The organism is Mesorhizobium sp. M1182, assembly GCF_040318335.1.
GTDB lineage: Bacteria > Pseudomonadota > Alphaproteobacteria > Rhizobiales > Rhizobiaceae > Mesorhizobium.
On sequence record NZ_JAMYMD010000009.1, the window covers coordinates 111,699 to 167,091 of the forward strand.

At 63.6% G+C, this 55,393-nt stretch carries 54 protein-coding genes and 1 pseudogene (2 of these 55 only partly in view); 19 read left to right on the forward strand and 36 right to left on the reverse strand.

Going from position 1 to position 55,393, the window contains the following annotated elements:
* On the reverse strand, positions 1–676 hold the 5' portion of the coding sequence (locus NKH33_RS13670; protein ID WP_352919945.1) for a 2-dehydropantoate 2-reductase. 356 nt of this gene lie to the left of the window's left edge; the window shows 676 of its 1,032 coding nt (coding positions 1–676); its start codon is at positions 674–676; its stop codon lies beyond the left edge, outside the window.
* A 130-nt stretch (positions 677–806) separates the two neighbouring features.
* Between NKH33_RS13670 and dapE the strand changes: the two genes are divergently transcribed.
* Positions 807–2,006, forward strand: a complete 1,200-nt coding sequence (gene dapE, locus NKH33_RS13675; protein WP_352919947.1) for a succinyl-diaminopimelate desuccinylase — start codon at positions 807–809, stop codon at positions 2,004–2,006.
* 2 nt (positions 2,007–2,008) lie between these two features.
* On the forward strand, positions 2,009–2,617 hold the full coding sequence (locus tag NKH33_RS13680; protein WP_352455970.1) for a transporter: 609 nt from the start codon (positions 2,009–2,011) through the stop codon (positions 2,615–2,617).
* Here the strand turns inward: NKH33_RS13680 and truA are convergent.
* The 4 genes from truA to def are packed head-to-tail and all read right to left on the reverse strand — an operon-like array spanning position 2,599 to position 5,355.
* A complete protein-coding gene (gene truA / locus NKH33_RS13685; protein ID WP_352539947.1) occupies positions 2,599–3,354 on the reverse strand; it encodes a tRNA pseudouridine(38-40) synthase TruA in 756 nt (251 codons plus the stop codon). The genes NKH33_RS13680 and truA overlap by 19 nt on opposite strands.
* An 18-nt stretch (positions 3,355–3,372) precedes the next feature.
* Positions 3,373–3,882 carry a GNAT family N-acetyltransferase gene (locus NKH33_RS13690; protein WP_352919951.1) on the reverse strand — a complete coding sequence of 170 codons (510 nt, stop codon included), beginning with the start codon at positions 3,880–3,882 and terminating at the stop codon, positions 3,373–3,375.
* Positions 3,879–4,808 (reverse strand): methionyl-tRNA formyltransferase, encoded by a 930-nt coding sequence (gene fmt / locus NKH33_RS13695; protein WP_352920118.1) that lies wholly within the window; start codon positions 4,806–4,808, stop codon positions 3,879–3,881. The genes NKH33_RS13690 and fmt overlap by 4 nt, the downstream gene beginning before the upstream one ends.
* Positions 4,809–4,824: 16 nt before the next feature.
* Positions 4,825–5,355, reverse strand: coding sequence for a peptide deformylase (gene def / locus NKH33_RS13700; protein WP_352539945.1), 531 nt, complete (start codon positions 5,353–5,355; stop codon positions 4,825–4,827).
* 103 nt (positions 5,356–5,458) lie between these two features.
* Here def and NKH33_RS13705 point away from each other — a divergent pair, with 103 nt between their 5' ends.
* On the forward strand, positions 5,459–6,715 hold the full coding sequence (locus tag NKH33_RS13705; RefSeq protein ID WP_352919954.1) for a DNA recombination protein RmuC: 1,257 nt from the start codon (positions 5,459–5,461) through the stop codon (positions 6,713–6,715).
* A 39-nt stretch (positions 6,716–6,754) separates the two neighbouring features.
* On the opposite strand, the gene NKH33_RS13710 is transcribed toward NKH33_RS13705, so the two are convergent.
* From NKH33_RS13710 to NKH33_RS13720, 3 genes are all read right to left on the reverse strand, one after another.
* On the reverse strand, positions 6,755–7,159 hold the full coding sequence (locus tag NKH33_RS13710) for a GFA family protein (protein WP_023676952.1): 405 nt from the start codon (positions 7,157–7,159) through the stop codon (positions 6,755–6,757).
* 80 nt (positions 7,160–7,239) lie between these two features.
* On the reverse strand, positions 7,240–8,205 hold the full coding sequence (locus NKH33_RS13715; protein WP_352919957.1) for a cation diffusion facilitator family transporter: 966 nt from the start codon (positions 8,203–8,205) through the stop codon (positions 7,240–7,242).
* A 123-nt stretch (positions 8,206–8,328) separates the two neighbouring features.
* Positions 8,329–9,138: a transglutaminase-like domain-containing protein gene (locus NKH33_RS13720; RefSeq protein WP_352919960.1), complete on the reverse strand. Its 810-nt coding sequence runs from the start codon at positions 9,136–9,138 to the stop codon at positions 8,329–8,331.
* 215 nt (positions 9,139–9,353) lie between these two features.
* On the opposite strand from NKH33_RS13720, the gene NKH33_RS13725 reads away from it, so the two are divergent.
* On the forward strand, positions 9,354–9,479 hold the full coding sequence (locus tag NKH33_RS13725) for a hypothetical protein (protein WP_013528464.1): 126 nt from the start codon (positions 9,354–9,356) through the stop codon (positions 9,477–9,479).
* A gap of 153 nt (positions 9,480–9,632) precedes the next feature.
* Positions 9,633–9,939 (forward strand): annotated as a pseudogene (locus NKH33_RS13730) (DMT family transporter).
* A gap of 82 nt (positions 9,940–10,021) precedes the next feature.
* Here the strand turns inward: NKH33_RS13730 and NKH33_RS13735 are convergent.
* On the reverse strand, positions 10,022–10,450 hold the full coding sequence (locus NKH33_RS13735) for a DUF6481 family protein (protein WP_352919963.1): 429 nt from the start codon (positions 10,448–10,450) through the stop codon (positions 10,022–10,024).
* A gap of 228 nt (positions 10,451–10,678) precedes the next feature.
* Between NKH33_RS13735 and NKH33_RS13740 the strand changes: the two genes are divergently transcribed.
* The 3 genes from NKH33_RS13740 to NKH33_RS13750 all read left to right on the forward strand — a co-directional run bounded on the left by NKH33_RS13740 (position 10,679) and on the right by NKH33_RS13750 (position 14,192).
* Complete coding sequence (locus NKH33_RS13740; protein ID WP_352919966.1) at positions 10,679–11,740, forward strand: LLM class flavin-dependent oxidoreductase; 1,062 nt, start codon at positions 10,679–10,681, stop codon at positions 11,738–11,740.
* Positions 11,741–11,873: 133 nt separating this feature from the next.
* Positions 11,874–13,034, forward strand: coding sequence for an AI-2E family transporter (locus NKH33_RS13745; RefSeq protein WP_352472364.1), 1,161 nt, complete (start codon positions 11,874–11,876; stop codon positions 13,032–13,034).
* A gap of 156 nt (positions 13,035–13,190) precedes the next feature.
* Entirely contained in the window at positions 13,191–14,192 is a 1,002-nt protein-coding gene (locus NKH33_RS13750) for an LLM class flavin-dependent oxidoreductase (protein WP_352919969.1), read from the forward strand.
* Positions 14,193–14,348: 156 nt separating this feature from the next.
* On the opposite strand, the gene NKH33_RS13755 is transcribed toward NKH33_RS13750, so the two are convergent.
* Positions 14,349–14,972, reverse strand: a complete 624-nt coding sequence (locus NKH33_RS13755) for a L,D-transpeptidase (RefSeq protein ID WP_352472366.1) — start codon at positions 14,970–14,972, stop codon at positions 14,349–14,351.
* Positions 14,973–15,226: 254 nt separating this feature from the next.
* Positions 15,227–16,246, reverse strand: coding sequence for a LacI family DNA-binding transcriptional regulator (locus tag NKH33_RS13760; RefSeq protein WP_352449454.1), 1,020 nt, complete (start codon positions 16,244–16,246; stop codon positions 15,227–15,229).
* A 217-nt stretch (positions 16,247–16,463) separates the two neighbouring features.
* Between NKH33_RS13760 and NKH33_RS13765 the strand changes: the two genes are divergently transcribed.
* Genes NKH33_RS13765 through NKH33_RS13775 form a run of 3 tightly spaced genes read left to right on the forward strand, consistent with a single transcriptional unit; the run spans position 16,464 to position 20,319 of the window.
* A complete protein-coding gene (locus tag NKH33_RS13765; RefSeq protein WP_352919972.1) occupies positions 16,464–18,047 on the forward strand; it encodes a sugar ABC transporter ATP-binding protein in 1,584 nt (527 codons plus the stop codon).
* The gene (locus tag NKH33_RS13770) at positions 18,044–19,357 is read left to right on the forward strand and encodes an ABC transporter permease (protein WP_352919975.1); all 1,314 of its coding nucleotides are present in this window, start codon (positions 18,044–18,046) and stop codon (positions 19,355–19,357) included. Before NKH33_RS13765 ends, NKH33_RS13770 begins: the two co-directional genes overlap by 4 nt.
* Positions 19,354–20,319, forward strand: a complete 966-nt coding sequence (locus tag NKH33_RS13775) for a substrate-binding domain-containing protein (RefSeq protein ID WP_352615043.1) — start codon at positions 19,354–19,356, stop codon at positions 20,317–20,319. The genes NKH33_RS13770 and NKH33_RS13775 overlap by 4 nt, the downstream gene beginning before the upstream one ends.
* 68 nt (positions 20,320–20,387) lie before the next feature.
* On the opposite strand, the gene NKH33_RS13780 is transcribed toward NKH33_RS13775, so the two are convergent.
* Genes NKH33_RS13780 through NKH33_RS13805 form a run of 6 tightly spaced genes read right to left on the reverse strand, consistent with a single transcriptional unit; the run spans position 20,388 to position 27,449 of the window.
* Entirely contained in the window at positions 20,388–20,849 is a 462-nt protein-coding gene (locus NKH33_RS13780) for a MarR family winged helix-turn-helix transcriptional regulator (RefSeq protein WP_352506064.1), read from the reverse strand.
* Positions 20,846–21,430: an amino acid synthesis family protein gene (locus NKH33_RS13785; protein WP_352506039.1), complete on the reverse strand. Its 585-nt coding sequence runs from the start codon at positions 21,428–21,430 to the stop codon at positions 20,846–20,848. The genes NKH33_RS13780 and NKH33_RS13785 overlap by 4 nt, the downstream gene beginning before the upstream one ends.
* Positions 21,423–22,298, reverse strand: coding sequence for a UPF0280 family protein (locus tag NKH33_RS13790; RefSeq protein ID WP_352919978.1), 876 nt, complete (start codon positions 22,296–22,298; stop codon positions 21,423–21,425). The genes NKH33_RS13785 and NKH33_RS13790 overlap by 8 nt, the downstream gene beginning before the upstream one ends.
* Positions 22,295–23,839, reverse strand: coding sequence for a 6-hydroxynicotinate reductase (locus NKH33_RS13795; RefSeq protein WP_352919981.1), 1,545 nt, complete (start codon positions 23,837–23,839; stop codon positions 22,295–22,297). The genes NKH33_RS13790 and NKH33_RS13795 overlap by 4 nt, the downstream gene beginning before the upstream one ends.
* Positions 23,836–26,589 (reverse strand): molybdopterin-dependent oxidoreductase, encoded by a 2,754-nt coding sequence (locus tag NKH33_RS13800; protein ID WP_352919984.1) that lies wholly within the window; start codon positions 26,587–26,589, stop codon positions 23,836–23,838. The genes NKH33_RS13795 and NKH33_RS13800 overlap by 4 nt, the downstream gene beginning before the upstream one ends.
* Entirely contained in the window at positions 26,589–27,449 is an 861-nt protein-coding gene (locus NKH33_RS13805) for an FAD binding domain-containing protein (RefSeq protein WP_352919986.1), read from the reverse strand. The genes NKH33_RS13800 and NKH33_RS13805 overlap by 1 nt, the downstream gene beginning before the upstream one ends.
* 272 nt (positions 27,450–27,721) lie before the next feature.
* Here NKH33_RS13805 and pncA point away from each other — a divergent pair, with 272 nt between their 5' ends.
* Positions 27,722–28,321: a bifunctional nicotinamidase/pyrazinamidase gene (pncA, locus tag NKH33_RS13810; protein ID WP_023676971.1), complete on the forward strand. Its 600-nt coding sequence runs from the start codon at positions 27,722–27,724 to the stop codon at positions 28,319–28,321.
* A gap of 40 nt (positions 28,322–28,361) precedes the next feature.
* Entirely contained in the window at positions 28,362–29,789 is a 1,428-nt protein-coding gene (locus NKH33_RS13815) for a sodium:proton antiporter (RefSeq protein WP_352539931.1), read from the forward strand.
* On the opposite strand, the gene NKH33_RS13820 is transcribed toward NKH33_RS13815, so the two are convergent.
* From NKH33_RS13820 to gcvA (NKH33_RS13855), 8 genes are all read right to left on the reverse strand, one after another.
* Positions 29,790–30,509 carry an ABC transporter ATP-binding protein gene (locus tag NKH33_RS13820; RefSeq protein WP_352472376.1) on the reverse strand — a complete coding sequence of 240 codons (720 nt, stop codon included), beginning with the start codon at positions 30,507–30,509 and terminating at the stop codon, positions 29,790–29,792. It lies immediately after the preceding gene.
* The gene (locus NKH33_RS13825) at positions 30,502–31,230 is read right to left on the reverse strand and encodes an ABC transporter ATP-binding protein (RefSeq protein WP_352769443.1); all 729 of its coding nucleotides are present in this window, start codon (positions 31,228–31,230) and stop codon (positions 30,502–30,504) included. The genes NKH33_RS13820 and NKH33_RS13825 overlap by 8 nt, the downstream gene beginning before the upstream one ends.
* Entirely contained in the window at positions 31,227–32,189 is a 963-nt protein-coding gene (locus NKH33_RS13830) for a branched-chain amino acid ABC transporter permease (RefSeq protein WP_352919990.1), read from the reverse strand. Before NKH33_RS13830 ends, NKH33_RS13825 begins: the two co-directional genes overlap by 4 nt.
* Positions 32,186–33,067 (reverse strand): branched-chain amino acid ABC transporter permease, encoded by an 882-nt coding sequence (locus tag NKH33_RS13835; protein ID WP_352819614.1) that lies wholly within the window; start codon positions 33,065–33,067, stop codon positions 32,186–32,188. The genes NKH33_RS13830 and NKH33_RS13835 overlap by 4 nt, the downstream gene beginning before the upstream one ends.
* 86 nt (positions 33,068–33,153) lie before the next feature.
* On the reverse strand, positions 33,154–34,458 hold the full coding sequence (locus NKH33_RS13840; RefSeq protein ID WP_352919993.1) for an ABC transporter substrate-binding protein: 1,305 nt from the start codon (positions 34,456–34,458) through the stop codon (positions 33,154–33,156).
* Positions 34,459–34,620: 162 nt separating this feature from the next.
* Positions 34,621–36,060, reverse strand: a complete 1,440-nt coding sequence (locus NKH33_RS13845; RefSeq protein WP_352919996.1) for a hypothetical protein — start codon at positions 36,058–36,060, stop codon at positions 34,621–34,623.
* A 163-nt stretch (positions 36,061–36,223) separates the two neighbouring features.
* Positions 36,224–37,528, reverse strand: a complete 1,305-nt coding sequence (pncB, locus tag NKH33_RS13850; protein ID WP_352472380.1) for a nicotinate phosphoribosyltransferase — start codon at positions 37,526–37,528, stop codon at positions 36,224–36,226.
* 192 nt (positions 37,529–37,720) lie between these two features.
* Complete coding sequence (gene gcvA, locus NKH33_RS13855; RefSeq protein ID WP_023676980.1) at positions 37,721–38,695, reverse strand: transcriptional regulator GcvA; 975 nt, start codon at positions 38,693–38,695, stop codon at positions 37,721–37,723.
* Positions 38,696–38,878: 183 nt separating this feature from the next.
* Here gcvA (NKH33_RS13855) and speB point away from each other — a divergent pair, with 183 nt between their 5' ends.
* From speB to NKH33_RS13875, 4 genes are all read left to right on the forward strand, one after another.
* On the forward strand, positions 38,879–39,940 hold the full coding sequence (speB, locus tag NKH33_RS13860; protein ID WP_352919999.1) for an agmatinase: 1,062 nt from the start codon (positions 38,879–38,881) through the stop codon (positions 39,938–39,940).
* A 136-nt stretch (positions 39,941–40,076) separates the two neighbouring features.
* Complete coding sequence (locus NKH33_RS13865; RefSeq protein ID WP_352920002.1) at positions 40,077–40,886, forward strand: transporter substrate-binding domain-containing protein; 810 nt, start codon at positions 40,077–40,079, stop codon at positions 40,884–40,886.
* A 6-nt stretch (positions 40,887–40,892) separates the two neighbouring features.
* Positions 40,893–41,561, forward strand: a complete 669-nt coding sequence (locus NKH33_RS13870) for an amino acid ABC transporter permease (RefSeq protein WP_352920005.1) — start codon at positions 40,893–40,895, stop codon at positions 41,559–41,561.
* Complete coding sequence (locus NKH33_RS13875; RefSeq protein WP_352539924.1) at positions 41,558–42,205, forward strand: amino acid ABC transporter permease; 648 nt, start codon at positions 41,558–41,560, stop codon at positions 42,203–42,205. Before NKH33_RS13870 ends, NKH33_RS13875 begins: the two co-directional genes overlap by 4 nt.
* Before the next feature lie 16 nt (positions 42,206–42,221).
* Here NKH33_RS13875 and NKH33_RS13880 read toward each other — a convergent pair whose 3' ends face one another.
* Positions 42,222–43,625 (reverse strand): MATE family efflux transporter, encoded by a 1,404-nt coding sequence (locus tag NKH33_RS13880; RefSeq protein WP_352769431.1) that lies wholly within the window; start codon positions 43,623–43,625, stop codon positions 42,222–42,224.
* Positions 43,626–43,870: 245 nt separating this feature from the next.
* Here NKH33_RS13880 and NKH33_RS13885 point away from each other — a divergent pair, with 245 nt between their 5' ends.
* A complete protein-coding gene (locus NKH33_RS13885) occupies positions 43,871–44,452 on the forward strand; it encodes a histidine phosphatase family protein (RefSeq protein WP_352449631.1) in 582 nt (193 codons plus the stop codon).
* A 14-nt stretch (positions 44,453–44,466) separates the two neighbouring features.
* Here the strand turns inward: NKH33_RS13885 and NKH33_RS13890 are convergent, their stop codons facing one another.
* The 9 genes from NKH33_RS13890 to gcvA (NKH33_RS13930) form a co-directional block, all read right to left on the reverse strand.
* Positions 44,467–46,053 carry an FGGY-family carbohydrate kinase gene (locus NKH33_RS13890; protein ID WP_352920008.1) on the reverse strand — a complete coding sequence of 529 codons (1,587 nt, stop codon included), beginning with the start codon at positions 46,051–46,053 and terminating at the stop codon, positions 44,467–44,469.
* Positions 46,050–46,733 carry an HAD family hydrolase gene (locus NKH33_RS13895; RefSeq protein WP_352455927.1) on the reverse strand — a complete coding sequence of 228 codons (684 nt, stop codon included), beginning with the start codon at positions 46,731–46,733 and terminating at the stop codon, positions 46,050–46,052. The genes NKH33_RS13890 and NKH33_RS13895 overlap by 4 nt, the downstream gene beginning before the upstream one ends.
* Positions 46,734–46,748: 15 nt before the next feature.
* Complete coding sequence (locus tag NKH33_RS13900) at positions 46,749–48,227, reverse strand: mannitol dehydrogenase family protein (protein WP_352920011.1); 1,479 nt, start codon at positions 48,225–48,227, stop codon at positions 46,749–46,751.
* A gap of 71 nt (positions 48,228–48,298) precedes the next feature.
* A complete protein-coding gene (locus tag NKH33_RS13905) occupies positions 48,299–49,069 on the reverse strand; it encodes an L-iditol 2-dehydrogenase (RefSeq protein ID WP_352920014.1) in 771 nt (256 codons plus the stop codon).
* Entirely contained in the window at positions 49,066–50,070 is a 1,005-nt protein-coding gene (locus NKH33_RS13910) for an ABC transporter ATP-binding protein (RefSeq protein ID WP_352920017.1), read from the reverse strand. Before NKH33_RS13910 ends, NKH33_RS13905 begins: the two co-directional genes overlap by 4 nt.
* Before the next feature lie 51 nt (positions 50,071–50,121).
* Positions 50,122–50,946 carry a carbohydrate ABC transporter permease gene (locus NKH33_RS13915; protein WP_023676992.1) on the reverse strand — a complete coding sequence of 275 codons (825 nt, stop codon included), beginning with the start codon at positions 50,944–50,946 and terminating at the stop codon, positions 50,122–50,124.
* Positions 50,947–51,153: 207 nt separating this feature from the next.
* Positions 51,154–52,026 (reverse strand): carbohydrate ABC transporter permease, encoded by an 873-nt coding sequence (locus tag NKH33_RS13920; RefSeq protein ID WP_031195183.1) that lies wholly within the window; start codon positions 52,024–52,026, stop codon positions 51,154–51,156.
* A 114-nt stretch (positions 52,027–52,140) separates the two neighbouring features.
* Entirely contained in the window at positions 52,141–53,451 is a 1,311-nt protein-coding gene (locus NKH33_RS13925) for an ABC transporter substrate-binding protein (RefSeq protein ID WP_352449478.1), read from the reverse strand.
* A 214-nt stretch (positions 53,452–53,665) separates the two neighbouring features.
* A complete protein-coding gene (gene gcvA, locus NKH33_RS13930) occupies positions 53,666–54,577 on the reverse strand; it encodes a transcriptional regulator GcvA (protein WP_352578172.1) in 912 nt (303 codons plus the stop codon).
* Between the two features lie 110 nt (positions 54,578–54,687).
* Here gcvA (NKH33_RS13930) and NKH33_RS13935 point away from each other — a divergent pair, with 110 nt between their 5' ends.
* Positions 54,688–54,873, forward strand: a complete 186-nt coding sequence (locus tag NKH33_RS13935; RefSeq protein WP_023676996.1) for a hypothetical protein — start codon at positions 54,688–54,690, stop codon at positions 54,871–54,873.
* A 75-nt stretch (positions 54,874–54,948) separates the two neighbouring features.
* Here the strand turns inward: NKH33_RS13935 and NKH33_RS13940 are convergent, their stop codons facing one another.
* Positions 54,949–55,393, reverse strand: the 3' end of a protein-coding gene (locus tag NKH33_RS13940) for a sugar-binding transcriptional regulator (protein WP_352920020.1). 515 nt of this gene lie beyond the right edge of the window; 445 of the gene's 960 nt are visible here — the last part of the coding sequence; its start codon lies beyond the right edge, outside the window — the gene reads right to left on this strand; its stop codon occupies positions 54,949–54,951.

Here is a 55,393-nt window from a genome sequence, read left to right on the forward strand (position 1 = left end):
CGATCTGGCCGGCCAGGATCAGCCGCCAGCGGCGATCGGCAAGCTCTGCCGCCAGCGGCAGGCCGGAAAGCGCCACCAGCGCGTTGTTGAGGTTGAGCAGCAGCTTGCCCCATAGCACCGCTTCGATGTCGCCATGCGTGGCGACGGCAAAGCCCTCGACGTCGAGCAGTTCGTCAAGGCCTGTCGGACCCTGTTCGATCATCACCTTGCCGCCGCTGGCGCGGTGCAGACGAAGCGGCAATTCGCCCTCCGCCGATTGGACCACGTTGAACGGCACCATGCCCGCGAGCACCCGCCGGGCGGTGAGATGGGCTCGCAATTTATCGGCATTGTCGACGCCGTTCTGCAGACTGAGTACCACCGCATCCGGTCGGGCATAGGCCGCAATAAGCCCGGCCATGTCCTGCGTCGCGCCGCTCTTGACCGTTGCCAGGATGACATCGGCACCGGGGAATGCCGCGGCCGGATCGGCGGTGACCGACAATGCCTCCGGCTTGACGGATCGGTCGCGGCCATCACGGTCGGTGATGCGCAATCCACCTTTTTGCAGCGCCTTCTCGATGCGAGGCCGCGCCAGCAGAACCACCTTTCGCCCGGCAAGTGTCAGGCAGCCGCCGGCGTAGCACCCGATACTGCCGGCACCGGCGATTACGATCGTCCTGCCATGCGTGATCATGCGATGGCCCTGTCCTGGTTGAGAGGCCTTGCCGCAACTTATACGGCATGAAAACCATAATGTCGGCGGCATGGCTGGCCCTTATGTCTGGCCGTGACAGGCCTTGCGCTTTCGACTATCGCTTTTGCCCATGACGCTGCCTACCGATCCGACCAGAAATCTGGCTGCTCTCATCCGCTGCGCTTCCGTGACGCCCGCCGAAGGCGGTGCGCTGAGCGCGCTGGAAGAAATGTTGAAGCCGCTCGGCTTTGCCGTCGAGCGCCCGGTGTTTTCCGAAACCGGCACACCTGACATAGAGAACCTTTACGCGCGGCGTTCCGGCAACGGCCCGCATCTGATGTTTGCCGGCCATACCGATGTGGTGCCGGTGGGCGATGAAACAGCCTGGACGCACCCACCCTTTGGCGCCGAGATCGCCAATGGCGAGATGTTCGGCCGCGGCGCCGTCGACATGAAGGGCGGCATTGCTTGTTTCGTCGCGGCGGTAGCGCGACATATCGCGCAGAAGGGCGGCCCGAAGGGGTCGGTCTCGCTGCTGATCACCGGCGACGAGGAAGGGCCGGCGATCAACGGCACGACGAAACTGCTCGAATGGGCGGCTGCCAAGGGCGAGAAATGGCATGCTGCGATCGTCGGCGAGCCGACCAATCCCGATGCGCTCGGCGATATGATCAAGATCGGCCGGCGCGGCTCGCTCTCCGGCACGGTCGTCGTCAACGGCCGCCAGGGCCACGCCGCCTATCCGCAGCTAGCCGACAACCCGGTGCGCGGCCTTGTGACGCTGGTCGACGCCTTGCTTCACCCCGTCTTCGACAACGGAACAAGGGATTTCCAGCCGACCAATCTTGAGGTGACCTCCATCGATGTCGGCAATCCTGCCACCAACGTCATCCCGGCGAAGGCGGCGGCTACCTTTAATATTCGCTTCAACGACACATGGACCGCCGAGACGATCCAGGCCGAGATCCACAACCGCCTCGACCGGGCGGCGAAACGCAAGAAATACCGCGCCGGCAAGAAGACGCCGGTCGACTACGAGATCGTCTGGCGCGACGGACCGAGCCACGTTTTCCTGACACGCGACGACAAGTTGATCGAGACGCTTGGCGGCTCGATCAAGGCGGTGACCGGCAGGAAGCCGGCGCTCTCCACCTCCGGCGGCACCTCCGATGCCCGCTTCATCAAGGATTATTGTCCGGTGGTCGAATTCGGACTGGTCGGCAAGACCATGCACATGGTCGACGAACGCGTGGCGATTGCCGACCTCGAGACGCTGACGCAGATTTATCTGCGCTTCGTTGAAGACTGGTTTGCGCAGGACATATCCTAGTGATGCTTTCAGCGGATGAAACCTACGCTTCGCTTGCCGGTGCCTGGCGGCTGATGCTCGGCAAAGCCGACGGATTTCGCCTGCTCGACCTTTCGGCGGACGGTTTCTGGAACTCCTTTTTTGCCATCGTCGTCGCGGCGCCGGCACTGATCGTCGGCTGGGTCGGTATTGCCAACGAAATCGGCGATCCCAACGCATTCGTCGGCCGTTTCAGCATGTTGATCCGCCTGGCAACCGTCGATATCGGCGCCTGGGTGCTGCCGCTCATAGGCCTCGCCCTGGTGGCGCCGCGGGTCGGCGTCGGCGGCCGTTTCGTCCATTATGTCGTGGCCAGCAATTGGGCCTCGGCGATCATCGCCTGGATGATGCTGCCATCGGCGTTGATCCGGCTTTTCCTGACATCGGCCAACGAAGTCTCCGGACTGGTGTCGCTGCTGTTGTTCGCGCTGTCGATGGTCTTGACCTGGCGGATGACCAACGTTGCGATCGGCAGGGGTGCGGCCACCGGCAGCGCCGTTTTTGCCGGCATGTTCGTGGCGTCGCTGATCGTCCTGTTCGGCCTGCAGGCGCTGCTCGGGATCAGCGTTCCGGATCAGCCAGGCGTCGGATAATCGACGCCGACGAGAAACAGCCCGTCGGGCGGCGCCACCTGACCGCAGGCCGCACGGTCGCGCGCCTCAAGCGCCGCCTTGAGGTCGGCAACAGTCCAGCCGCCTTCGCCGACACGTTTGAGCGAGCCGACCATCGAGCGCACCTGGTTGTGCAGGAATGACCGCGCCGAAGCGCGGACCTCAATGAAATCGCCCGCCCGGCTGACATCCAGCCGGTCGAGCGTGCGGATGGGGCTGGTGGCTTGGCACTGGGTCGAGCGGAAGGTGGTGAAATCATGCCGGCCAACCAGCACCTTTGCCGCCTCGTGCATGGCACCGGCATCGAGCTGCTTCGGTACCCACCAGATCTTGCCCTTGTCGAGCGCCGCCGGCGCGCGGCGATTGACGATGCGGTAGAGGTAATGGCGGCCGATCGCCGAGAAACGCGCATCGAAGCCATCCGGCACGACTGCGGCCTTCAGGATGGCGATGCGCACCTTGGCCGCTTGCAGATGCGCGTTGACTGCGTCGCGCACCTTGTCGCCGGGCCATGCCTTGATCAGATCGACATGCGCCACCTGAGCGGTCGCATGGACGCCAGCATCGGTGCGGCCGGCGGCGCGCAGCGAAACCTGCTCGCCACAGAACTTCTCGATCGCCCGCTCGATCGCCTGCTGCACCGAAGGCTGGTTGGCCTGGCGCTGCCAGCCGGCGAAGAGACTGCCGTCATATTCGATGTCGAGGCGAAAACGCGGCATTCCCGGATCGAGGCGAAATCAGGCGGCGAGGGCTGAGCCGAAGGCCGAGGCGTAGACCAGCCTGCCGGTCTCCGGCGCCTCGTCCCAGGCAAGCGCCTGCAGGGCTTCGCTTTGGTACTCGCTCTCGAACTTCGCTGCACGGGCGCGGCTGTAACCGAAACGTCCATAGTAAGCGGGATCGCCGAGCACCACGGCGAGCGTCTCGCCAGCAGCCTTCAGGCGGATATGCGCCTCGCGGACCAGCGCACCGCCGATGCCGGTGCCGTGGAACGACGGCTCGACCGCCAAAGGAGCCAAAGCCACCGCCGGGAAGCTCTTGCCGCCATTCTGCACGAAAAGCCGTGAAAACAGGATATGGCCGACCACTTGCCCGTCTTCGTCCGCCACCAGTTCGACGACGGCATCACCGCCGGTGACCAGCGCGTCGACCAGTCCGGCCTCCGTCTGCTGGCCGAATGCGTGTTCTTCGACAAGGCGGATCGCCTCGCGGTCCCGCGGCGTCGCCGCGCGTATGGACATCATGCTCATAACAATTTCATTCCTTTTTCGAGCTTGGCGCCGCGCAGAAACTCCTGCGCGGCAATGGGCCTTGCGCCCGCACGTTGAACTTCGACCGGCCTGATCGCGCCTGACCCGCAGGCGACTGTCAGCCGGTCATCGAGAATTCCTCCCGGTTCGCCGGCGCCTTGCGAGAGCGTCGAGCGAAGCAGTTTCAGCCGTTCCACGCGGCCGCCGATTTCGGCCTCGCACCATGCACCGGGAAAGGGCGACAGGCCGCGAATCTGGTTGTGCACGTCGCCGGCAGGTCGCAGCCAGTCTATGCGAGTCTCCGATTTATCGATTTTCTTGGCGTAGGTCACCCCCACCTCCGCCTGTGTGGTAAATGTCAGCGTATTCCGCTCCAGCCGTTCGAGCGCTTGCACTATGAGCGAAGCACCCAAGACCATCAGCCGATCGTGCAGATCGCCGGCCGTCATGTCGGGTCCAATGGGACATTTTTCAACCATTGCCACAGGGCCGGTGTCGAGGCCTTCCTCCATCCGCATCACCATCATGCCCGTTTCGGTATCGCCGGCCATGATGGCGCGCTGGATAGGGGCAGCGCCGCGCCAGCGCGGCAGCAGCGATGCGTGGCCGTTGAGGCAACCGAGCCGCGGCGCCTCGAGAATGGGTTTGGGGAGGAGCAGCCCGTAGGCGACGACCACGGCGACGTCGGCACCTAAGGCGCGGAACGCTTCCTGCTCCGCCTCGCCCTTCAGCGACACCGGCGACCGCACCTCGATGCCAAGCCGCTCCGCCTCGCGCTGCACCGGCGACGGCGTCAGTTCGAGCCCGCGCCGGCCGCCGGCGCGCGGCGGCTGCGTGTAGACGGCTGCCAACTCGTGCCCGGCCCCGGCAATCGCCCGCAGCGTCGGCACGGAGAATTCGGGCGTACCCATGAAGATGACACGCAGGGGCATTCGTCGACGCCTACCCCACCATCTTGCCCGGCGCCTTGTCCCTGGCGAGCTTCTTGAATTTCTTGACCACCATGTCGCGCTTCAGCTTGGAGATGTAATCGATGAACAGCACGCCATTGAGGTGGTCGATTTCATGCTGCAGGCAGGTCGCCATCAGCCCCTCGGCCTCGATCTCCTGCAGCTTGCCGTCGCGGTCGAGAAACTTCACCCGCACCGCCGCCGGACGCTCGACCTCGGCATAGTAATCCGGGATCGACAGGCAGCCTTCCTCGTAGACCGAACGCTGGTCGGAGCTTTCAAGGATTTCGGGATTGATGAAGACGTGCGGCGCCGGCGTCTCGTCCTCCTTGGCCAGGTCGATCACCAGCATGCGCAAGGGTTCGCCGACCTGGATCGCTGCGAGGCCGATGCCGGGCGCGTCATACATGGTGTCCAGCATGTCGCCGGCCAGTTTGCGCAAATCGCCATCGACACGCTCGACCGGTTTTGAAACCTGGCGCAGGACGGGATCGGGGAGGATGATAAGCGGCTTGATCGACATGGCGTCTCACCTAAGACCTCGCAGGAAAAGCGTCAACCGGGACGCCTTCGGGTCGTTCACGTTTTGATCTGTGCCGGCAGACCGAATCATCTATGCTGTCGGCATGAACGATCTGGCCACCATCCTGTCCGAACCTGTCGCCCGCCTCGGCGCCACCACGCTCACGCTCGGCCATGCCCTGGGTTTCGGCGCAATGCTGTTCCTTGGACTGTTCGTCGCGCTCGTCGTTGCGCTGTGGCGATCGGCCAAGGCGCGTGCAGTGGCGGCCGCCGAAGCCGCCGACCACGCCCGCGACGCCGAGGCGCGGATGGCCGGCATTCTGCAATCCCAAGCGGAAATGCAGGGCCGCATGGGCGCCATCGCCGAAGTGTTCGGGGCGCGCCAGGCGGAACTGACACAGTCGATCGGCCAGCGTCTCGATGCCATGACCGGCCGCCTGGGCCAGACCATGACCGAGCAGACGAGATCGACGCATGAGAGCCTCGCCAAGCTGCAGGAACGGCTGGCGGTCATCGATATTGCGCAAGGCAACATCCAGTCGCTGGCCGGCCAGGTCGTGCAATTGCAGGCGATCCTTTCCAACAAGCAGACGCGCGGCGCCTTCGGCCAGTCGCGTATGGAAGCCATCGTCGCCGACGGATTGCCGCACGGCGCTTATGAATTCCAGGCGACCTTGTCGAATGGCAGCCGGCCCGACTGCCTGGTAAAGATGCCGAACGGCGCGCCGTCGCTTGCCATCGACGCAAAGTTTCCGCTCGAGGCGTGGAATGCCATCCGTGCCGCCGAAGGCGCCGACCTGCAGAAGTCCGCCGCACAGACTTTCCGCCGCGACATCGAGGTGCATGTCCGCGATATTTCCGAAAAATACCTGATCCAGGGCGAGACGCAGGACACCGCCTTCATGTTCGTGCCCTCAGAATCGGTGTTCGCCGAAATCCATGAGAATTTCGAGGCCGTTGTCCAAAAGGCGCATCGATCGCGGATCGTCATCGTCTCGCCATCGCTTTTGATGCTGTCGATCCAGGTCATCCAGGCAATCCTCAAGGATGCCCGCATGCGCGAGCAGGCACACCTGATCCAGGGCGAGGTTATCCGGCTGATGGAAGACGTCTCCCGGCTCGACGAGCGGGTGCGCAAATTGCAGACGCATTTCGGCCAATCGGCCAAGGATATCGACGACATTCTGGTCTCGACATCGAAGGTGACCAGGCGCGGACAAAAGATCGAGGCGCTGGAGTTTGGCGTGCAGCCGGCGGAGGACACCGCTGGTTCGAATGGAGCAAAAGCGGAAAGCAGCCCGCGCGTCGCCGATTCGAAAACCGGGCAGTTGAGACTAAGGGTCGTCGAAGGCGACGATTGAGAGCTACGCCGGAACCGGAGGCTTCGCCCGGGTCTGGCGCTACTGCTCCTCGATGATGGTTGTGCCTTCGAATTCCGGCAGCCAATGCAGCGCCGAGCGGTGCCAGATCTGCTTTCTCGGCACCAGTTGCTCGCGCTGCCGTGCCGTGCCGACCCTGATACCGTAAACCTTCGGTCCCTCGCCCGCCGACGTGGCGTAGAGATGCGAGCCGCACTCACCGCAAAATGCCTGGGCGCGCTTGGCGCCACTCGAACCGGTCTTGATATAGATCTTCGGCGTGCCCTTGGTGATCCTGTAATTGTCCTCGGACGCCGGCACGGTGACGCGAAAAGCCGTTCCGGTTAGCTTCTGACAATCGATGCAGTGACAAATGGTGGTCTTTTCCGGATCGACTTCGGCCTCGTAAGTGATAGCGCCACAATGACACGCGCCGTCGATTTTCATCTTCGTTCCTCCTGGAGCTTTTGCCTGCGATCATAGCCGGGACTGCCCGATGGCGCATCGATTTCCTCAAGCCATTTTCCTTAGGCCGGTTCTTGTCCGGATGCCCCCGCCAAGGCCTTGCTCCGGCGTTCCCAGGTGCCGGTGGTCTGCGGCTTGACGAACAGCCGCGTCACCTCCGGCATCTCCGCCTTCAGCCGCGTCTCGAGGCGCTCGACACAGGTCTCTATCTCCGGCGCCGACAAATGATCCTCGAACTCGATGCTCAAAGCGGCGACGATCTCCTGCGGACCCATATGCAGCGTCAGCACGCCATTTGCCCGTTGCACCGCCGGGTCCTGCTGGATGATGGCCAGCACCTCTGTTTGCACCTCGGGCGAGGCCGGTTCGCCGAGCAGCAGGCTCTTGCTTTCTCGCGCCAGGAAGATCGCGGTCGCGCCCAGGATCAGCGCGATGCCGATCGACGCGGCGCCGTCGAGCTTCGGCATGTCCAGCAATTCCGCCGCCAATATCCCGGCGAAGGCGACAACGAGGCCGAGAAGTGCCGCGCTGTCCTCGAAGAGTACGGTGTAGACACTCGGATCCTTGCTGAGCTGCACCGCCTCAAGCCAGCCGTGGCTGCCTTTTTGGTGGCGGAATTCCTTCAGCGCCACCAGCCAAGAGGTGCCTTCGAAGAGGAAGGAAAGGCCAAGGACAGCGTAGTTCACCTTGGCGTTGGCGATCGGCTCCGGCGCCATGATGTGCGTCACGCCTTCGTAGAACGATATGCCGGCACCCAGTGCAAAGACGAGGAGCGCGACGATGAAGCTCCAGAAGTACAGCTCGCGGCCATGGCCGAGCGGATGCGTGCGGTCGGCCGGCCGGGCGGCACGGTGCATGCCGTAAAGCAGCAGGCTGCCATTGCCGGTATCGACGAGCGAGTGGACGCCTTCCGAGAGCATTGCCGAGCTGCCCGTGAACAAGGCAGCGGCAAATTTGGTCACTGCGATCGCAAGATTTCCGGCGAGCGCCGCATAGATCACTTTTTTCGACCCGCCATGCGCCGCCATGGTGTGCTGCCCTGGTTGATGCACCGAGATTGGCGGAGCGCCCGCCCACGCTCCACAGTCCCCCACAACGCCCGAAGTGCCCAGTTGTTCACAAGGTCGGTTGTTCAAAAGGGCGGCGCGGGGCTATTCGACGACCTCGTCCGTCCAGACCTTGAAGCCAGCCAGCGCGCCCGGCCCAAAAATGTGGGTCAGCGGCACATCGGCGGCATCGCGTCCGGAGGCAATCAGGATGCGGCCGATGCGCGGCGCGTTATTGCGCGGGTCGAACGCGTGCCAGCGGCCGCCGAGATAGACCTCCATCCAAGCGGCGAAATCCATGTCCGACCACGGCTTTGGCAGGCCGATATCACTGATATAGCCGGTGCAGTAGCGGGTCGGAATGTTCAGGGCGCGGCAGAAGGCAACAGCGAGGTGAGCAAAGTCGCGGCATACACCACTCTGCTCGCGATAGGCCTCGGCGGCGGTGCGCGTCGGCCGTGCATTGAAATAGTTGAAGACGATGTGGTTATGGACGAAGTCGCAGACCGCCTGGACGCGCGGAATGCCGAGCGGGGTGCTGCCGAACAGCCGCCACGCTTCATTCGACAGCACGTCGCTCTCGCAATAACGGCTGGGCAGCAGGAACAGCAGCGTCTCCGACGGCAGATCGCGCACCTCGTGCTGCCATGCCGTCAGCTCGCGCGTCTCGAAGGAGCCGGCGTCGCGGATGACCGCGTCGGTGCCGAACGCAAAGCGCCCGGCCGGCGCAACGAGACGGTTGCACCAATTGCCGAAACTGTCGCGGTAGCTCTCGATCGGCACCGGCGGGTTCGACGTCAGGAAGTCCGGCCGCTCAAGATCGGACGCGCGCGAATAATGGACGTTTAGCATCGCGATCAGCGGTGTTTCCTGCGGGAAGTCGAAGCTCATCTGGCAACCGATGTGGATCCGCATTGTCGTCCTGACCGGCCTGCCTGATCATCAGCCGGCGAAACGCGAGGGCTGATGCTGCAGTGCGAAGAAGACCATGGCACGGACCGCTGCGGTTTACGAGGGAATTAGAAACCGGTTGACAGCCCATCGGCCAGGCGACTGCACGGCAGCGGCCTCTTGCAGTCGAACGTTTTCTCTTGTTTCACTTCGCCAGATATCAACTGGAGGAACGAATCATGGCTAAGGGTGCGATGAAGGCAGGCAAGGAGGCCCGCAAGCCGAAGAAGGACGCGAAGAAACCGGCTCCGGCGCCGGCCCTGAAGGCACCGCCGGTGAAGGCGATGAAGCTGAAGGACAAGTAGGGCCGCAGCTACCGTTTCGGCTTATTTCGACCGGCCGCAAACGCGGCCGGTATGATTGTTCATTAAGCTCACGCGCATCCCCTTGGATGCGGCGAAGGTAATTTTTGCGCTTTTCAAGAAATCGGCCGAAAGCCATCGAAACGGAGCGTTCCGATGTCGTCGGTTTTCCTGTTCCTCGCCGGCCCTGTTCGAGATCGGCTGGGCGATCGGCCTCAAATACACCGACGGATTCTCGAAGCCGCTGCCAACCGTCCTGACGGTAGCCTCGATGATCGTCAGCCTGACCTTGCTCGGCCTGGTGCTGAAGGCGTTGCCGGTCGGCACCGCTTACGCGGTGTGGACCGGCGTCGGCACGGCGCTGTTGGGGATATGGCTGCTCGGCGACCCAGCGACGGCGATCAGGCTGGCCTGCATCGCGCTAATCGTCTGCGGCATCATGGGACTGAAGCTCGCGGCTTAGCCGATTCTGACAGACGAACGCGTTCGGGGCCGCTGCAAGGCGGCCCTGATTCTTGAATTCGGCTGATCAGTGCCGGAAGGCGCTATCGCGCGGAGAAGCCGGGCGGCGTCCTGCCGGTGCGCTGCTTGCGCGCGGCATAGCGTGCGTCACGCTTGGCCTTGCGTTCGGCCTCGTCGGCAAGAAAACGGGCGATGCGCTCGTTCTCTTCAGCTTCCCGGATCTTCGCTTCGGCCTGTGCGGCTTCTTCCGCGGCGATGCGTGCCGCTTCGGCAGCTGCCTCGCGCTCGGCCTCTTCGGCCGCTTCGCGCGCCAGCTTTTCCTGCTTCAGCCTGGCCTTTTCGGCCTCACGTATAGCGCGGGCCTCGAGGATTGCCTTGCGCTCGGCCTGTCGTGCCAGCACCGCTGGATCATCTGGCGCCGGCTTTGCCTTGAAGCGCTCCAGAAGCGCCTTCTTTGCCTCGTTTGCGGCATTGCGCCGCTCGAAAACGTCTTTTTCCCTATAGATAGCCAAGTCCACTTCCCTGAAGTCAATTTGCGACGCTTACATACGCGCGAAAACCGAGAGTTCAAGCGCCAAAACGGTATGCCAGCCATGAAATTCTGATCTGTTGCAGCCGGGAGACGCCATTTCGATTGAATTCGGCTGAAAGGCACCCGCACTGTTCACCATCCAGGCATCTGGCGGGGCGGCGGACTGATCGCTACGTGTAGCGCCAAGACAAAACGCTGAGATGACAGTATGGAACTCGGTCTCTACACCTTCGCCGACGTCAGCCCGGAACCGGGTCCCGGTGCGATCGGTGCGCATGAGCGGTTGCGCAATTTGATCGAGGAGATCGAGCTCGCCGACCAGGTCGGGCTGGACGTCTTTGGTCTCGGCGAGCACCACCGTCCCGACTATGCTGCCTCGGCTCCGGCGGTGGCGCTGGCGGCGGCGGCCGAACGGACCAAGCGCATAAGGCTGACCAGCGCTGTCACCGTGCTGTCCTCCGACGATCCGGTGCGCGTCTTCCAGCAGTTTGCCACCCTCGATCTTCTGTCCGGCGGCCGTGCCGAGATCATGGCCGGGCGCGGCTCGTTCATCGAGTCCTTTCCGCTGTTCGGCTACAATCTCGAAGATTATGACGAGCTCTTCGCCGAGAAGCTCGACCTGCTGCTCGCCATCCGCGATCATGTCAAGGTGACCTGGTCGGGCAGTCTGCGCGCGCCGATCAACGACCGCGGCGTCTACCCGCGGCCCTTGCAGGACAAATTGCCGATCTGGATCGCCGTCGGTGGAACACCGCAATCCGTCGCCCGCGCGGGCGTGCTCGGGTTGCCGCTGGCACTGGCGATCATCGGTGGCGAGCCGGCGCGGTTCGCACCGCTGTTCGACATCTACAGGGATGCAGCCAGGCGCGCCGGCAACGATCCGGCAAGCCTTGCCACCAGTCTCAACGTGCACGGCTTCATTGCCGACAGCACGGACCAGGCAGCCGAGGATTTTTACGGGCCGCAGGCCGAGGTGATGAACCGCATCGGCCGCGAGCGCGGCTGGGGGCCGACATCGCGGGCACATTTCGACCAATCGCGCGGCCCAAACGGCGCGCTGTTCGTCGGCAATCCAGAACAGGTGGCCGAGAAGATCCTTGCCCAGCACAGGATATTCGGCAACGACCGCTTCCTGCTGCAAATGGCGATCGGCACCATGCCGCACGCCAAGGTGATGAAGGCCATCGAACTCTACGGAACCAAAGTGGCGCCGATCGTGCGCCGGGAAACTGCGAAGGCCGTTCCCGCCGTGGCGGCGCCGGTTGCCTGATTCCCAGTCACCTGATTCACCGGCAAGGCCGCGAGGCGGCCTGGCCGGTGACGCCGGCTAACGGAACCTTGAAGCGACAGAGGCGTTTTCGCCAACGGTCTGCACCAATCGCGGTGTGCCGCCGAGGGTCAGAATGAAAGCCGAACCCGACGCTTCGGGCGCAAGCGCTGCCGAAAGCCCGGATCCGCGCGTCGAGGCGCGGGCGGATGCGCATCTGATGCGTTCGCTGCTCGTCGGCATCTTCATCCTCATGGCGATCTACGCGCTTTACTTCGCCCGCGCCTTCTTCATGCCGGTCATTCTGGCTTTCCTGCTGGCGCTGACGCTGACGCCGATCGTTCGCTTCCTGCGCAAGCATGGCATGCCCGATGTCATTTCGGCGACACTGCTGGTGCTGCTTTCGTTCTGCCTCGTCGCCGTCGCGGGATATCTGCTCAGCGGCCCGGTCATCGATCTCATCAACAACACCTCGACGATCGGCCAGCAGCTTACCGAACGTCTGGCACAACTGCGCCGTCCGTTCGAAAGGATCGTGGAGGTTTCGCGTCAGATAGAGGGACTGACGCAGACATCCCAGGAGCCGGGCGTTCAGAGGGTGGCCATGGCGCCATCCGGTATTCTCTCGCAGGCCGCCGGCAATGTACTGTCGGCCGGCACCAGCGTCACCATCGTCTTCGTCCTGTCGCTGTTCCTGCTCGCCTCCGGCACGATGTTCTATGAAAAGATCGTCCAATCCTTCCCCAGTCTCAGCGAAAAGAAGCGGGCACTGCGTGTCGTCTATGACGTCGAACGTGAAATCTCGCACTATCTGCTTACCGTCACGATCATCAATACATGTCTCGGCGTGGTCATCGGGCTCGGCCTGTGGGCACTCGGCGTGCCAAACGCGCAGGTCTGGGGCGCGGCAGCGGCTCTGCTCAATTTCCTGCCCTATATCGGAGCGTTAATCACCATCACGCTGGTCACGATCATTGCGCTGATAAGCTTCGACACGATTTCCTACGCGCTGCTGGCGCCGGCCTTCGTCGTTCTATGCTACATCGTCGAAGGCCAGTTCGTGACGCCGACGGTGGTCGGCCGCCGTCTCGAAATCAACGCAGTGGCGATCCTCATCGCCATCGCCTTCTGGTCGTGGCTATGGGGTTTTGTCGGCGCGCTGCTGGCGGTGCCGCTGCTGGTCGTCATCAAGGTGTTCTGCGATCATTTCGACGGTCTCAGCCATGTCGGCAATTTCCTGGCGGCGCAACACACGGCAGCGATCGAGGACGAAGAGATTTCCGAGGTGAACAAGTAGCGGCTTAAAGGGTCAAAAGCGTCCCCCCGATGGTGCAGATCACGACCTTGCATCGGTCGCACGTCCGTTGTGCCCTCAGCGCTCCATCAACATTTTGAATTTGCCGCCTCGGCAACGGCTTCCTACATCCCTTCGGCCCACAGGAAACCCGCGCCGATGACCGTTCTTTCCGTTCTCGACCTGTCGCCGATCGTCGAAGGCAGCAACGCTTCACAGTCACTCGCCAATTCGCTCGATCTCGCCCGTCATGCCGAGCGGCTGGGTTACCGGCGCTATTGGCTGGCAGAGCACCACAATATGCCGGGCATCGCCAGCGCCGCCACCTCGGTGGTCATTGCCCATGTGGCCGGCGGTACCAATACGATACGCGTCGGCGCCGGCGGCATCATGCTGCCCAATCATTCGCCGCTGGTCATCGCCGAACAGTTCGGTACGCTTAACGCTCTGCATCCTGGCCGCATCGATCTCGGCCTCGGGCGGGCGCCCGGCACCGACATGGCCACAGCACGGGCGCTGCGCCGTAACCTCGACGCTGGCGCCGACAATTTCCCGCAGGACGTCGTCGAGCTGATGGGTTACTTGCAGCCGGCCGAAGACGGCCAACGCATCCGCGCGGTGCCCGGCGAAGGCGAAAAGGTGCCGATCTGGATTCTCGGTTCCAGCCTCTACGGCGCGCAGCTTGCCGCCATGCTCGGCCTGCCCTACGCCTTCGCTTCGCATTTTGCGCCGGCCGAGCTCGACCATGCACTGGAGATCTACCGCTCGCGTTTCCAGCCTTCGGAGCAGCTCGACGAGCCTTATGTGATGCTCGGCCTCAACGTCTTCGCCGCTCCTTCCGATGCCCAGGCGCGGTTGTTGTTCACCTCGCTGCAGCAGGCCTTCGTCAATCTGCGCACCGGCCGGCCCGGCCGATTGCCGCCGCCGGTCGAAGGATATGAGCGCGACCTCGATCCAATGGCCAAGACCATGCTCGGCCAAGCGCTTTCCTGCGCCGTCGTCGGCTCCCCGGAAACGGTCAGGCAAGGCATCGAGGCGTTTGTGCGCCGCACAGGGGCCGACGAGTTGATGGTCACGGCGCAGATTTTCGACCATGCGGCGCGGGTGCGCTCGTTCGAGATCCTGGCCGACGCTCACAAATCGCTGTCGGAAGCTGCCTGAGAGTTGGTTCGCCACTTGCCACTGTTGCGGGCAAGGCCGGCCTTAGGCAGGGAACATCGCGAACAGGTGTGCGAAGACATAGCGAACATTTCGCGCGTTTTACGCGGAGCTTTTCGATCCGTCATGCTCGTCCGTTAGCGGGAAACGCGGCGTCCACTAAATGACGATCACCTTGGTGCCGATTGTGGCGCGGTCATAGAGATCGATGATGTCCTGGTTCATGAGGCGAATGCAGCCCGCCGACACAGCTTTGCCGATGGACCACCATTCAGGGCTACCGTGCAGGCGATATCCAGTGTCACCTTTCTCGTTAAAAAGATAGAGCGCCCGCGCCCCGAGCGGGTTCATGAGTCCGCCCTCCATATGGGCCGGTATGATGCGGCCTCGCTTCTGCTCGCGCACGATCATCGCAGACGGCGCGCTCCAATCCGGCCATTCGCGCTTCCTCGCAACGTGAGCAGTGCCATGCCACTCGAAGCCCGCCTTGCCGACGCCGATGCCGTAGCGCAGTGCCTGACCGTCTCCCAGCACGTAGTAGAGGAACTTCGCTCCTGTATCGACAATGATGGTGCCCGGCGCCTCATCAGTCGCATAAGGCACTGTCTGCCGATGGAACTTTTGGTCAACCTTGTAGATCGGAACCGGCGGAACGCGAAAACCGGCGTCGGTGAGGCCGCCATAGGCCTGGGGAAAGGTCTGTAATGCTCCGCCGGTGGTGCAGCCGGAGAATGCGACCATCCCAGCAAGTCCCAGCCCGATTAGGATCGATTTCACGCGCATGACTCAAGCCGGCGCCCGTGTGAACGATCAGTCGCATCTCGTCATATTCCTAAACCGACATGCTTCGATTGCCAAGATTTTCCTGACTGTCGGCTGGCTGATTGTTGGCCACTTGGCTCGATCGGCGCCGCGTCTTTCAATTGCTCGGTTTTCGAAAGACGAACGCCCGTAGTGGCTGCGAAGGCGCGGGATCGGCAGGACAGAGGGAGCGCTGTCCGTCCGGCATTGCAAAGTTTCTGAACAGAGCCCAAGCGCTACGCGCTGACGCTCTGCGCAGTTGCACCTAGCGGACGGCATGAATTGCGGATCATCAAGCGTCCCTTGAGCGTCAGCTTGCGCGGCGGCGCATCCCTGTTTCCGGCGAGCCGGTCGAGCAGCAGATTGGCCGCCTGTTCGCCAATCGCCTGCACCGGCTGTGCGACCGTGGTCAATTGCGGCCGGAACACATCCGACCACGGAAAGTCGTCGAAGCAGGCGACCGAAATATCCTCCGGACAGGACAGGCCGATATCGCGAATGGCCTTCATGGTGCCGATCACCATCGGGTTGTTGGCCGAAAAGATGGCGCTCGGCCGGTCGTGCAGCGAAAGCAGCTGCATGGTGGCGTTGTAGCCGTCGACTTCATGGAAGTTGCCGAAGCGGACGAGTTCGGCCTCGGCCGGCAGGCCGGCGGCCTGGAGGGCCTCGCGGTATCCCGCCATGCGGTCATGCATCGGCGAGATATCGAACGAGCCGGAGATGTAGCCGATGCGCCGATGGCCGAGATCGATCAGGTAAGTGATGGCGTCGAACACCGCGCGCTGATTGTCGAGAACGACGGCATCGGTGTCGACACCCTGGCAAACACGGTCGAGCAGCACGACCGGCACATTGGCGTCGTCGACAATCCGTTTGAGGATCGCGCCGTCACCGACACGCGCGACGATCAGTCCGTCGACCATCCGGTCGAGCAACAGCCTGATCTGGTCGTCCTGCGTGTTCAGGTGCTCGTCGGTGCAGCACAGCATGACGGCGTAGCCGGCCCTGTCGAAAGCCTGCTGGATGACCGAAACCACGTCGGTAAAGAACGGATTGGTGATGTGTGGGACGGTGAGCCCGATGGTGCGTGTGGTGCCCATCTTCAGGCTGCGGGCAATGGCGTTGCGCTTGTAGCCGATGTCGCGGATCGCCTGTTCGATGCGCTGGCTGAGCTCGGGGCTGACGGTCGCGGTGCCATTGATCAGCGCCGATACGGTGGCCACGGAAACACGCGCGGCCTCGGCCACATGAAGCATAGTCGGGGCAGTGAATTTGCGCTGCTTTTTTCGTCCTGACGCTGTCATTTTCGAAACGTTTCACCACTCCACGGTAGCAATACGTACGGAATCTTATGATTTTAAGCAAGAATTGAAATGGAACAATCTCAGGCTCCAGATATTGCCTTGACATGATCGAAACGTTTAGATTAGCGTTTGAGGTGTTCGGTGACGACGGAGGGAGGCCGTCCTTATCATGCAGCACGGCAATTCCATCCCTGCGCAAGGCGTTGTGGCGGACGGCTCGGCGATCGTGCTGAGCGCCGAGCACATCTCCAAGTCCTTCGGCGGTATCGCCGCGCTTGTCGATGTCGGCTTCGAACTGCGGCGCGGCGAGGTCCATGCGCTGATGGGCGAGAACGGCGCCGGCAAGTCGACGCTGATGAAGATCCTGTCCGGCGTCTATACGGACTATAACGGAACGGTCAGTATCGATGGCCATCCGGTGCGCTTTGCCGGCGTCCGCGAAGCCGAGCGCGCCGGCATCGCCATCATCCACCAGGAGCTGAACCTCGTTCCCGAACTTAGCGTCGCCGACAATATCTTTCTCGGCCGCGAGAAGCTGATCGCCGGGCTGATCGTCGACCGCAAGGCGAGCAGCCGCGCTGCCGGCGCGCTCTTGCAAAGGCTCGGCATCGAGCTCGACCCGGATGCGCGCGTCGGTGCCTTGCGCGTCGGCGAACAGCAGCTGGTCGAGATCGCCAAGGCGCTGTCGATGTCGGCGCGCATTCTGATCATGGACGAGCCGACCTCGGCGCTTTCGCCGGCCGAATGCCAGCGGCTGTTCCGCATCATCCGCCAGCTCGCCGACAGCGGCGTGGCGATCGTCTACATTTCGCACCGCATCGACGAGGTCATGCATCTGGCCAGCCGCGTCACCGTGTTTCGCGATGGACGCCACGTCCTGACGCGGGCGATGGACAAGCTCGACGAAGACGCCATAATTTCGGCGATGGTCGGGCGAAACCTGCTTGCTTCCTCCCAGGAGCACCGCATCCCCGGTGGCAACACGGTCCTGTCCGTAAGCGAGCTGTCGCTGTCGAAGCCCAATCGCAATGGTTGGCGCACCGTGCTCGATGGCGTCAGCTTCGATCTTGCCGCAGGAGAAATCCTCGGTATCGGCGGGCTGCTGGGCTCGGGCCGTACCGAAATCCTGGAAACCATCTTCGGGTCCAGCGGCGGACGTGCCGGCGGTGGGATCAGGCTCGATGGCGAGGCAGTAGAAATCCGTTCGCCGCGCGATGCGCGCCGGCTCGGCATCGCCCTGGTCACGGAAGACCGCAAGACGCAGGGCCTCCATCTCGAGGCCTCGATCACCGACAATGTCGCGCTGCCGCTGGTCGGCGCCCTGGCGCGGTTCGGCGTGCGCTCGTTGGCCGGTGAGCAAGGGCTGGCACGGGACGCCGTCAAGGCGCTCGGCATTCGCTGCGAGACCGTCGAGCAGCCGGCCGGCACGCTGTCCGGCGGCAACCAGCAGAAGGTCGTCATCGGCAAATGGCTAGCGACGAGGCCGCGGGTGCTGCTGCTTGACGAGCCGACACGCGGCATCGATGTCGGTGCCAAGCGGGAAATCTACGATCTCATCTTCAAGCTGGCGCGAGACGGGCTGGCAATCGCCGTCATCAGCTCGGAATTGCCGGAGCTGCTGCATCTTTCCGACCGTATCCTGGTCATGGCCGACGGCCGCCAGACGGGAATCCTATCCCGCGCGCAAGCCAGCGAGGAGGCCATCATGCGGCTTGCGGCGCCGCGACGGACGATGACGAGGCCTGCCGCATGAGCATTTTGCATATCCTGTCCCGGACGAAGCTCTATTGGGGCCTGATCGCCATCTTCCTGATCGGCGTGCTCGGCTCGCCGATCAGCTCCAAGGGCAACAACATCTTCCTGTCCTACGGCAACCTGCTCGATGTGCTGCGCCAGGTGTCGACCACCGGGCTGATTGCCACCGGCATGACTGCGGTGATCATCACCGGCGGTATCGACCTTTCCGTCGGCTCGCTGATGGCTATCTGCACGGTCGTCTGTGCCATGCTGCTGACGGTCCCCGGCGTGACGCCGGCGGTGGTGCTGGGGGTGCCGACAGTTGCCCTGGCAGCCCTTTGCTTCGGCATTCTCGTCACTCGTTTCATCCTGCTGAACATCGAAAAATCCCGCGCCGGCGCGCAGGCCATGCACGAAATCAGGTTGGACAGCGTTCGCGGGCTGGTGACGCCCGGCATTGTCGGGGTGATCCTGTGCAGTCTGGTGCTGTGGTTCCTGCTACCGCAGGTGGGCTCAAAATTCGGCGTGCTCGGCGTGTTGCTGGTGGCGCCTTGCGTCGGCCTGCTGTTCGGTGCGCTCAACGGCTTCATCATCGTCGCCGGGCGGCTGCAGCCCTTCATCGTCACGCTGGCGATGATGGTCACGGCGCTCGGCATCGCCCGGTTGACCGCCGGCCAGAACAATGCGGTGCTGCCGGTCTATACCGGCTCGAACGCCACGGCCGATTTCGAAATGCTGCGCTCGCTGGTGTTCGGCGTGATCCCGATGCCGGGTCTGTTCTTCCTCGGCGCTATCCTGATCTACGGCGCCGTGCTGCGCTTCACGCCGTTTGGCCGCTATGTCTATGCGATCGGCGGCAATGAGGAGGCGGCGCGGCTGTCGGGCATCGCCGCCGGCCGCGTCAAGATTGCCACCTATGCCGTGTCAGGGCTGCTGGCCGGCATCGCGGCGGTGCTCTATGTCGCGCAATACCGGCAAGGCAAGCCTGATGCCGGCGCCGGGCTGGAGCTCGACGCGATCGCCGCCGTGGTCATCGGCGGCACCAGCCTGATGGGCGGACGCGGCAGCCTCACCGGGACGTTCTGCGGCGTGCTGATCTTCGGGCTGCTCTCCAACATCCTGCAGCTGCACAACATCAATTCGAACCTTCAGCTGGTGCTGAAGGGGATGATCATCATCGGTACCGTGCTCGTACAGGAGCGCAATGCCGGTGATCTTCTCTTCTATTTGCGACTGCCCGGCGGGCAAGCGCACAAGGAAACGGCCGCGGCAAAGCGGCCGTCGCAAGAGACCGCGTCTCTGAATATTGGAGGAAACAAGAAATGAAACGACGTGAATTGTTGAAGCTCGCCGGGCTGACAGCGGCACTCCTGACCACGACCGCCATGCTTGCCGGCGGCGCCCATGCGCAGGACAAGAAGTGGAAGATCGGCTTCTCGCAGGTGACGACCATCGAACCCTGGCGCGCCCAGTTCAACAAGGACATCCTGGCCGAAGCGGCCAAGCATCCGGAAGTCGAGCTGATCATCACCGACGGCGAGGACAAGACCGAGAAGCAGGTCGCCGATGTCGAAAACCTTATCCGTCAGGAGGTCGATGCGCTCTTGGTATCACCGAAAGAATCCGCTGGCCTGACCGGTGTCGTGCAGCAGGCGATCGATGCCAAGATCCCGGTCTTCGTGCTCGACCGCAACGTCGAAACCAACGACTACACGCAGTTCGTCGGCGGCGACAACAAGCTGATCGGCCGAGCTGCCGGTGAATATGCCGTCGAGCTGCTTGGCGGCAAGGGCAAGGCCGTCGGCAACGTCGTCGAGATCTGGGGCGGCATGGGCACCCAGCCGGCACACGACCGCCATGACGGCTTCCATGAATTCACCGACAAGGAGCCGGGCATAAAATACCTGCTCGACCAGCAGTCGGGCGACTGGAAGCAGGACCAGGCCTACAACATCATGGCGACGGCGTTGCGCAACAACGAGAAAATCGATCTTGTCTACGGCCACAATGATCCGATGGCCTATGGCGCCTATCTTGCCGCCAAGGACGTGGGACGTGAGAAGGACATCAAGTTCATCGGCATCGACGGCCTGCCCAATGAAGGCGTGCAGCTGGTCGCCAATGGCGAGCTGACGGCGACGTTCACTTATGTGACGCCGGGCGCCGAAGGGCTGCGGCAGGCGATCAAGTTCCTGAACGGGGAGAAAGTGGAAAAGACCATCACCCTGCCGACGGAGAAGATCACCAAGGAAAATGCCGCCCAGATCCTGAAGGACAACGGCCTCTGAGACGAGGCTTTCCTGCCGGGCGTTCAGCGCCCGGCAGGAACAACAACCAAGCGCCGGCAGGCAGCAGATTAAGCCAGCTTGGCCAGCAGCTTCATGAAAATGGCCGCTTCCTTGGCAGAAAGCGGCGCCAGCGTTTCCTGCGTAATCTCACGGGCAAGCGGGATCAGCCGCTCGATCGCGTCGCGCCCCTCAGCGGTCAGATTGACCAGCAGGCGCCGTTTGTCGACTTCGTGTTTGCTAAGTTCGACAAAGCCACGCGCTCTCAGCCGGTCGATGACGCCCTTCACGGTCGCCGCATCCATGGCGATCAGGCTGCCAAGCTGGTTCTGCGAGGTCTCGCCGACGTCGCGCAATTTGGCCAAAGCGGCAAATTGCGGCGGCGTCAGATCGGCGATGTGTGCGGCGAAGATCGAGACATGGCGCTGATGCGCCTTGCGCAGGATGAAGCCGACCTGCTCCTGCAAGCGATAGTCGTTTTCGTCAGGCTCCTCGGCCTCGACCAGCTTGAGCCGATTGTCCTCGGCGCTCACCGCAGCCCATCCCATGCCTTAATTTCCTTGGCCGCCAGCCCACCCATGCGGTCGTGCACGCGCGGGCCGCAGGTCATGGCGAGGCAAAACAGGATCTCGTCGGGACGGGGGCCATCGCTGATGCCGATTTCCATGGCATCGAAATGGCTGCGCACATAGGCGGCGTTGATGTGGCCGAGCGGCACATCGAGCCGCGCGCCGAAGCCGCCGACCTTCTTTGCCGAGGGCACGATCGCCTTGGCGTCGCCGAGCCGTTCGCGCATGGCATAGCCGCCCGGCACATGCCACAGCGCGCCATGCTCCAGCTCGCCCGCCATGCCGACGATGGCGCCCTTGCCGTAACCGTCGATCTGTTTGACGTCGCCGCCCAATGCGGCAACAAGCCTGTCGGAGAGCAGCAGCCCGAGCGGCTTCAAATCCTCCATGGCGCTCTGCAGTTCCTCGACGTAATGGCCGGCGAACGGGTTCTTGACCACAGCCATGGCCGCCGCGCGGCGCCGCGGCACCTTCGCCACCGGCCCGCCTTCGTGAAAAATCTCTTCGGTCAGCACGGCGATCTTGCGGATCGGAAACTCAGGCATGAGCAATTTCCCTCTCTAAAACTTTATTGGCGAGCGCCATCGGACCTGCGATGCGCGCCTGACCGCCGAGGAAAAGTGCCGCGGCGGCAATCAGGCCGCGCCGCCGAAACTCCTCGGCAACGGCAAATCCGCCTTCCAGCGCGATAGCGATTTCAGCGGCGGAAAGCAGCCCCACGCCCTGCGTCACCAAACGGTCGCCGAGGTCGCTGTCAGGTGCGAGATCGCGCGCCCGTACGCGCCTAACGGCCGGATGACCGGGCAGGTCGACGGCGTTGGCGATCAACGTCGCGGCGGCATCGGCTTCAGCACCCGTTCGCGCCAGCACCGTGACCGCGTCGGCGATGCCCAGCGAAAAGGAGCGGCCGCGCCAGCCGCTTGTCGCGACACCGCGGATCCCGTCTTCGGGGCGGATCGTGAGACGATCTGCCAACCCATGACCTGTCCCGGCAATGGCAAGCATCATCGACTGCCCGTGGCCGAGATAGATCGCGCTGTCGCCGCCATTATTGACATAGGCGCGCTCGAGCCGGCGGCCGGCAAGCAGCGCGCCAAGCACTTCGTCGGCTACCGAGCCGGCGACGGCCGCCATCGGCGTGATGAATTGTTTCGCTAGCGGAACGACCGCCGCTTCCATGCGGCGCGCCGTCGGGCCAGCGAAAGCACGTGGCCGCGAGGCGGCCGGGCGCCGCAGTTCGGGCAACTCTTCGACCAGTTCAACCAGGATTGTCTGGAAGCGCGCCACTGCCTGGCGATATGCGGCGCTGCATTCACTCGCCTCGCCGAATGCCTCGACGATCAGATCGATCGGCCCATGATTGAGGTGAAGCCTCCGGCCGTCCTCGAGCCAATGCGCCTGCGGGCCGTTCATCGCCCGGCCCCGTTTGCGGCCGCGCGACGCAACTGCGCCAGCGGCGGCCAGGGATTGTCCCGGGGTGCGGCCGTGCCGCGGCGCGGATTGAGATATTCGCCGCCCTTGGCCAGGATATCGTCGACGCTGCGGATTTCGGCTTCGTAGCCGCCAAGTCTGACATAATCGTCGCGGCGCATGGTGAACTCGATCGGCGCCACCAGCGCCGGCGTCGGCACATAGCCGAAGGCGCCTTCCGGGACGCGGGTGACGTCGACCATCAGCGTGATGCCGCCGCCCGGCCAGACATAGACCGGCGCGCCGCCGACCGTCACGTAGGTCGTCAAGCCCTGCACCGAGCGGGTCAGATTGACCGGGTTCTCGGTGACGCCGGCGCGCAGCGAGCCGCCGGCGCCGCCGACGAAAAGCACGGTGCAGAGCGCCGGCTCGCAATTGTCCTCGATCAGTTCGACCGACTTCCGCAGCCGCTCCGGGAACGGTTTCTGGACCGGCTTCAATTCGTCGTCGAGCTCATAATAGGCGAATTGCTCACCGGTGGTCGAGACCATCAGCAGCGACATGCCGGGGCGCGCACCCTTTTTGGCGTTCCATTCACCAAGGATCGACAGCGGGTCGGAAATGCTGGTGCCGCCCCAGCCGAGGCCGGGCTCCGACACCTTGAAATAACGGCCCGGCGTCGAACGGCGGCCGATGATCTTGATGCCGGTATCCCGCCAGCCAAGCACCTTGCCGGCCTGATGCTCGGAGACGACGCCGGTGATGTGGTCATCGACCACCACCACCTCGTCGACAAGGCCGCGCCATTGGGTCGCGAACATGCCTATGGTAGCCGAACCGCAGCCGACGCGCATGCGCTGCTCGAGCTTGCCGTCGATGACCGGCGGCTTGCCGGCTTCGACGATGACGGTGGCGCCGCCGTCGATGACGAGTTCAACCGGTTTGCGGTTGCACAGGGCGAGCATGGCGTCGCAGGTGGCGCGCCCTTCAGCCTTCGAGCCGCCGGTCAGATGATGTACGCCGCCCAGCGACAGCATCTGCGAGCCGTATTCGCCGGTCGTGACATGGCCGATCGCCTCGCCTTGGGCACGGACCGTAGCCGTTTCGGGGCCGATATGACGGTCGGTGTCGATCTTCACCTTGACGCCGCAATAGGAGAAGATGCCCTCGGTGACGACGGTGACCAGATCGACGCCCTCGACCTCCTGGCTGACGATGAAGGGCGCCGGCTTGTAATCGGGATAGGTGGTGCCGGCGCCGATGGCGGTGACGAAGCGGCGGCCGGTGTTGACCAGTTCGCCGTCCCATGCCTCGCCTTCTTCGGCAAAGGGTACGATTGCGGCGCCGGTCTCGGCCGCGTGGTCGAGGATGGTCAGTGGATCCATCCGCACGATCCTGCCGCCAACATTGCCGTAGCGATCGCAGGCGCCGGTGCGGCCATCGGCGATGTAGCACATGACTGGACAGGCATCGCAGCGGATCTTCTCGGCCACCAGCTTCTCGCCGGGATCGTGGGTCTCGAAGCGTTCGGCAAGCTCGCTCATCGGCGCGCCTCCTTGTCGAGGATGGCGGCGCGGATGCGGGTCGGCGTCGCCGGAATTTTGGTGACCAGCACACCGGTGGCGTGGCGGATGGCGTTGAGGATCGCCGGCGCCGTCGGGATCAGCACATGCTCGCCCAAACCCTTGGCGCCGAAGGGTCCTTCCGGATCCGGAACTTCTATCAGGATGGTCTCGATCGGTGGCACGTCGCCGATCGTCGGGATCAGATAGTCGTGCAGGTTTTCGGTGCGCCCGGGGATGAATTCCTCCATCAGCGCCATGCCGATGCCCTGGGCGATGCCACCCTCGATCTGGCCCTCTGCCAGTAAAGGGTTGATGGCCTTGCCGACATCGTGAGCGGCGGTGATTTTTATAAGCTTCACGGTGCCGAGCCTGAGGTCGACCTCCAGTTCGGCGATCTGCGCGCCATAGCCATAGACGGCATAAGGCTTGCCCTGGCCCTTGGCATCGAGCGGCAGCGTCGGCGGGTCGTAGCTTTCCTCGGCGCGAAAGACAAAGCCTTCGGGGTCTGCCTTCAGCGAGGAAAGATCGACGCGGCGGGTCGCTTCGCCTTCCCTGATGCTCAGGCTTGTGCCGTCCAGCGCAATCGCCGCCTTTTCCGAGACATTGGCGAAACGCAAGATCTCCTCGCGCAAGGCGCGGCCGGCCTTTTCGGCGGCCTTGCCGGTGACGAAGGTCTGGCGCGAGGCCGAGGTCTTGCCGGCGTCGGGGGTGATCGCCGTGTCGGCGCCTTTCAGCATGAATTTTTCGAGCGGAAGACCCAACGCATCGGCGCAGATCTGCGCGATGACAGTGTTCGAGCCTTGCCCGATATCGACCGCACCCTGATGCAGGACGACTGCGCCCGATGCCGAGATGCCGACCTTGATGGTCGACGGATTGGGCAGCGAGGTGTTGCCGCAGCCGTACCAGCAAGAAGCGATGCCGACGCCGCGTTTTTTGATGCTGCTACCGGCATTGAACGCTTCGGCATCGCGAACGGCACGCTGCCAATGTGAACGGAGGGCCTCGAGGCAGTCGGCGATGCCGACGCCCGACTCGAGCCGCTGGCCGGTGACTGTTTCGGATCCGTTCCGAAGGCAGTTCTTCAGGCGAAAGGCGAGCCGATCCATGCCGAGCTTGTCGGCTAGGTCGTCATAGAGGGTCTCCTGCATGATCGTCGCCTGCGGCACGCCGAAACCGCGAAAGGCGCCGGCAATCGGGCCGTTGGTGTGGATGGCGCGGCCTTCGGCGCGATAGTTCGGCGTCGCATAGGGGCCGGAGGCGTGCACCGGCACGCGGTTGGCGACCGTCGGCCCCCAGCTGGCATAGGCGCCGGTGTTGAAATCGCCGGCGAAGACCATGCCGGTGACACGGCCGTCGGCATCGGCGCCGATGCTCGCTCTCATCAGAGCCGGATGGCGCTTGGTGGTCGAGATCATCGATTCGGTGCGGCTGTAGGCGAGCGCCGCCGGCCGGCCGGTTTTCATGGCGACGAGGCCGATGAGCGGTTGCAGCGAGACGTCGAGCTTGGAGCCGAAGCCGCCGCCGGTGGCGGTCGGCACGATGCGCACCTGTTCCGGGGCAAGGCCGAGCACTTTTGCCGTGTCGTCGCGGTCCATATAGGGCGCCTGCGTGCAGGCGACGACGACCAGCGTGTCGCCGTCCATGAAGGCATAGCCGGCTTCCGGTTCAATATAGGCGTGCTCGACATAGGAAGTGTCGATGGCGCCGGAAACGACGAAAGCCGCACCGGCGAGCGCGGCTTCGGGGTCGCCACGCTCGACGAAGCCGGAGGTGAGCAGGTTCGAGGGCCGGTTTTCATGGACCAGTTGCGCACCGCCGGCCTGCGCTTCGCCAGTTTCCAGAAAATGCGGCAACTCGGTCCAACTGACAGGAAAATCGGCAAGGTCGAGATCGAGGATAGCCTCGCGTTCGCCGGCAACCAGCGCCACCGCCTCACCGCGAAAGCGCGAAACCCCTTCGGCCAGCGCCGGCTGGTCGGCGAAGGGCGCGATGACGCCGAAACAATTCTTTCCCGGAATGTCGGCGGCGGTGAAGACGCCGGCAATGCCGGGACGGGATTTCACCCAACTGCCGAGGTCGCCAAAAGTGAAAGCGGCACGATAATGCGGCGAGCGGACCACCAGCACCGACAACGCGTCGGCCGGGAATGAATCACCGCCGAATTTTTCGTCGCCGGTGACTTTCGGCAGGCCATCTACGCGGATCGGGGAGGAGCCGACGGCATGGCCAGAGGATGGCATGCGCGGATCGAGGCCGTCGGCGTGGCGCCAAGCGTCCATCACCGCGGTGACGATCTTGCGGTAGCCGGTACAGCGGCAGAGCACGCCGCCCAGTGCATCCTGCGTTTCGGCCTCGCTCGGGCAAGGCGTCCTGTCCAGGAGTGCCGTTGCCGCGACCAGCAGGCCGGGCGTGCAGGCGCCGCATTGCGCTGCGCCATGGCTGAGGAACGAAGCCTGCAGCGCCGACAACCGGCCATTGGCGAGGCCTTCGACTGTCGTCACCACGGTGCCGGAGGCGGAAGCCGCGGGCATCAAGCAGGCGCAGACCGGCTCGCCGTCGACCAGCACCGTGCAGGCGCCGCAATCGCCGGCATCACAGCCGATCTTGGTGCCGGTCAGCCGCAACTCGTCGCGCAGCACCGCGGACAGCCGCCGCACCGGCGGCACACAAACGCTGACGGCGGCGCCGTTGACTTCGAAGGCGATGTCGGCGCGCTCCATGCCCATCAGGCCGCCGCCCTTTCGTCGGGAACAGCGCCCATCGCACCAAGCACGGCGCGGGCGACGATCTCGCGCGCAGCGTCCAGCCGATATTCGGCGCTGCCGCGCACGTCGCCGATCGGCGACAGCTCGTCCATCGGTGCGGATTGGATCGCAGTGGCCAGCGCGTGGCCGACGGGCCGGCCGCGTAGCGCCGCCTCGACACCCGCCAGGCGCCTGGCGACAACCGAGCAGGAACCGACGGCGACGGCCGCGTTCCTGACCATACCATCTTCGACGGCCAGGCGTGCGGCGGCCATGGCGATGGAGATGACGAGATAACGCCGCGCGCCGAGTTTCACGAAGGCGGAGCTGCCGGCGGTCGCGGGTTTGGGAATGCGGATTCCCGTGACCATTTCGCCGGGCTGCAGTGCGGTGCGACGGTTGCCGAGGATGAATTCTGCAAGGGGCAGATGCCGGGTCGCCACAGCGGAACGCAGTTCGACTTCGGCATCGAGCACCAGCAGCGCCGGCACGCCGTCGGCGGCCGGCGAGGCGTTGCAGAGATTGCCGGCAATCGAGGCAACGTTCTGGATCTGCACCGAGCCGACTTCCCGCGCCGCCTGCTTCAGCGCGTCGAAAGCCGCCGGCAGAGGATGGCGGACGAGATCGGTCCAGGTGGTGCGCGCGCCGACGAGCCAATGGTTTTCGGCTTCGGCAATGCCGCGCAATGCCACCAGGCCATTGATATCGAGGACATTGTCGCGGAAAGGCTTGCTGCCCTGTGCCGGATAGAAGTCGGTGCCGCCGGCGAGGATGCGCCATTGCCCTTCGCCCAGCAAAGCGAGGGCGTCGTCGACCGTGGTGGGTTTTGCGTAACGGATCACGCTTTGCCTTCCCAGAATGGGCTTCCCGAGAGGGGATCCTGCCGAAAGATTTTCCCGAGCATTCAAGGCAGGAAATTCATTCGTATGCAAATGATATCAAGCCGGCAGGAATTGTCAAAGCCAGAGTTTGCACGGCTGTTGGCCCCGGTGCACCCGGAACGCATTTGTTATGCCATGAGAGGTTGACGCAGCCGGCCATCTGGTCAAGTTTCTGCGTCCGGTCGCGTTTTCATTGGAGCCTAAGCTCAAGACCAAGAAAATAAGGAGGCTCCATGGCCGACGAAGCGCTTGTCGTTATCGACCTGCAGAACGATTTCTGCCCGGGTGGCGCCCTTGAAGTGGCCGGTGGCGACGAAATCGTGCCGTTGGTCAATGACCTGATCCGGCGGACCGAGCACGTCCTGCTGACGCAGGACTGGCACCCTGCCGGCCATTCGAGCTTTGCCTCCAGCCACCCCGGCAAGCACCCGTTCGAAACGATCGACGTGCCTTATGGCCACCAGACGCTGTGGCCGGATCACTGCATCCAGGGCAGCCTGGGATCGGATTTCCATTCGGGCCTCGCCTGGAGCAAGGCCGAGTTGGTGATCCGCAAGGGGTTCCGTCCTGCGATCGACAGCTATTCCGCATTCTTCGAGAACGACCGGACGACGCCGACCGGCCTTGCCGGCTATCTCCGGGATCGGAACATCGAGACGCTGACCCTGGTCGGCCTGGCGACGGATTTCTGCGTCGCCTTTTCGGCGCTCGACGCGGTCAAGCTCGGTTTTGAGACGTCCGTGCGGCTCGACGCCTGCCGCGGCATCGATCTCAACGGCTCCGTGGAGAGGATGCTGGGCCGGATGCGCGATGCCGGCGTGACACTGATTTGAACGTCATCCAGCCGAACCTGACAGACTTTTGAGGGGCTTCATGCGGTTTGCGGCGTTGACGGCAAGTGCTGCACTTATTGCAGCAATCTTTTCTCCGAATGCGGTTCTCGCGGCCGAAGCGCACGAATTGCCGGGCGCCGCCATGTCGCTTTGGTGGGTGCTGCCGTTTGCCGGGCTATTGCTTTGCATCGCGACCGGCCCGCTGCTGTTCCATCATGCTTGGGAGCACCATTACGGCAAGATCGCTGCCTTCTGGGCAGCGTTGGTGATCGGGCCGCTGGCCATCGCCTTCGGCATCCCGTCCGCCACGCAGGCAGTGCTGCATGCGCTGCTCACCGAATACATGTCGTTCATCATCCTGCTGTTTGCGCTGTTCACCATTTCGGGCGGTATCTTCGTTGCCGGCAACATACACGGCACGCCGCTGGTCAATGCCGGGCTGTTGCTGGGAGGGGCGCTGCTTGCCTCGATCATTGGCACAACCGGCGCCTCGATGATCCTGATCCGGCCGCTCATCCGCGCCAACGACAACCGGCGCTTCAACGCCCATGTCGTCATCTTTTTCATCTTCCTGGTGTCCAACATCGGCGGGTCGCTAACGCCGCTGGGCGATCCGCCGCTGTTCGTCGGCTTTCTGCGCGGCGTCGATTTCTTCTGGACGACAGTTCACCTGCTGCCCGAGACGCTGTTCGTCGCCGGCGTGGTGCTGGCTGTTTTCCTGGCGATCGACATCATCATGCATCGCCGGGAGGAAGGCGCGCCGAAGATCAAGGATCCGACGCCCGACAGCAAGGTGCGCATTCGCGGCCTGGCCAACATCCCGCTGCTGGCCGGCGTAATCGCCGCGATCCTGATTTCCGCTGCCTGGAAGCCGGGAGTGAGTTTCTCTTTTCAGGGCGTCAGCCTCGAGCTGCAGAATCTGGTGCGCGACGCCGCCATCCTGATACTGGCCTTCACTTCGCTTGTCGTCTCGCCGAAGGAGTTTCGCGGCGCAAACGCCTTCAACTGGGGGCCGATTGCCGAGGTGGCGAAGCTGTTCGCCAGCATCTTCATCTGCATCGTGCCGGTCGTCGCCATCTTGCGGGCCGGGCTCGATGGCGCGCTGGCGCCGTTGGTGCTGCTGGTCAGTTCGCCGACCGGCGCGCCGGACAACCTTGCCTATTTCTGGCTGACCGGAGCGCTGTCGTCCTTCCTCGACAATGCGCCGACCTATCTGGTGTTCTTCGAGCTGGCTGGCGGCGATGCGCAGCATCTGATGACCGAGCTCGCCTCGACGCTGGCGGCGATCTCGGCAGGCGCGGTGTTCATGGGCGCCAACACCTATGTCGGCAATGCGCCGAATTTCATGGTCTATGCCATTGCCAGGCATCGCGGCATCAAGATGCCGAGCTTCTTTGGCTATATGGCATGGTCGGGCGCGGTGCTGATCCCGACATTCCTGCTTGCCGGCTTGCTGTTCTTTGCCTGATCATCCTACGCCGACATAGCGACGGACCGCGGAGGGATCGGAGCGCAGTTCCTCGACATCGACCGTCTCGCGGTTGCGGCCGTTTTCGATGAAACAAACGCGGTCTGCGACCGACAGCACGGCATCGACGCGCTGCTCGACAAGAATTGTCGACACGCCAAGCGCACGCAGCTTCGACACGGTTTCGCGGATCTTGGCGATCATCGACGGCATCAGCCCTTCGGTCGGTTCGTCGAGCAGGAGCACCTGCGGTTCCAGACACAGGGCGCGGGCCATGGCCAGCATCTGCTGCTCGCCGCCGGACAGCGTGCCCGAACGCTGCCTGAGGCGCTGGCGCAACAGCGGGAAGAGATCGAGCACGTTCTCGCGCGTCGCCTTGCCCTTGTTGCGGGCCATCAGGCCGATCTCGATGTTTTCCGCCACCGTCATCTCGGCGAACAGCCGCCGGCCCTGCGGCACGTAGGCGACGCCGGCCTTGGGCACCTCGTGCGCCGGCAAGCCGCTCAATTCCCGCCCTTCGAGCCGAATCGACCCGGAGCTTACCGGCACCAGACCCATGATTGCCTTCAGCGTCGTCGTCTTGCCGGCGCCGTTGCGGCCGAACAGGCAGAGCACTTCGCCCTCGTTCAAGACAAGATCGAGGCCATAGAGCACCTGGACCTCGCCATAGAAGCAGTCGACCCCGGAGATCGTCAGTGCCTTGGACTGGGCCTCAGCCATGGGTCGTCCCCAGATAGGCGTCCTGCACCGCGGCATTGGCGCGGATCTGCTCGGGCGTGCCTTCAGCCAAAATCCTGCCGGCGTTGAAGACGGTGATGCGGTCGGCGAGCCGCATGACCACCGGCATGTTGTGCTCGATCAAAAGCACGGTGGCGCTATCGGCGATCGCGCGCACCAGCTCGATGAAATTGTCGATCTCGCTGTCGGCAAGCCCTTGCGTCGGTTCGTCGAGGATCAGCAGCCGCGGCTTCAGTGCCAGTCCCATTGCCACTTCCAGCAACCGCTGGTGACCGTAGGACAATTGCCCGGCAGGCATTTGCGCCCGGTCGGCAAGGCCGGTGCGCTCGAGCGCCGCCATGACGCCGGTGTGAACCGCGCCCTTCGAGCGGCCGTCGGTCAGCGTGCGCTGCACCGGCAGGGCAACATTGTCGTAGGCGCTGAGATTGGCAAAGACGCTGGTGATCTGGAACGTATAGGCGATGCCGAGGCGAACCCGGGCGTAGGCAGGCAGGCTGGTGATGTCCGCGCCGTCGAAGACGATCATGCCCGACGAGGGCTGGATGCGGCCGCTGACCAGGCTGACGAAGGTGGTCTTGCCGGCACCGTTGGGGCCGATGATGGCGCGAATCTCGCCCGGTATCAGCGCGAAGTCGACGCCGTCGACGGCACGCAAGCCGCCGAAACTGCGCGACAGGCCTTTGGTGGTGAGCAGCGGCATCATGGCAACCACCCGAGCCAGCGCTGGCGGATGCTGCCGAGAATGCCTCTCGGGAAGAACAGCACCAGCAGGATGAGCGCTATGCCGACGATCAGCAGATAGGCCGAGGTGTAGCCGCTGGCGACGTCGATGACATAATACATGAACAGCGTGCCGATCAGCGGACCGAGCGTGGTGGCGGCGCCGCCCAGCAGCACCCAGAGCAGCGGCAGGATGGAATATTGCACCGAAGCGAAGCTCGAGCCGACATAGCCGAACAGCAGCGCATAGGCCGCGCCGGAGGCCGCGCAGATGCTGCCGGAGATGACGACGGCGGCAAGCTTGCTGGAGAACGTGTCGTAGCCGAGCATCTTGGTCCGCTCCTCGTTCTCGCGGATGGCGACCAGCACGCGACCGTAGCCGGAGCGGACTATCGCCAGGCTTATGAGCAGCACAATCGAGAACAGTGCCAGCGCGGTCATATAGCGCACGGTCGGGTTGGTGAGGTCGAGCGACGTGCTGCCCAGGACAAGGACACGCATCGGCTGCGGCACGACCATGCCCTGGTCGCCACCGGTCCAGGCAGCGAAATAAAGAATGACGAGATAGAATACCTGAGCGAACATCATGGTGACGATCATGAAGGCGACGCCGGAGGTGCGCAGCGCCAGCAGCCCGATCACCAGCGCGAGAAGCGCGCCGCAGGCAAGCCCGGCTGCGAAGGCGGCCGGCACGCTCCAGCCGAGATGGATGACGGCAAGGCCGGCGCCATAGAGCCCGGCTGAAAAGAACATGGCATGGCCGAGGCTGAGCAGCCCGACATAGCCGAACAGCAGATTGTAGCCCATGGCGAAGACCGCCAGCACCATGATGCGGGCGAGCAGGCCGTGATGGTATTCCGGCAGGACGAAGCTAAGCCCGAAAAGCAGGGCGATGACGCCGAGGTGCAGCGCATATGGCTTTGCCGGCGAAGCATCCTTCATCGCGATGTCGTCCCGAACAGGCCCTGCGGCCGGAACACCAGCACCATGGCGACGAGCAAGGTGGCGATGATCTTGGCCAGCGTCGGTGAGAAGAACACCGAGATGATGCCGTCGGAAAGGCCGATCAGCACCGCGGCGACGACCGTGCCGCGCAGCGAGCCGAGGCCGCCGATGATGACGACGATGAACGACAGCAACAGCGGGTCCTGTCCCATCAGATAGTGGGCCTGGCTGATCGGCACGATCAGCACCGCGGCGACAGCAGCCAGCATGGCGCCGAGCGCGAAAACACCGGCATAGACTCTGGTCACCGGGATGCCGAAGGCCTGCGCCGTCTCGCTGTCATATTGCGTGGCGCGCATGACGAGGCCGATTTTCGTGCGCGTCAGCACCAGCCAGGTCGCGACCAGCAGCAGCGCCGACGCGGCGATGATCGACAGCTTGTAGCCGGAATAGCCGAACCACGGCAGGAGGATGCGGTAGCTGAACGGCGGCTGAACCGGCCGCGCCTCCGGGCCGTAGAAGGTCAGTGCCAGTTGCTGGATGATGTAGAGCATGCCGATGGTGGCGACGATGGTGGCTTCCGGATTGTAGTTGAGCCGGCGCAGCACCAGCCGTTCGGCGAGCAGCGCGATCAGGCCGACGATCAGCGGCGCCAGCACCAGGGCGGCCAGGAAGCCGAGCGCCGGATGGCCGGATATCGCCGTTGAGATCGCCCAGGCAAGCACCGCGCCCAGCATGAAGAACTCGCCATGCGCGACATTGACGACGCGCATGACGCCGAACACCAGCGACAGCCCAAGCGCCGTCAGCGCCAGCACGGCGGAGGTGACGAGGCCTTCGAGAGCGGCGAGGAGCAGGTGAGGTCCGAAGTGCATCGGCTAAGCACCGGCGGATGCGCGAAGCACCCCCCTCTGGCCAGAGGGGGGTATCTTGGCGCTCACGCTTGCTGCAGCAGCCAAGCTCACAGCGTCTGCGTCGTGTAATCCCCCTCAGGCTCGTAGAGGCCGTCCTCGATCTTGGTCTTGTGGACGACATTCAGCCGGCCGCCTTCAACCTTGGAGATGTTCTGGATGCCAAAGCACTGGTGGATCTTGCCGTTGAAGGTTTTCGGCCCTTGCGGGTGCTCCGGCCCCTCGGCGAACTCGGCCAACGCCTCGGTCGCCTCGACCAGCTTGGCGCGGTCTTCCGGGCCCTTGTAGCCGGCATCCTCCATCGCCTTCTTGACGACGTAGAGCGTTTCCCAGCAGCCGAACATGTGCGCGGCGGTGGAGACGTCCTTGGGGTCGCCGACGGCGGCACCATTGTCGTCGATGCCGACGGCGGCGCGGTAGGCTTTCTGCGCAGGGGAGTCATCGGGCTGCGCATAACGCGGCGAGCCTTCCCAGAAATGGCTGCCGTCGAGGAATTCGAGGCCGGGGCTGTTGATGTCGGTGGCTTCGAGCGAATCGATGAAGCCGAACAATTGCGGCCGATTGGAGCCGTAGAACTCGCCGAGCTCCTTGACGAAGGTGAGCACCGCCGGGCCGACCATGACGTGGTAGATCACCTCGGTCTCTGCGGGGATCTGCGGGAAATATTTGGTGAAGGAGGATTCCGTCGGCGGAATCGCGATCTGCGCAATGACCTCGGCGCCTTGCGCCTTCAGGGCCGGCGGCAGGTAGTCGCGATGGTCGTAGCCGAAAGCGAAATCGGGGAATATCTGCGTCACCTTCTTGCCGGCATTGGCGGTAATCCACGGCGCCATCGACTGGATCTGGCTCTTCACATCGGTGATGCCGGGCTGGAAGACGTAGCGGTTCAACTTGGTCGAGGCGACGTGGTGGCCTTCGCTGACAACGAAATAGGGCATCTTGGCCTCGCCGGCGGCCGGCGCCGAGCCGATGACGACATGCGAAAACAGCGTGCCGTAGACGATATCGGTCTTGTGCTGAGAGGCGAACTTGCCGACGACTTCGGCTCCCCGGCCGGGATCGGTGCCGTCATCCTCAATGATCACCTCGACGGGTCGGCCGTTGATGCCGCCGGCATCGTTGATCGCCTTGACGGCAGCCGCTGTGGTCTTCTCGTACCAGCGGCCATAGGCGGCGCCGATGCCGGTGCGGTGCGACTGGAAGCCGATCTTGATCGGCGCCGAGTTCTGCGCCTGGCTGTAACGCACGAAACCCGGCGCGACGGCAAGACCGGCGCCGGCGGCAAGGCCCTTCAGCGCCGTGCGGCGGGTGAGAGCGGATCTGGAGAGATCGAAAAACCCATTCTTGTCAGTCACGGCAGTTCCCCTTGTTTTTGAGCTTTGACCAATGGCTGTAGCAGGCAGGCCACTCTTGTTAAGAGGGGCGAAAATTGCATGTGTACAAACTAAATCACCAAAGCTCTGACGTGGCAAGCGAGCTTTCCCCAAGGTTCGATTGACGGCCATCGCACACCTCGTTCATCCGGCGCTCGGCGTCGCAAGCAGCCATAGGCCGAGGACGGTGTAGGCGATCATCAGCACGGTGAGCGGGAACTGGCTGAGCGCGGCGCGAGCCGGAATGGCGTGCAGCCGCCAGGCCAAGCCATGGGCGACAAGCACAGCAAGCATGTGGCCGCCAATGATGACGCCGGCCTGGAGGTTCCACAGCCACCACGCCGAGCCGGCGCCGGCGACAACGCCGGCTTGAATTGACATGTCTGCGGTACCGAACAGGTTCCAGCCAAGCGCAAACGGGTCTGAGAGAGCGGCAATCGCATATTGGTCGTCGACCAGCAGCGCCGTCAGATAATGCGCGAAGTGGTAGGCGAGCGCGATCGGTACGATCGACCAGGCCAAAAGCCCGGCGGCGTGACCGAGCGAATGGTTGCTGCCGGCAAGGTGCTGGCCAAGAAAGACGGCTAGCGCGAACACGGCCGCAAGCACGGCAAAGCTCAGCACAAGACCGAAACTGCCGATGCCGATCAAAGCGGTGCGTCCAGGAAACTCCAGCGGATTGATGCCGAACCAGCCTAGCCAGAAGAAGGTTTTCGACAGGCCGTCGAAGGACACAGACGACAGCGCAAGCAGCAGGAAAGCGACGCCGCTGAGCGGTAGCGGCGCGCCACCGAGCAGCTTGGCACCCGGCCAGCAGAGTTTGAGCCGGCCGCCTTCGTTGCGCTCGATGATGGCGAAGTGCGCTACCATGGAAAAGAACACCGTCAGGAACTCACCGCGCAGGCTCCAGTCGCGGTATCCGACGACCTGCATAGCGGCAAAGGTCAGCAGCCAATAGGCGCCGGCGGCCCAGGCCAGCCGCGCCGGATCGTCGGGCGCAGGGTCGATCAGCTCGAACCAGGCGAAGGCGAAGAACAGCAGGAAAGCCGGCCAATAGCCGAGCCGTTGGGGGAGCAGATTCGGCTGCGTTCTGCCGGACAGGCGCGAGGCGACGCGGCATGGCCCGTACCAGGGGTTGAGCCACGACCAGAGATCGCCGGCGAGCCCCTGCAACAGAGCCAGGCCAACCCAGAGCAGCGTCCACACGGTCAGCGGCAGCGGATTGGAAAGCGGATCGCGGCTGCCGAACAGGCCGGCGGCAATCAGAATTGCAAAGCCGGCAAAGGATACCAGGCTGACGGCAGTCCGCGCGCCGTCGCCGAAGGTAAAAAGCGGCAGGCGTTTGCGCCAGAAGCGGTCGAGGGAGTCCGGCGGCAGTAGAGCCAGGACAAGGAAGCTGGCGGCAACCGCGAGCGCGCCACCGACGACGTAGTAGCCGGTGGGAAGCAGCAGGACATGGCCGCGGTCGGAGGCGTGGGCGAAGGCGGGCGTGGATGGGAATGCCAAGGAAGCGACGAGGCCGGGAAAGGGCCTGATTGCCGAAATGCAGCGCTCTACAGCGCCCCCCTCTGTCCTGCCGGACATCTCAAGCGGGGAGATCGGCGGTTGCGCCGTCGGCTCTCCTTCTGCAACTTCAGCAATTGGCGAAAGCAGCAATGAGGGCGCGATCTCCCCCCTCGCGGGGGAGATGTCCGGCAGGACAGAGGGGGGCGCGAAGGAACTCATACTACGCAAGAGTTCCCCTACTTCACACCTTCACCAACTGCTCCACGCGGTCCTTCTGGCCGAAGATGCGCAAATAGCGCTCGATCTCTTTCTCGTCGCCTGTCGACTTGGCCGGATTGTCGGAAAGCTTGACCGCCGGCCTGCCGTTGGCTTCGGTGACCTTGCAGACCAGCGAGATGGCGTCTAGCCGGTTGGTCTCGGTCGGCGCGCAGCCCTCGAAATCGTTGGTCAGGTTGGTGCCCCAGCCGAAGGACATGCGCACCTTGCCGCGGAAATGGCGATAGGTTTCCTCGATGGTCTCGACCTCCAGCCCATCCGAGAAGATGAGCAGCTTCTGCTTGGGGTCCTTGCCCTTTTCGCGCCACCAGGAAATGATTTTCTCGCCGCCTTCGATCGGCGGCGCGCTGTCGGGGCGGAAGCCGGTCCAGTCGGCGACCCAGTCCGGTGCATCGCGCAGGAACGCCGCGGTGCCGAAGGTGTCCGGCAGTACGATCAGCAGGTTGCCGCCGTAGTAGCGCTGCCAGTCCTGCAGCACGTTGTAGGGCGACCGTTTCAATTCCTTTTCCGAATTGGTGAGCGCGGCGAACACCATCGGCAGCTCATGCGCGTTGGTGCCGAGCGCCTCGAGATCGTTGTCCATGGCGAGCAGCACGTTGGAGGTGCCAGTGAAGGCCTCGCCGATGCCCTCCTTCAACGCTTCGACGCACCAGCGCTGCCACAGGAAAGAATGACGGCGGCGGGTGCCGAAATCCGAGATGCGGATGCCGGGCAGCGCCTTCAGCCGCTCGGTCTTGGCCCACATCTTGGCCTTGGCGCGGGCATAGAGCACGTCGAGCGCGAACGGCCCGAACGCCCGCATGGCCGCGCGAGATCGAAGTTCATTGATAATTGCCAGCGCCGGGATCTCCCACAGCGTCGTGTACATCCACGGACCGCTGAAGGCGAGTTCGTATTGGCCGTCGCGCTTGGAAAGCTCGTATTCGGGCAGCCGGAAATTTTCCAGCCAGGCGAGGAATTCCGGTTCGAATATCTGCTTGCGGCCATAGAAGGTGTTGCCGCCGAGCCAGATCATCTCTTTCTTAGAGAAGCGCAAGGTGCGGGCATGGTCGAGCTGCTCGCGCAGCTCCGTCTCATCGATCTCCTCGGCAAGGCGGACCGAGGTGGTGCGGTTGATCAGCGAGAAGGTGGCGTCGACCTTGGGATACATGCCCCAGATCATCTGCAGCATCAGAAGCTTGTAGAAATCGGTGTCGAGCAAGCTGCGGACGATCGGGTCGAGCTTCCAGGTGTGATTGTAGACGCGCCGCGCTATATCGGTCTTTGCCATCGCTTAATGCGCCTTCGTTGCTCGCTCTAGCTTTTGTCTAGCGCAATTCCGGACGGAAAACCGCTGCGCACTTTTCCTGGAATTGCTCCAAATGCCTCTTAGCATCGAATTTTTGAACGCGCCTCCCGCTTTGCGGGCTGGCCCGACAAAAAGAAGCCCCTGCTGCAAGCGGCGCCTACGGCAGTTTCGGCCTCAGGATGCGGTCTTGGCGCCGACCACCTTGAGCGCCGGACGCTTGCGGCGAATGCCGATGCGGCCTGCCACCGGTGCGTCAGCGCGGCGGTCGGCCTGTTCTTTCTCGGCAAACAGCCAGTCGATGAACAATTGCACGATCGGCGCCGACCGCATCTCGTTGCGGCAGACGACGTAGAAATCGTCGACGGCCGGCACGGAAAGACTGAACGGGGCGACAAGCAGGCCCCTGGCGAGCAGTCCGCTTGCCGTCACCGTATCGCCGAGCGCCACGCCATGGCCGTGAACCGCGGCCTCGGTCGCCATCCGCGCATCGCCGAGATGATGGCGACGGCCGCGCTCGAGGTCCAGCGCGTCGGCGGCGGCCAGCCAGGTATGCCATTCGCGGCCGTCGTCGCCATGCAGGAAGACGTGATCGGCGAGGTCGCGGACGGTGCGGATCGGGCGGTTGTTGATCAGCGTCGGGCTGACCACCGGGAACAGTTCGAGGCCCGACCATTTGCGCATCCAGCAGTCGGTCCAGCTGCCGTCACCATAGTGCACGCAGACATCGATGTGCGGTGCGCGGACGTCCTTGGCATCATTGGATGGGATCAGCGTCAGCCTGATATCCGGATATTGCGAGGTGAAGCTGCCCAGCCGCGGGATCATCCACAGCAACAGTAGCGCCGGCACGCAGGATACAGAGAGAACGCCGGTGCTGGCCGGTCTCGTCATGCGCTGCGTGGCGGCGGCAATGCCGTCGAAGGCGGTCGACACCGCCGGCAGCAACTCGGCGCCGTGCGGCGTCAGCTTCACCCGCTGACCGGCACGCTCGAACAGCTTGACACCCAACGATTGCTCGAGCGCCTTGATCTGATGGCTGATGGCGCCGTGGGTGACGTTGAGCTCAGCCGCCGCCTTGCTCAGCGAGGCGTGGCGCGCCGTCGCCTCAAAGGCGCGCAGCGGGTTGAGCGGTGGCAAACGCTTGGCCATTTGGACCCTAGGCTCTGTGAGATTTTCTCACAGATAACACCCTAACAATATCAATTGATTTTTCAATGCAGCTACGGGACACTTTGCCCAGGCATTGCATCAAGACGTGAAATCTGCAGGCAGCCGGCGGCTGCGGCTATCGAGGCCGCCGCCCGCGCGCCGCACCAGCCATGGAGGACCGACATGGGTTACGACCGCGGCAAGCTCGAAGTGTTGCGCCGCAAATACGGCGAGAGCCATGGCGGCGAAATGTTCGACCCGAAATTCCAGCGTGTCGCCGACAAGATCTTCTCCAAGACCGGCACGCGACTGGCGCCCTATTCCGGCATCCCGACCTTCCTCGCGGCGCCCTATCGTGAAATCGCCGCCGACAATCCGGATTTCGGCGATCTGCAGGTGGCGATGATCGGTGTGCCGATGGATCTGGGCGTCACCAACCGGCCGGGCGCCCGTTTCGGGCCAAGGGCACTGCGCGCCATCGAGCGCATCGGCCCCTACAATCATGTGCTGGAATGCGCACCGACGCATGAGCTGAAGGTCGCCGACATCGGCGACGTGCCGTTCCAGAGCCGCTACCGGCTGGAGACCAGCCATGACGACATCGAACGCCGCGCCAACCAGATCGTCGATGCCGGCGTCCTGCCCTTGTCTGTCGGCGGCGACCATTCGATCAGCCACCCGATCCTGAAGGCTGTCGGCAAGAGGGCGCCGGTGGGCATGATCCATATCGACGCGCACTGCGATACCAGCGGCCTGTTCGACATGACCAAGTTCCACCATGGCGGGCCGTTCCGCAACGCGGTGCTGGACGGCGTGCTTGACCCGAGCCGCACCATCCAGATCGGCATTCGCGGCTCGGCCGAGTATCTGTGGGAGTTCACCTATGAGTCCGGCATGACCGTCGTGCATGCCGAAGAGGTGACCGGCCTCGGCATTCCCGCCATTATCGAGAAAGCGCGCAGGATAGTCGGCGACGGCCCGACCTATGTCTCCTTCGACATTGACAGCATCGATCCGGCCTTCGCACCGGGCACCGGCACGCCGGAGGTCGGCGGGCTGACGACGCGCGAAGTGCTCGAGCTGCTGCGCGGCCTGAAGGGACTCAACATCGTCGGCGGCGACGTCGTCGAGGTGGCACCGCAGTACGACGCGACCACCAACACGGCGCACGCCGGCGCGCAGGTGCTGTTCGAGATCCTCAGCCTGATGGTCTTCAGCCCGGCAATCACCGGCAAGGCGGCCTGACACGCTCGACCATGATCCCGAAAGTGGGAACCGGTTTTCGGAGAAGATCATGGTCCACCAGAGAATTCAAAGGCGACCGCCGCGCTGGAGCCGGCGGTTGCACTCAAACAAACAAGCTTCCAGAAGGGGAATGACAATGACACTTCACATGAAACTCAAATCGTCCATCGCCGCCGTGCTGATGCTCGGCGCGACCGGTCTTGCTTTCACCACCCAGGCCGCCAATGCCGACGCGATCGACGACATCGCCAAGGCCGGCGCCATCAATGTCGGCATCTTTTCCGACTTCCCGCCCTTCTCCTCTGCCAGCGCCGACATGAGCATCAAGGGCTACGACATCGACGTGGCGCAATCCATCGCCGACCAGCTCAAGGTCAAGCTCAATCTGGTCAGCGTGACCGGCCAGAACCGCATTCCGTACCTGACCGACAAGCGCGTCGACCTGCTGATGAGCGTCGGCTACTCCAAGGAGCGAGAGCAGGTAATCGATTTCGCCGCCGCCTACGCACCCTACTACATCGCCGTCATCGGCCCGGCAGCACTCTCGGTCAAAGGCAAGGAAGACCTTGCCGACAAGTCGATCGCCGTCAATCGCGGCACGCTGGAGGACACCTCGCTGACCGAGGCGGCACCCGCCTCGGCCGACATCCGCCGTTTCGACAACTATAATTCCGTCATCCAGGCGTTCATCTCGGGCCAGACCCAACTGATGGTGGTCGGCAACGATGTCGGCGCCCAGGTGCTCGCCCGGCAGGAGGAACTGAAGCCAGAGCAGAAATTCCAGCTTCTCACCTCGCCCTCGCATATCGGCCTCAACAAGAAGGAAGACCGCCTCAAGCAAGCGGTCAACGATGCGGTCGCCAAGATGCTGGCCGACGGCAAACTGGACGACAGCTCGAAGGCCTGGCTGAAGACACCGCTCGATCCCGCCAATCTCAAGGATTGACGGCCAGTGCCCTATAGCCTCGACTTCGGCTGGCTTGCCGGGGCAACAGGGGCGATCGCGCGCGGCGCGGCCACGACGATCCTGCTGATCACTGTCACCACGCTGGCGGGAACGTTGCTCAGCATCCTCGGCGCGGCAGGGCGGCGGAACGGTCCGCTGCTGCTCAAGCGGGCGATCGGCGTCTATGTCGTGATGATCCGCAACACGCCGTTCCTGGTGCAACTGTTCTTCATCTTCTTCGGGCTGCCCAGCATCGGCGTCAGGCTCGATCCGGTGCTGGCAGCCATGTTGGCGATGACGCTCAACATGGCCGCCTACACGATCGAGATCGTTGGCGCCGGGCTCGACGCGGTGCCGCCCGGGCAGACGGAAGCGGCACTGGCGCTTGGGCTCAGGCCGCGCCAGGTCTTCATCAAGATCGTGCTGCCGCAGGCGCTCAAGGTGATCTATCCGGCGCTGACCAGCCAGATCGTCATCATGATGCTGGAATCCGCCGTGGTATCGCAGATCGCCGTTCGCGAGCTGACCTATGAAGCCGACATGCTGCAGGCGCGCACCTTCCGGGCTTTCGAGACCTATTTCGTGGTGACGATGGTCTACCTCGCCCTGTCGATTGGGCTGCGCCGGCTGCTGGTCGGCGGCGGCCGCCGGCTTCTCGGAGCCGGCGTGTCATGATCGAATTCACCTTCTGGGACATTCTGCGCAACCTGCTGCTGGCGGCGCGCTGGACGGTGCTCTTGTCGCTGGCCGCGTTTGTCGGCGGGGCCGTGGTCGGCATGATCGTGCTGTTCTTCCGGATCGCCAAGAATAAATGGGCGCGCCGGTTTGCCTCCGGCTACATCGCGCTTTTCCAGGGCACGCCGCTGCTGATGCAGCTCTTCCTGATGTTCTTCGGCTTGCCGATGCTGGGCCTGCGCATCGAGCCGTGGACCGCGGCGGTGCTTGGCCTGACCTTCTTCGCCAGCGCCTATCTCGCCGAGATCTGGCGCGGCGGCGTCGATGCGCTGCCGCGCGGCCAGTGGGACGCCGGCGCCAGCCTCGGCCTGCACTATCTGCATGAACTCCGGCTGATCATCCTGCCGCAGGCGTTTTCGATCACCCGCGCACCGACCGTCGGCTTCCTGGTGCAGCTGATCAAGTCGACCGCGCTGACCTCGATCATCGGTTTCGAGGAGCTGGTGAGGACATCCAACGCGATCAACAATGCGACCTTCGAACCGTTCAAAGTCTATGGGCTGGTAGCGCTGATCTTCTTCGTCATGTGCTTTCCGCTGACGCAATACGCACGTTCGCTCGAGCAACGGGCGGCGGCCCGCTGAGCGGGCGACCAGCAATTCAACGCCCGAATACCAGCGGCGGCGCGATCCTGTCACGCCGCAGCCAGCGCACCAGCAGGAGTGCCGCAACCACCGCCAGTCCCGACGACAGGCCGATCCAGATGCCGACGCCGTTGAAGCCAAAACGAAAGGCCAGCAGCACGCCGAGCGGCAGCCCGATGCCCCAATAGCCGATCGCGGCATAGATCATCGGCACCTTGGTGTCGTGCAGGCCGCGCAGCATGCCGCTGGCGACCGCCTGCGCACCGTCAAAAACCTGGAACAGCGCAGCAAAGGCGAGGAACGAGACGGCAAGCGCCACCACCTCGGCATTAGCCGGATTGCCCAGATCGATGAAGGCGCCGATCAAGAGATGCGGCCACAGGATCATCACCAGCCCCATCAGCGCCATGAAGGAGACACCGACGACATAGGCGGTCCAGCCAGCCCGGCTGACACCTTCCGGATTGCCGGCGCCGTGGGCAAGTCCGACGCGCACCGTCACCGCCTGGTTGAGGCCGAGCGGCACCATAAAGGTGACCGAGGCGATCTGGATGGCGATCGCATGGGCGGCAAGCGAAGCCGCATCGATCAGGCCCATGAGAAAGGCGGCCGCGTTGAAGATCGTCACCTCGAACGCCAGCAGGCCGGCGATCGGCAGGCCGAGCCGCAGCAGGCCCTTGAAGCGCGGCCAGTCGGCGCGCCAGAAGCGTCCGAACAGACGATAGCGCCGGAACTTCTTCTCAAGCATCACCACCATCGCCATGCCGGCGAACATCAGCGTGCTGGACAGAGTGGTGGCAAGGCCGGAGCCGGCGATGCCCATCGAAGGGATGCCGAGATTGCCGAACATGAACAGCCAGTTGAAGAAGGCATTGCAGGCGACGGCAACGAAGACGATGATCAGCGCCCAGCCCGGCCGCTCCAGCGCCGAAATGAACGAGCGCAGGACGATGTAGCCGAAAAAGGGCAGCACCGCCCATTCGAGCCAGCGCAGATAGATGCCGGCCTGGTGCGCCAGCGCCGGTTCCTGACCCATGGCCAGCAACACGCTCTCGCCGTGCCAGAGAAGGGCCCATATCGGAATGCAAATGAGGATCGCCAGCCACAGACCCTGGCGCACGGTGCGGCGCAGGTCGCGCACCGAGTGCCGGCGACGGCCGAGCTCGGTCGCCATCATCGGCGAGGTCGCAAGCATCAGGCCGAGCCCGAAGATGAGCGGCATGAAGTAGAGGTTGGCACCAAGCGCACCGCTGGCCAGCGTGTCCGCCCCCAGCCGCCCCATCATCATGACGTCGGTAGCGGTCATCGCGGTCTGGCCGAGATTGGTCAGCACCATCGGCCAGGCGAGCGCCAGCATCGCCCTGATTTCCCGACGCCAAAGGTTTTCCGGCGCGCGAGCGTCGGCTTCGATCGCAGACATTCTAGTTTTCCGCCTATCCGATTGCGGCACGTCAGCAAGAGCCGGAAGCCGCGTCTCAGCGCGGAAAATGGCCAAGATCGGCCGGATTCCGCATTACGACGGGTTTGTCTATCAAATGGGCACCGGTGGCAAGAGGCTGACTTGCGGAAGGGTTAAGCCAGTCGGTTCAATGCAGGCTATTGGAGAGGCTATTGGAGAGGCTATGGAAGCCACTATGGTCGCGGCAGATCCATTTGAAAGGCAGCCTGATGAGCGCGTTTCCCGAAATCTATCTGGTTCGGCATGGCGAGACGGAATGGAGTGCGTCCGGAAAACATACCGGCCGAACCGACATACCGCTGACGCCGGCCGGCGAGGAAGCGGCAAGGCGGATCGCTGAGCGGCTCAAGGGCCTGTCCGTCTCGGCGGTGTGGTCGAGCCCGTCGCAGCGCGCCTTCAACACCTGTGCGCTGGCCGGCTTCGGCTCGTCAGGCGTGAAGAAAGACGATCTGGCGGAGTGGGATTATGGTGCCTATGAGGGATTGACCACCAAGCAAATCCTCGCCGAGCGCCCCGGCTGGCGTCTCTTTCGCGACGGCTGCCCGAGCGGCGAGTCCGCCACGGATGTCGGCTCGAGGGCGGACCGGATCGTCAGCCAGTTGCGCGAGGTCGGCAGCAATGTCCTGGTCTTCTCAAGCTCGCATTTCCTTAGGGTGCTGGCCGCACGCTGGCTCGGCCTGCCGCCGCAAGCCGGCGCGTTTTTCGTGCTGGATACCGCCAGCATAAGCGTGCTCGGTTATGAGCACGACCTTGACGAGCCGGTCATCCGGCGCTGGAACCAGAGATAGCAACCGATCCCGATTTATCGGATCGCGTCCAGCGCCTGCCTTTGCCTGTGCATTTCGAGAAACACGCGGTAGTCGCGATCGAACCGGCCGGCGGCAGCCGGATTGGGCCCTCGCGTCCTGCCGCCCTGTTGCATGGCGACGCAGGCAGCGTTCAAATCGGGAAAAAGCCTGGCCGCGGTGGCGGCAATCATGCCGGTGCCGAGCAGCACCGCCTCGTCCGCCAGCGGCTCGACCACCGTGCAGCCGGTGGCATCGGCATAGAGCTCCATCAACAGCGGGTTCTTGGTGTGGCCGCCGGTGACGTGCAGCGTGTCGATCAGATAGCCGTTCTCGTTCAGCGCTTCCAGCACATGACGGACGCCAAGCGCGACGCTGACGGCGGTGCGCCAGTAGAGCTTGCACAGACTGTCGAAGGAGGCATCCAGCGTCAGCCCGCTGATGACGCCGACGGCATGCGGGTCGGCGAGCGGGGAGCGGTTGCCGTGAAAATCGGGCAGTACGTGCAGCCTTGCGGCGAGGTTGTCGCCCTCGGCGGCGCGCAGCTCGGCGACGCGGCGGGCAATTCTGGCATGCATGGCGGCATCCGGCTCGCCGCCGGCGCCATGCCAGCGGATGATGTGGTCGAGCAGCGCGCCGGTGGCCGACTGGCCACCTTCCGACAGCCACAGGCCGGGAAGGGCTGCGCCATAATATGGGCCCCAGACACCGGCGAAAGGCTGCGGATCGGGCGACATCGCCATGACGCAACTCGACGTACCGGCAATCAGGGCCAGATGGCGGCCGATGTTCGTCGCGTCACCGGCGAAACCGCCGAGCACGCCAAGCGCGCCGGCATAGGCATCGATGACGCCGGCGCCGACCCGGCATTTTTCGGTGAGGCCAAGCTCCGTCGCGGCTTGCGCGCCGAGCGGGCCGATATCGGCACCGACCGGGCTTGCCTTTTCCGGCAGGTTGCCGTGCTCAAAGATATCGCCGAGCCCGACGGCTTCGAAGAAGTCGCGCCGCCAGCCAGTCGCTTCATGGGCTAGATAGGTCCATTTGGCGGTCAGCGTGCATTGTGAACGGGAGAGCGAGCCGCTTGCCTTCCAGGTGAGGAAGTCGGTGAGGTCGAATAGATAGCCGGCTTCGTTCCATGTTCCGGGCAGGTTGCGCTTCAGCCACATCAGCTTCGGCGTCTCCATTTCCGGCGACATGACGCCGCCGATATAGTCGAGCACAGCGTGGCCGCTTTCAGTGCATTCGTCGGCCTCGGCAATTGCGCGATGGTCGAGCCAGACAATGGTGTCCCAGCGCCTTTCACCAGTGACGGACACGCTGAGCTGGCCGCCATGCCGGTCTCGCACCACCAGCGAGCAGGTGGCATCAAAGGAGATGCCGACGATATCCTCGGCCCGCACGCCCGCCTTTTCGCGGGCAGCGCGGACGGCCATGCACACCGCCGACCATATATCCTGCGAATCGTGCTCGGCATGGTCGGGCTTCGGCTGTTGCATGGCGATCGGGTGCTCGGCGCGGCCGAGCAAGGCGCCACCGGTGTCGAGAATGCCGGCACGAGCGCTTCCGGTGCCGACATCGACCGCGCAAACGAAACTGTTCGTCAAGGTGTTCTTGCTCTCGCTCCCAGGCCTGCAATCAGATCGGGCAATTGCAGCATGTCAGCGAATATAAAGTCCGGCTCACTCGACGCAAGCCGCGCTTTCAATGCCGGGTTGCCGGTGTGCGAGCCGCCGGTGAAGGCAAGGACGCGCATGCCGGCCGCCCGCGCCGCTTCGATGCCGGCCGGGCTGTCCTCGACGACGAGGCAGTTTCGCGGGGCCGCTCTCATTTTATCTGCTGCATGGAGAAAGAGATCGGGCGCCGGTTTGCCCCGCGCCACCATGGCGGCGCTGAATAAATGCGGCTCCAGCAGCCCAAGCAACCCGGTGACGTCGAGCGCATAGCGGATGCGTTCCAGGGTGCCGGAGGAGGCGACGCAGCACGGTACGCCGAGCCTTGGCAGGACCTGTGCGATACCTGGCATCGGTTTCAGCTCCTCGCGGAATCTGCGCATCAGTTCGGAGCGCATCTCGGTCAGATGCTGGTCGGTGAGATCGAGCCCGAAGTCGCTTGCGAGGATTTCGCGGACGCTCTTCATGCTCTTGCCGAGGAAGTGCTCGTAGGCAATGTCCTCGCTGACGTTGCCGCCGGCAAGCGCGATCATCTCCAGCAATGCCGAGACGGACAGCATCTCACTGTCCACCAGCACGCCGTCACAGTCGAAAATGACCAGTTCAGGCGTCATCGCGCTGGATCGACTTCAGAAGTCGCCGGCGAGATAGCGCGTCAGTGTCGCGCGCGCGCCGTCCGCCCACAGCAGTCTCAGCGCTTGGCCGAAGGCTTCAGCGAACGGCGGCGAGCGGCCGACATCGCCATAGATGTCCTCCATGGCAAGCCAGGCGGCAGGCATGTCCCTGGCCGCCTTGGCCGTCGCCTGCAACCGGCCCCAGTTCGGGTCGTTGGGCTCGGTGACGGCACCGGAATCCGTCGTGCCGAAGCAGTAGCGACACCAGAGCGCCGATTCCAGCGCAAGGCCGGTGACACTTTTGCCAGCCTTCAGCCGGTCGGTGATGGTCGGGATGATGAATTTCGGCTGGCGGTTGGAGCCGTCGAGGCAAAGCCGGCGTATGGTGTCGCCGATCTTCGGATTGGAGAAGCGGTGCTCGATGAGCTGGTAGTAATCTTCGAGGTCGGTGTCCGGAACCGGCGGCACGGTCGGGATGATTTCGTCATGCTCGAGCTTGTCGAGGAAGCCGCGTACCAGCGGCTCCTGCATCGCCTCATGGACGAAATGGATGTCCATCAGCCCGGCCGGATAGGCGATGGTCGCATGGCCGCCATTGAGGATGCGGATCTTCATCAGCTCATAGGGCGCGACGTCGCTGACGAACTGCACGCCGACCTTTTCCAGCGGCGGGCGGCCGTCGGTGAAACGGTCCTCCAGCACCCATTGCTTGAACGGTTCGCAAAACACCGGCCAATTGTCGTCGAGGCCGAACTCACTGGAGAGAATGCCGCGCTCGCGGTCGGTGGTGGCCGGCGTGATGCGGTCGACCATGCCATTGGGAAACGCAACGTTCTCGTTCACCCAGTTTGCCAAACCTTCGTCGATCAGCCGCGCAAGGCCGATGACGCCATCTGAGGTGACGTGGCCGTTATGGGGGATGTTGTCGCAGGACATAATTGTGAAGGGCACGATACCGTCGGCGCGGCGGCGCAGCAGCCCGGCGAGGACGAGGCCGAAGACGGTCTTCGGCGTCGCCCCCGGCTCAGCGTCGGCAACGATGTCGGGATGTGTCGGATTGAAGACGCCGGATGCCGGATCGATGAAATAGCCGCCCTCGGTAATGGTCAGGGAGACGATCTTGATCGCCGGATCGGCAAGGCGCTCGACGATTGCGGCCGCATCGCCCGGCACCAGGAAGTCGACCATGACGCCGGTGACGCGCGCGCTCATATGGCCGCTGTCCTGCTCGACCACGGTGGTCAGCCAGTCCTGCTCCTGCAACTTGCCGCGGCCGACGTTCTCGCCCTCGAAGACGCCGGCGCCAACAATGGCCCAGTCGTGGCCGACACCCGAATTGAACAGGTCGTCGAGATAGACGGCCTGGTGCGAGCGATGGAAATTGCCGACGCCGAAATGCACGATGCCGGCCTTGAGCGCGGCGCGATCATATTTCGGGCCGGCGACCTTGGGCGGCAGCTTGGCGAGGATGGAAGAAGAGAGTTTCACGGTCATCTGCTTTTACCCTTTAGCGGGACGGCTCTTCCCCCCGCGGAGGAGACGGGGGGAAGAGCGCCTTCGCCCCCTCAACTCATCCACTGGCCGCCATCGACATTATAGGTCTGGGCGACGATGTACTCGGCCTCATCGCTGGCCAGGAACACCGCCATGCCGGTGAGGTCTTGCGCCGTGCCCATGCGGCCATAAGGCACGGCTTCGCCGACCAGCCTCTTCTTCTCGCCCCTCGGCCGGTTCTCGAACTTGGCGAACAAGGCATCGACATCGTCCCAATGCTCGCCGTCGACGACGCCCGGTGCTATCGCGTTGACATTGATGCGGTGTTTGATCAGGTCGAGCCCTGCCGACTGGGTGAGCGAGATGACCGCGGCCTTGGTGGCGCAGTAGACGGCAACCACCGCCTCGCCGCGGCGCCCGGCCTGGCTTGCCATATTGATGATCTTGCCGCCCTTGCCGCGGGCAATCATAGAACGGGCGGCGGCCTGCAACGCAAACAGCGTGCCGGCGACGTTGACCGAAAACAATTTGTCGTAGCTTGTCTTGGTGATCTCGACGATCGGCGCCAGATCGAACAAAGCAGCGTTGTTGATCAAGATATCGAGGCCGCCGGCCCTGGCTTCGACCGCCTTGATGGCCTCATCGATAGACGCGAGATCGGTGACGTCCAGCTTTACCGCGTAGGCGTTGCGGCCGATTTCCGAAGCCGTCTTCTCGGCGGCTTCGAGATTGATGTCGCCAATCGCGACCGTCGCCCCTTCGCGCATGTAGGCTTCGGCAAACGCCCTGCCGATGCCGCGCGCCGATCCGGTAATCAGCGCCGATTTACCCCGGAGCTTCATTGCAGCATCGCCTTCCCGTCGGCGCCGAAACGATGCAGCTTGGCCTTTTCCGGCGTCAGGTAGATCGTGTCGCCGTGATGGGCGGCCAACTCGCCGTCGGCACGCACCGTCAGCTGCCCGACACCATCCGCCTGGACGTGCAAAAACGTGTCGGAGCCGAGATGCTCGGCAACCCCGACCGTCGCCTTCCAGTCGCCTGACGTCTTCGAAATGTTCATATGCTCCGGGCGGATGCCGACTGTCTTGGCGCTATATTTGGCGGCCGGCGCGCCTTCGATCAGGTTCATCTTCGGCGAACCTATGAAGCCGGCGACGAACAGGTTCTTCGGCGTCTTATAGAGCTCCATCGGCGAGCCGACCTGCTCGATATTGCCGGCATTGAGCACGACGATCTTGTCGGCCATGGTCATCGCCTCGATCTGGTCGTGGGTGACGTAGACCATGGTTGTCTTGAGCTGGTGATGCAGCTCGCTGATCTCCAGCCGCATGGTGCCGCGCAGCGCCGCGTCGAGATTAGACAAAGGCTCGTCGAACAGGAAGGCCGACGGCTGGCGCACGATGGCGCGGCCGATGGCGACGCGCTGCCGCTGGCCGCCGGAGAGCTGGCCGGGGCGGCGGTCGAGGTAGTTGGTGAGATTCAGGATCCGCGCGGCGTCCTTCACCTTCTTGTCGATGGTCGCCTGGTCCTCGCCCGCCATCTTCAGCGGGAAGGCGATGTTCTTGGCCACCGTCATGTGCGGGTAGAGCGCATAGGACTGGAACACCATAGCCAGCTTGCGCTTGGCCGGCGCCTCGCCGGTGACGTCGCGGCCATCGATGATGATGGTGCCGCCGCTGGTATCCTCGAGGCCGGCGATCAGACGCAACAGGGTGGATTTGCCGCAGCCCGACGGGCCGACGAAGACGACGAACTCTCCGTCCTCGATGACCAGATCGAGGCCGGGGATGATGGACGTCGCCCCGAAGGATTTGGAGACGTTCTTGAGCGTGATGTTTCCCATGGTTTCCTCCCCCGAAGGGCTATCTTTTCGTTTTGCGTCAGGCAATGCCCGCTACTTTACCGCGCCGAATGTCAGGCCTCGAACCAACTGCTTCTGGCTGAACCAGCCCATGATCAGGATCGGCGCGATCGCCAGCGTCGAGGCGGCCGAAAGCTTGGCCCAGAACAGCCCCTGCGGACTGGAGAAGGAGCTGATGAAAGCGGTGAGCGGCGCGGCCTCGGTGGTGGTCAGCCGGATCGTCCAGAACGCCTCGTTCCAGGCGAGAATGATGTTGAGCAGCATGGTCGAGGCGATGCCGGGGACCGCCATCGGCGTCAGCACGTAGATTATCTCGTTCCAGAGCGATGCGCCGTCCATGCGCGCCGCTTCCAGGATCTCGCCCGGTATCTCGCGAAAATAGGTGTAAAGCATCCAGACCACGATCGGCAGGTTGATCAGCATCAGCATGACCATCAGGCCGATGCGGCTGTCGAGCAGACCGGTATCGCGGAAGATCAGATAGATCGGAAACAGAACGGCGACGGCCGGCATCATCTTGGTGGAAAGCATCCACATCAGGATGTCCTTGGTGCGTTTGCCCGGCGAAAACGCCATCGACCATGCCGCCGGTATGGCGACGAGCAGAGCCAGGATGGTCGAGCCGACCGACAGGAACACCGAGTTCAGGAAGAATTTGAAATAGCCGTTCTGCGCCTGGACCTCGGAATAGCTCTCCGTGGTTCCCGACGGGAACAGGTTGAAGCCCTGGATAGCCTCCTGCTCCGACTTGAACGAGGTGATGATCGTATAGAGGATCGGGAAGAAGATCAGCAGCGCGACGATCCAGGCGGCCGCGGTAGCAATCGTCTTGTGCTGGGTGGTGACTGCACGTGCCATGGTCAGGTCCTCCCTATCGGCGATGTTGGCGGCAGGGTCGACCCCCACTCCGGTTTGCTGCGCAAACCACCTCTCTCCCGATCGACGGGGTAGAGGAAGAGCGCGGTTTCGATGTAGGCCTTTCCTCTACCCCGGGCAGGGGGAGAGCTGTCCCGCGCAGCGGGACGGAGCGGGGGTGGTTCAGCGCACGTGCCATCTTATCCTCCCTTATTTATCCAGGTTCTTGCCGACGGCGCGCATGGCGAAGAAGGCAACGATGTTGGCGAGAATGACGGCAATGATACCGCCGGCGGACGCCTGGCCGATTTTGAACTCCAGCAATGCCTTCTGATAGACGAGGAAGGGCAGGTTGGTGGAGGCGTAACCCGGGCCGCCATTGGTGGTAACGAGGATCTCGGCATAGACCGACAGCAGGAAGATCGTCTGGATCAGGATGACGACGGTTATGGCGCGCGACATATGAGGCAGCGTCAAATAGATGAAGCGGCTGATGAAGCCGGCGCCGTCCATTTCGGCGGCTTCCTTCTGCTCGCCGTCGAGCGACTGAAGCGCGGTCAACAGGATCAGCGTAGCAAACGGCAGCCATTGCCAGGCGACGATGATGATGATCGCCAGGAGCGGGTGCTGCCCGAACCAATCGATCGGCTGCCCGCCGAAGAAGCGCGCAATATCGGCGAAAACCCCGTACTGCGGATGCATGATCATGTTCTTCCAGACCAGTGCTGCCACCGGTGGCATGACGAAGAACGGCGAGATGACAAGGATGCGGACGATGCCCTGTCCCCACATCGGCTGATCGAGCAGAAGGGCGAGCAGAATACCGCCAATCACCGTGATCAAAAGCACGCTGACGACGATGGTGAGCGTGTTGAGGATCGACTGCAGGAATGCCGGGTTGGAATAGAACAGCGCGTAGTTCGAAAACCCGACGAAGCCGTCGCGCATCGGATTGAGCGGGTTGTATTGCTGGAAGGAAAACCACAGCGTGAATGCCAGCGGCACAATCATCCAGACCAGCAGCAGCACCACGGATGGCGCCATCATGAAACGGGCAAGCGAACGGGTCTGCTGAGTAGCCATGACGGTCACCCTTCGAGGTCGGCCAAGTTTTTCAGCGGTGTGAAAGCTGGCCGCCCGAACTGGGATTCGGGCGGCCGTTGCCGGTCGCCATTGGCAACCGGCACCGGGAGGAGCTTACTTGATGTAACCGCCTTCGGTCATCGTCGCGGTGGCGGCGTCCTGCGCCTGCTTCAAGGCATCGTCGACGCTCGACTGGCCGGCAAGTGCCGCCGAGAAGAGCTGGCCGACGGTGGTGCCGAGACCCTGGAACTCAGGAATGGCGACGAACTGGACGCCGACATAAGGCACCGGCTTGACGGTCGGGTGCGTCGGATCGGCGGAGTTGATCGAGTCCAGCGTCATCTTGGCGAAAGGTGCTGCCTTCTGGTATTCGGGATTGGCATAGAGCGACGAGCGCGTTCCCGGCGGAACGTTGGCCCAGCCTTCCTTCGAGGCGACGAGCTCGGCATAGTGCTTGCTGGTTGCCCAGGATACGAACTTTTGAGCGGCGTCGGCCTTCTGCGTGCCGGCGGGGATGGCTAGCGACCATGCCCACAGCCAATTGCCGCGCTTGCCGAGGCCATTGTCCGGCGCCAGCGCATAGCCGACCTTGTCGGCGACGGTGGAGTTCTTCGGGTCGGAAACGAAGGAGGCAGCGACGGTAGCGTCGATCCACATGCCGCATTTGCCCTGCTGGAACAACGCAAGGTTTTCGTTGAAGCCGTTGGACGACGCGCCCTCGGGGCCGTCGGCCTTCATCAGGTCGACATAGAACTGCAGCGTGTTCTTCCATTCGGGCTGGTCGAATTGCGGCTTCCAGTTCTCGTCGAACCAGCGCGCGCCGAATGAGTTCGACATGGCGGTCAGGAAGGCCATGTTCTCGCCCCAGCCGGCCTTGCCGCGCAGGCAGACGCCGTTCACGCCGTTGGCGCGGTCGGTCATCTTGTCGGCGGCCTGCTTGATGAAGTCCCAGGTCGGTGCATCGGGCATCTTGAGCCCGGCCTTGTCCATCAGGTCCTTGCGGTACATGACGAAGGAGCTTTCGCCGTAGAACGGGGCTGCGTAGAGCTTGCCGTCGACCGACAGGCCGCCGGCTATGGCCGGGATGATGTCCTTGACGTCGTAATCGTCGCCGAGCTTGTCGAGCGGCAAGAGCCAGTTCTGCTTGGCCCAGATCGGCACTTCATAGGTGCCGATGGTCATCACGTCGTACTGGCCACCCTTGGTGGCGATGTCGGTGGTGACGCGCTCGCGCAGAACGTTTTCTTCGAGCGTAACCCACTGCAGCTGAATGTCGGGATTTTTGGCAGTGAAGTCGTCGGTCAGCTTCTGCATGCGGACCATATCGCCATTGTTGACCGTGGCGATGGTGATGGATTCGGCATGCGCGGCGAAAGCGAGGGCGCTGGCCGAGAACAGGCCTAGGGTGAACGTGCGAAGTTTCATCAAAATTCCTCCCATAAACCAAGATGAGCATTTGCCTTGGCTGTGAGCAATTACTCACTTGCGATGAATTATGTCAAGACAGATTCGTTGCTGCAGCGCAGCACGCCGGGGTCTCGTGCAGCGGCAAGCCTGGGACGTTTGCGGCATGTCTGACGAAGGATTCGGCCGGGCTGATTGGGCCCGGCGCTTGCTATCGGGCTTGCTGGGGTTCAGCCTACTGGCAAGCGATCTCGCTCAGGATCCAATCGCGGAAGGCGCGGATCTTCGGCACGTTGCGACGTGCCGTCGGATAGACCAGCCAATAGGCGTGGCCGTCGTCACCGACCAGATCAAAGGGCTGGATCAGGCGGCCGTCGGCAAGTTCGGTCTTGAACAGCGCCTTGGTAACGATCGCCACGCCGTGGCCGGCAATCGCGGCATTGGCCTCGTAGGCCTGCGCGCCCATGCTGGTGCCGGGACGCTTGGCCAGTTCCTCGACCGGCAGGCCGGCGGCGGCAAACCAGTCCCGCCACCAGATGTCACCCGGGTCGAGGATCGGCAGCCGCAGCAGGTCGGCCGGCTCCTTGACGCCGCCGATGCTTGCCGCGAGCTTTGGACTAAGGACCGGCGTGAAATCGGCCCTGAAAAGCATATGGGTCTCGACGCCCGGCCAATTGCCGCCGCCGGAGCGGATGGCGATGTCGATATCCTCTCTGGCAAAGTCGACAACCCTGTTCGAAGTATCGACGCGCACCGCCAGCGACGGATGCGCGACCTGGAATGAACCGAGATGCTGCGCCAGCCAGTTGGAGGCAAATGTCAGCAGCGTCGAAACGCAAAGCAAGCCGTCGGCGCCGGTGCGCGCGGCGGCATAGGCGCCGCTCAACAGCGCGAACGCCTCGCTGACCGCGGGCGCCAGGCGCTGGCCGGGTTCGGTCAGCACGATCTGTTTTGGCTGGCGCAAGAACAGGGGCGCGCCGATGCGCTCCTCCAGAAGCTTGATCTGATAGCTTGCCGCCGCCTGCGTCATGCCAAGCTCCTGGGCGGCCTTGGTGAACGAGAGATGCCGCGCCACCGCCTCGAACACCCGGATCGCCTGAAGCGGAGGAAGCTGCGAAACCAGCTGTCGTGAATTGAGCTCCGGCATAAGCCCTCCTTATGGGCAGTGATCGACGTTTGATTGGCGGCACCGGCCGGTCCTACCGATATTCCGTATTGAAGATCAATTACGCCTAGAGATAGCGAAGGCTGACGATCATGACCACAATACAGGAAAAGCTGCTTCTTGCTCCAGCCCATGGCTGGTTTTCACAGTTGGCGCGGGGATTGGCAAGGCACGCGGCGCGGAAACGGGCCTATCTCGACGTCCGGGAGCTGCCGCCGCATCTGCAGCGCGACATGGGCTTTCTCGACGGCAACGATCCTTGCGGCCGGCACCAGTAGTGCCGCTCGTTTTATCGGGGCTTCAGGGGCGTTTCGATTTCCCATGATCGTTTCCGACCGCCAGCGGCTCGGAGATCATGCGCCCGCCAGCAAGGCGGCGGCGGTCCGCTCATCGGTGATGAGGCCATTGACCAGCCGCCGGTTGACGGCGGCGAAGATGCCCGGCAGCTTGCGGTCGCCCATGGCAAGCGCGATCACCAGCGACTTTTCGCGCGACGGCAGCGGTGCCGACGACACCCGATCATTGGTGATGCCCTCGATCATGCGGCCGTCACGATCGAATACCCAGCCGACGATCTCGGCGACGCCGCCGGCCTTCTGCAGCGCCTTTAATTCACCCTCCGAAATGAAGCCGTCCTCGTAAAGCGGCGCCTTCGGGCCGAGATCGCCGATGCCGACAAAGGTGACGTCGGCCTCGGCCGCAAGCGCCAGCGTCGGCTGGATCATCGGCTGGCTGAGCAGCATCTCGCGCTCCTCGGGCGAGGAAGCGATGACCGGCAAAGGCATCGGAAACGAACGC

What these genes read in the sequence shown, in the direction of transcription:
- def (WP_352539945.1), bottom strand. Translation starts at nt 5,355, where the DNA reads ATGTCGATCAAGCCGCTTATCATCCTCCCCGATCCCGTCCTGCGCCAG.
- truA (WP_352539947.1), bottom strand. Translation starts at nt 3,354, where the DNA reads ATGCCGCGTTTTCGCCTCGACATCGAATATGACGGCAGTCTCTTCGCC.
- NKH33_RS13740 (WP_352919966.1), top strand. Translation starts at nt 10,679, where the DNA reads ATGGAACTCGGTCTCTACACCTTCGCCGACGTCAGCCCGGAACCGGGT.
- NKH33_RS13845 (WP_352919996.1), bottom strand. Translation starts at nt 36,060, where the DNA reads ATGTCCGGCAGGACAGAGGGGGGCGCTGTAGAGCGCTGCATTTCGGCA.
- NKH33_RS13905 (WP_352920014.1), bottom strand. Translation starts at nt 49,069, where the DNA reads ATGAAGCTCCGGGGTAAATCGGCGCTGATTACCGGATCGGCGCGCGGC.
- NKH33_RS13770 (WP_352919975.1), top strand. Translation starts at nt 18,044, where the DNA reads ATGAGCATTTTGCATATCCTGTCCCGGACGAAGCTCTATTGGGGCCTG.
- NKH33_RS13900 (WP_352920011.1), bottom strand. Translation starts at nt 48,227, where the DNA reads ATGACCGTGAAACTCTCTTCTTCCATCCTCGCCAAGCTGCCGCCCAAG.
- gcvA (WP_023676980.1), bottom strand. Translation starts at nt 38,695, where the DNA reads ATGGCCAAGCGTTTGCCACCGCTCAACCCGCTGCGCGCCTTTGAGGCG.
- NKH33_RS13710 (WP_023676952.1), bottom strand. Translation starts at nt 7,159, where the DNA reads ATGAAAATCGACGGCGCGTGTCATTGTGGCGCTATCACTTACGAGGCC.
- NKH33_RS13880 (WP_352769431.1), bottom strand. Translation starts at nt 43,625, where the DNA reads ATGTCTGCGATCGAAGCCGACGCTCGCGCGCCGGAAAACCTTTGGCGT.
- NKH33_RS13725 (WP_013528464.1), top strand. Translation starts at nt 9,354, where the DNA reads ATGGCTAAGGGTGCGATGAAGGCAGGCAAGGAGGCCCGCAAGCCGAAG.
- NKH33_RS13830 (WP_352919990.1), bottom strand. Translation starts at nt 32,189, where the DNA reads ATGAAGGATGCTTCGCCGGCAAAGCCATATGCGCTGCACCTCGGCGTC.
- NKH33_RS13750 (WP_352919969.1), top strand. Translation starts at nt 13,191, where the DNA reads ATGACCGTTCTTTCCGTTCTCGACCTGTCGCCGATCGTCGAAGGCAGC.
- NKH33_RS13935 (WP_023676996.1), top strand. Translation starts at nt 54,688, where the DNA reads ATGACCACAATACAGGAAAAGCTGCTTCTTGCTCCAGCCCATGGCTGG.
- speB (WP_352919999.1), top strand. Translation starts at nt 38,879, where the DNA reads ATGGGTTACGACCGCGGCAAGCTCGAAGTGTTGCGCCGCAAATACGGC.
- NKH33_RS13760 (WP_352449454.1), bottom strand. Translation starts at nt 16,246, where the DNA reads ATGCTTCATGTGGCCGAGGCCGCGCGTGTTTCCGTGGCCACCGTATCG.
- NKH33_RS13815 (WP_352539931.1), top strand. Translation starts at nt 28,362, where the DNA reads ATGCGGTTTGCGGCGTTGACGGCAAGTGCTGCACTTATTGCAGCAATC.
- NKH33_RS13825 (WP_352769443.1), bottom strand. Translation starts at nt 31,230, where the DNA reads ATGATGCCGCTGCTCACCACCAAAGGCCTGTCGCGCAGTTTCGGCGGC.
- NKH33_RS13835 (WP_352819614.1), bottom strand. Translation starts at nt 33,067, where the DNA reads ATGCACTTCGGACCTCACCTGCTCCTCGCCGCTCTCGAAGGCCTCGTC.
- NKH33_RS13875 (WP_352539924.1), top strand. Translation starts at nt 41,558, where the DNA reads ATGATCGAATTCACCTTCTGGGACATTCTGCGCAACCTGCTGCTGGCG.
- NKH33_RS13765 (WP_352919972.1), top strand. Translation starts at nt 16,464, where the DNA reads ATGCAGCACGGCAATTCCATCCCTGCGCAAGGCGTTGTGGCGGACGGC.
- NKH33_RS13720 (WP_352919960.1), bottom strand. Translation starts at nt 9,138, where the DNA reads ATGCGGATCCACATCGGTTGCCAGATGAGCTTCGACTTCCCGCAGGAA.
- pncB (WP_352472380.1), bottom strand. Translation starts at nt 37,528, where the DNA reads ATGGCAAAGACCGATATAGCGCGGCGCGTCTACAATCACACCTGGAAG.
- NKH33_RS13775 (WP_352615043.1), top strand. Translation starts at nt 19,354, where the DNA reads ATGAAACGACGTGAATTGTTGAAGCTCGCCGGGCTGACAGCGGCACTC.
- NKH33_RS13690 (WP_352919951.1), bottom strand. Translation starts at nt 3,882, where the DNA reads ATGAGCATGATGTCCATACGCGCGGCGACGCCGCGGGACCGCGAGGCG.
- NKH33_RS13755 (WP_352472366.1), bottom strand. Translation starts at nt 14,972, where the DNA reads ATGCGCGTGAAATCGATCCTAATCGGGCTGGGACTTGCTGGGATGGTC.
- NKH33_RS13745 (WP_352472364.1), top strand. Translation starts at nt 11,874, where the DNA reads ATGAAAGCCGAACCCGACGCTTCGGGCGCAAGCGCTGCCGAAAGCCCG.
- NKH33_RS13790 (WP_352919978.1), bottom strand. Translation starts at nt 22,298, where the DNA reads ATGAACGGCCCGCAGGCGCATTGGCTCGAGGACGGCCGGAGGCTTCAC.
- gcvA (WP_352578172.1), bottom strand. Translation starts at nt 54,577, where the DNA reads ATGCCGGAGCTCAATTCACGACAGCTGGTTTCGCAGCTTCCTCCGCTT.
- NKH33_RS13800 (WP_352919984.1), bottom strand. Translation starts at nt 26,589, where the DNA reads ATGGGCATGGAGCGCGCCGACATCGCCTTCGAAGTCAACGGCGCCGCC.
- pncA (WP_023676971.1), top strand. Translation starts at nt 27,722, where the DNA reads ATGGCCGACGAAGCGCTTGTCGTTATCGACCTGCAGAACGATTTCTGC.
- NKH33_RS13785 (WP_352506039.1), bottom strand. Translation starts at nt 21,430, where the DNA reads ATGCCTGAGTTTCCGATCCGCAAGATCGCCGTGCTGACCGAAGAGATT.
- NKH33_RS13820 (WP_352472376.1), bottom strand. Translation starts at nt 30,509, where the DNA reads ATGGCTGAGGCCCAGTCCAAGGCACTGACGATCTCCGGGGTCGACTGC.
- dapE (WP_352919947.1), top strand. Translation starts at nt 807, where the DNA reads ATGACGCTGCCTACCGATCCGACCAGAAATCTGGCTGCTCTCATCCGC.
- NKH33_RS13910 (WP_352920017.1), bottom strand. Translation starts at nt 50,070, where the DNA reads ATGGGAAACATCACGCTCAAGAACGTCTCCAAATCCTTCGGGGCGACG.
- NKH33_RS13795 (WP_352919981.1), bottom strand. Translation starts at nt 23,839, where the DNA reads ATGAGCGAGCTTGCCGAACGCTTCGAGACCCACGATCCCGGCGAGAAG.
- NKH33_RS13705 (WP_352919954.1), top strand. Translation starts at nt 5,459, where the DNA reads ATGAACGATCTGGCCACCATCCTGTCCGAACCTGTCGCCCGCCTCGGC.
- NKH33_RS13895 (WP_352455927.1), bottom strand. Translation starts at nt 46,733, where the DNA reads ATGACGCCTGAACTGGTCATTTTCGACTGTGACGGCGTGCTGGTGGAC.
- NKH33_RS13920 (WP_031195183.1), bottom strand. Translation starts at nt 52,026, where the DNA reads ATGGCTACTCAGCAGACCCGTTCGCTTGCCCGTTTCATGATGGCGCCA.
- NKH33_RS13915 (WP_023676992.1), bottom strand. Translation starts at nt 50,946, where the DNA reads ATGGCACGTGCAGTCACCACCCAGCACAAGACGATTGCTACCGCGGCC.
- NKH33_RS13715 (WP_352919957.1), bottom strand. Translation starts at nt 8,205, where the DNA reads ATGGCGGCGCATGGCGGGTCGAAAAAAGTGATCTATGCGGCGCTCGCC.
- NKH33_RS13925 (WP_352449478.1), bottom strand. Translation starts at nt 53,451, where the DNA reads ATGAAACTTCGCACGTTCACCCTAGGCCTGTTCTCGGCCAGCGCCCTC.
- NKH33_RS13865 (WP_352920002.1), top strand. Translation starts at nt 40,077, where the DNA reads ATGACACTTCACATGAAACTCAAATCGTCCATCGCCGCCGTGCTGATG.
- NKH33_RS13680 (WP_352455970.1), top strand. Translation starts at nt 2,009, where the DNA reads ATGCTTTCAGCGGATGAAACCTACGCTTCGCTTGCCGGTGCCTGGCGG.